Source organism: Corynebacterium sp. UMB2355A (genome assembly GCF_033877495.1).
GTDB lineage: Bacteria > Actinomycetota > Actinomycetes > Mycobacteriales > Mycobacteriaceae > Corynebacterium > Corynebacterium pseudogenitalium.
The window spans coordinates 1-57,450 of sequence record NZ_CP138855.1 but is presented as its reverse complement, the minus strand read 5'-3'; the positions used below and the strand labels follow the sequence as shown (position 1 = coordinate 57,450).

Genomic DNA, 57,450 nt, shown 5'->3' with positions numbered 1-57,450 from the left:
ACAGCAATGCGGAGGTAGCTGAGTGACGCAGGCGTTCTACATCATCATTAATGGAGGAATCTTTTTCGATGTATGTATCCGTCTGAGCGATATATGCCTCTGGTTGGTAATAGTCGTAGTACGAGACGAAGTACTCAACCGCGTTATTTGGGAGGAGCTGCCGAAGCTCATTTGCTAGCTGCGCGGCGAGCGTCTTGTTCGGAGCCATCACGAGCGTTGGGCGCTGCTGCTTTTCAATCAGCCACGCTGCCGTCGCCGACTTGCCGGTGCCGGTGGCACCCATGAGGACGACGTCTTCTTCTCCCCGGTTGAGACGTTCATCTAGCTCTGCGATCGCTTTAGGCTGATCACCCGATGGCTCAAACTCCGAGACGACTTCAAAGGGCTTTTCTCGACGCTCGATCTCGCCTACTGGTCGAAACTCCGAATGTGCCAGGACCGGATGCTCTGCTGCAAATGCCATGCAGCTCAGTCTAATGACTCAACCAGATTCCTCAACGTTGATGCTGCAACAATTCTCGCTCGACATAGTCGACCAAAGCATCCACCTGCGGAGCGAGCTCAGACAACGGACCGTTATTGTCAATCACGTAGTCAGCGGCCGCAAGTCGATCGTCGTCATCAATCTGCCGTGCTATACGGGAACGGGCGTCTGCCTCCGATAGACCGCGCAATTGAACCAGCCGCCTCACTCGCTCTTCCTCGTTCACATCGACTACAACGGTGAAGTCCATCTGACGGTGCAGCCCAAGCTCTACAAGCAGTGGCATATCGTACACAGCAACCCGGGCTCCTTCAGCTTCAGCGGCGTCGAACTGCCGTGATGACTCCTTGCGAATCGCAGGATGCGTAATCGAATTCAGCTTCTGCGTCTGTTCCTCCGAGACAAACGCCCGCTGCGCCAGCAACTTTCGGTTCAAAACACCGGAAGCGTCCACCAGGTCATCGCCGAATGCAGCAGCCACCTCTTTTAGCGCATCGCTTCCTGGTTGCAGAACATCGCGCGCGATACGGTCAGCATCGACTACGACGAAGCCACGCTCACGTAACAACGCGGCAACGGACGACTTTCCGCTTCCGATTCCTCCGGTAAGCCCAATTTTCAACATGCGTCACATAATAGGCGAAAACCCCTTCCTGGATTCCAGGAAGGGGTCGTCGATTAGCTAATAAAGACTAGTTGCCAGCGAGCTTGTCGCGAAGTGCTGCGAGCTGCTCGTCAGATGCGAGCGAGCCACCTGCGCTAGCGGTCTCATCCGCTGCCGGAGCTGCAGCGTTGGACTGCGAGGAGTAGTTCGCCTGGTCACCCGCCTGCTCTGCCGCCTCGGCAGCAGCAGCGCGATGACGCTCGATCTGTGCAGTGTGCGCCTGGAAGCGGCGCTCAGCCTCTGCGTAGCGAGCCTCCCACTGCTGACGAGCCTCGTCGAAGCCCTCCATCCACTCGTTGGTCTCCGGATCGAAGCCCTCTGGGAAGATGTAGTTGCCCTGCTCGTCGTAGGAATCAGCCATGCCGTAGCGGGACGGATCGAACTCTTCGTTGTAATCCTCGTCCGCCTGCTTCAGCGACAGCGAGATACGACGACGGTCGAGATCGATGTCGATGACCTTGACCATGACCTCTTCGCCAACGTTGACAACCTGGTCCGGTACCTCGACGTGGCGCTGTGCCAGCTCGGAGATGTGAACCAGACCCTCGATGCCCTCTTCGACGCGAACGAACGCACCGAATGGAACAAGCTTGGTGACCTTGCCCGGCACGATCTGGCCGACAGCGTGGGTGCGTGCGAACACGCGCCATGGGTCCTCCTGGGTCGCCTTCAGCGACAGGGAAACACGCTCACGGTCGAGATCGACGTCGAGAACCTCAACGGTAACCTCATCGCCGACGGTGACAACCTCAGATGGGTGGTCGATGTGCTTCCAGGACAGCTCGGAAACGTGAACCAGGCCGTCTACGCCGCCAAGGTCCACGAAAGCACCGAAGTTGACGATGGAAGAAACAACGCCCTTGCGTACCTGACCCTTCTGCAGCTGGTGCAGGAAGTCGGAACGAACAGCGGACTGCGTCTCTTCGAGGTATGCACGGCGGGACAGGACCACGTTGTTGCGGTGCTTGTCCAGCTCGATGATCTTTGCCTCGAGCTCCTGGCCAATGTATGGATCCAGGTCACGGACGCGACGCATCTCAACGAGCGACGCAGGCAAGAAGCCACGAAGACCGATGTCGAGGATGAGGCCACCCTTGACAACCTCGATGACCGTACCAGTAACTGGCTGGTCGTTCTTCTGCAGCTCTTCGATGGTGCCCCAAGCACGCTCGTACTGAGCACGCTTCTTGGAGAGCAGGAGGCGACCTTCCTTGTCCTCCTTGGTCAGGACCAGTGCGTCAATCTCGTCGCCGACCTGGACAACTTCGTCCGGGTCAACGTCATGCTTGATCGACAGCTCACGGGTAGGGATAACACCCTCAGTCTTGTAGCCGATGTCAAGGAGAACCTCATCGTGGTCAACCTTAACTACGGTGCCGGAGACGATGTCACCATCATTGAAGTACTTGATGGTTGCGTCTACAGCGGCGAGAAATTCCTCAGGTCCGCCGATATCGTTGATTGCGACCTGTGGTGCGTTGGAAGTGCGCATAAGTTAAATGTGCTCCGAAATTGAAATAGGAGATCGTATTTGGACAGGGGCATATCATCTCTTACCAGCGCGGAAAGATCCCGCAATATGAGCCGGTGATGCCCTCCTATTACGACACCACGAGACCTATTGCCCAGATATGCTCGTGCAAGAATATCGCCTTTGCCCAGCTCGCGCAAATATCAACACTCGGATAAATCCCCATCAGGTCGACCGTTAAGGCAAACAACACATCCTTCACCGAACTCGCCAACTGAGAACGCCGTAAGTCTGCCGCACCGCCGATAAGGCGCAAACTCGCAGGTCAAAGCAATACACTCGCCATCCCACACCCCCATAATTAGTCAATATTTTGTTTAATGTAGTCCATTTTTGGCCAATTCTCTTACGTTCCCCACAGACGTCTGTTAGTGTTTTCATTGCCACGATCAAGGCGCAGCAGCGATAGATAAGGCCAATCTAGAGCTGTGAAACCTCGCGAGGTGAACCGTGGCACCGCTTCTCGGGGGAACTCGGGGGAAGAAGCGGTTGATGGGGGAAGGCAGTCCCAGACGGATTGAGAAGGAGGCTCTGGGACCGTCTCGGGGCTATAGAGCGGAATAATGGGGGCCGCTCTATAGCCCCGCACTTCCCGCCCTAATGGCCAGCATCCTGCCAGTTCTCTCCGTATCCGGTAGAAACCTCGAGCGGCACGTTGAGTTCAATAGCGCGATCCATCTCCCGCTCAACAATCTCACGCACTTCATCGAGCTCACCCGGAGCGACTTCAACAACCAACTCGTCATGCACTTGCAACAGCACACGGGACTCGTAGTCAGCCAACGCTCGGTCAACGTGAATCATCGCTACTTTAATGATGTCTGCGGCAGTACCTTGGATAGGAGCATTCAGGGCCGCCCGCTCAGCATTTTCTCGGGCGACTCGGTTGTCACTGTTGAGCTCAGGCAGGTAGCGTCGGCGCCCAAACACAGTTGCGGTGTATCCATCCTTTCTGGCTTTCTCGACGACCGAGTCCAGATAGTGCTTCACCCCACCGAAACGGTGGAAGTAACTCTCCATGATTTCCTTGGCTTCACCTGGCGAGATCGAGAGCTGCGCGGCGAGGCCGTACGCAGAGAGCCCATAAACCAAACCATATGACATTGCCTTGACCCGACGGCGTAGCTCGGGCGTCACGGCGTCGATAGCAACATCAAATACCTGTGAACCGACGTAGTTGTGCAGGTCTTCGCCATCCTTGTACGCGGAGATGAGCCCCTTGTCCCCGGATAGGTGCGCCATCACTCGCATCTCAATCTGTGAGTAATCAGCGGTCAGAAGATACTCATACCCCTTACCAACGGTGAATGCTGCTCGAATCTTTTGACCTGTCTCTGTACGGACGGGAATATTCTGCAGGTTTGGATCAGTCGAACTCAGTCGGCCCGTTGAAGTCACGGTTTGGTTGAAGGTTGTGTGAATTCGGCCATCACTATGTACCGCCTTGATAAGCCCCTCGATTGTGGACTTCATCTTCTGATATTCACGATGTGCCAACAGATGATCAAGGAACGGATGCGGATTCTTTTCTGCAAGCGCCTCGATCTCCTTGGCTGCCGTCGAATACCCAGTCTTTGTTTTCTTGGTTTTAGGCAAGTCAAGTTTGTCGAAAAGAACGACAGAAAGCTGCTTCGGACTCGAAAGGTTGAGAGCTGGCTCGTCGACAAGCGTGCGGGCCTCTCCTTCTACCTGGGCAACCTTGTCAGTAAACTCCTTGCGAAGATTTTCAAGAGCTTCGACGTCAACAGCCACACCGACGTCCTCCATCCTGGCAAGAATGGGTACAAGCGGCAGCTCAAGGTCGGCATACAGCGCGTAAGAGTCGATTTCACGAAGTTCTTGAGCAAGATGTTGCGCCAGTTCCAGCACAGCAACGGCGGCATCAACCTGTGAAGTTTGATCCAACAGACTGAGTTGCTCTTGCCCTACGTCCAACTGTCGCTGCAAGTGACGCTGGTATACATCAGCCAGCGCATAGGTGCGCTGCCCCGGGCGAAGCAGGTAGGCAGCAATCGCTGTGTCATGCGCAATCCCGCTGAGTGTGATACCTCTGCCCCGCAGCATGTGATACATAGCTTTACCGTTGTGGAGGTACTTGGGGTCATCTGACTCCAACCAGTCCTTCAGCGCAGCATCCTCTTCAGGGGTAAGCTCCGCTGTTTCGCGTTGGATGCCGTGCCGCTCCTTATCGACGATCCCAATCGCAGTAGCATCGCCGTTTGCCGGCACCGGACTACCGTCCACATACAGTGCTAATCCTTGCTCCCTATGGGAAGCGATCCATTCGTCCAACGGCCCTTCGTCGATCACAACTTCTGGAAGCTCCACAGGCAAATGCTCTTCGGCGTCCCCTTCCGTAGGAAGCGCGGATAGCACACGTTCGCGAAGATTCGTGCCGAACTCCAAAGAATCAAATCGCTTCGCAATAGCACCGATGTCTACGGCCTTTAGCTCCAAGTCATTTGGCGTAACAGGGAGCTCCACGTCGGTGACCATCTGCGTTAGTTCACGATTGAGCTGCACTTGCTCGATACGGTCTCGGAAGTTTTGACCTGCGACTCCCTTGATTTCATCCGCGTGGTTAACGAGTTCTGCAAGCGAACCGTATTGCGTGATCCACTTTGTCGCCGTCTTCTCCCCGACCTTCGGAACCGAGGGGAGGTTATCAGACGGGTCTCCCCGAAGCGCCGCAAAATCCGGATACTGTGCCGGAGTCAGCCCGTACTTCTCCTCGACCTTGTCCGGAGTGAAACGTGTCATCGTCGAAACCCCGCGCATCGGGTACAACAGCGTCGTTGAATCGTCTACCAGTTGTAGGTAGTCGCGGTCCCCTGAAACCAAGACAATTTCGAAATCCTGATCAACGCGAGCCTGGTGCACCAGCGTCGCCACGATATCGTCAGCTTCAAAATTCTCCTTCGACAAGCTGATGATTCCGAGGTCCTCAAGACACTCCTGAATCAGCGGAACCTGCCCCTTAAACTCTGGCGGAGTGGATTCGCGCTGAGCTTTGTACTCCGGAAAACGTTCCGTTCGAAACGTCTTGCGCCCCACATCGAACGCCACACCAATATGCGTCGGTGCTTCTTGCGCCACAACGTTGGCGAACATCGACAAGAAGCCATACACCGCATTCGTTGTTTGGCCACCGGTCGTCGAAAAGTTTTCAGCAGGCAGAGCGTAGAACGCTCGAAATGCCATGGAGTGTCCGTCAATGAGCAATAACCGTTTCTTCACGGCCCCTAGTGTAGACGTACGTCCCGACATGACGACTCAAACAAGAAAACCCGGCTTATGGCCGGGTGTTGTGCCCCAGGTGAGACTCGAACTCACACTGGACGGGTTTTGAATCCGTTGCCTCTGCCAATTGGGCTACTGGGGCGACGTCGCAAAGTATATAGCAGGCAGGCGCTCCGGCGTGAATCGCAGCTCGAAATCAGCTAAATCGCCAGTTCACTACGGGTATCTAGAATTTGTCAGGTAGGGTGATGAGCGCCGTATAGTGAGTAGAGCGCAGGAGGGCACAGTGACACCAGTTCTGATCGGGATTTTCCTGGCCATTTTTGCCGGTGCAGCGCTCCAACGAATTTCAGGAATGGGGCTCGGACTAATTGCGGCCCCCGCACTCTCTGTCTTACTCGGTCCGGTATCCGGCGTGCTCATGGTCAACGTATTAGCCACCGCCAACGCGATTGCCAACACCTATTCCATGCGCGAGCGCGTTGATTGGAAACGCTTTGCCCCAATTGCTGGAACCCTTGTTTTGGGTGCGGTACCCGGCGCATTCCTCATACGGGCAGTTTCAGCTAGCTTGCTTCTAATCATCGTTGGCGTTCTATTGTTGATCGCGCTCGGCACAGTGACGTTGGGAAAACGCTACATACCGAATATTGAAGGCACCGTACCTTCTGTTATCGCAGGTTCACTTGGTGGTTTCATGAACACGTTGGCAGGCGTAGCTGGCCCATCAATCACCGTGTACGCACACGCAGCCCGCTGGCCCAAGGAGATCTACGCGGCAACACTCCAGCCAATCTTCCTGGTCAGCGGCGCACTCTCTTTCGCTATTAAGGAAATCACTGGTGCAGCAAACCTTTCAGCGGTAACGCCCGAAACGTGGGTGGTTGGCATTTTTGCGATGGTGCTGGGCATCGTCGTTGGCACCCGCATGGCACCACGGGTACCAGTGCAACTGGGATATCGAATAGCACTCGCCCTGGCGATCTTCGGCGGGTTCACCGCACTTGTGCGCGGTCTACTTGGTACCGGAGCATAATCCACTGACCAAGACTACTTTTAAACTGAGCCCCAAACAAACCACAACAGCACCGGTTCCTTTCCAGTATCCGGTTGTAGAGCCATAAACACGCGCTTGGCGCGCGACACGGTATCTAATTAGCCTCAGATAATGGACAATTCATTCCAGAACGAATAGTATGTAAGCCATGGGTAGACCACGAGAGTTCGATGAAGACGAAGTCATCCGCAGGGCCATAAAGCTTTTCGGTGAACGCGGGTATACAGCACAGTCCGTTGACGCAACTCTTACCTACCTTGAGATAAATCGTTCGAGCTTCTATAAAATCTTCGGTTCCAAACATGGCCTGCTGAGAACGGCGCTGGAAGCAGTATGCCGAAGCGCTAAGACAGGTGAAGTGACACTAGAAGCCAAGAGTTTTGTTGCAGTCACTCTCGTGGAAGTCGCGCCCGTAAGCCAAGAGCTACGCCCCTTGATTCTCGAAGCAAATTCCCTTTGCTTTGCTGGAGGCCCAGCAGCACTAGGCAAACACTTACTCGACCGCGCAAGCAGCACTTCCAAAGGAGAGGCACAATGAGCAACAACAATCTCAAATTCACCGACGCTACTCTGGTTGTTGAGCCGCTCGGCTTAGATAAGATTTGGTCGTTCAAAGGATCCATCGAGGTTCCCTGGGAACATGTACGCGGAGCTACACATGACCCGGGTATGAAGAACGAGCCGAAGGGTTTTCGCTGCCCAGGACTAAGGATGGGAGAAAAGCTTGCGGGAACGTTCCACTCAGATGGTGAAAAGCTGTTTTGGAACGTCAGCGGATTCGAGAATACGGTCGTAATCGAGTTAGCTGATGAGAACTTCGCCCGCCTCGTCCTCACAGTTGATGACCCAGTCACAACTGTTGAACGCATCAACGAGTTGGCATCAGCCTGATAGCTAAGTTTCGTACAAAAGGAGCCTGGTCGAGGGAATCCTCGACCAGGCTCCTTGTGCCCCAGGTGAGACTCGAACTCACACTGGACGGGTTTTGAATCCGTTGCCTCTGCCAATTGGGCTACTGGGGCGTGCCTGCTCAATATAGCGCACGGCGCGAGCAGAACAACAATCGGACGCCGTTAAGGTCAGCGCACAGTAGAGCCGGGTTGGTTTGGTAGCAGATCAAACTCATCGATTGCCTCGAACGAGGCCTGCGCGTCATCTTCCGAAATGACGTCCATTGCGAATCCATTCTGGATGAGCACCCACTGCCCCACCTCAACTTCTGGAAGATATGCGAAGCAGCATGGCCGCTCCTCACCCTTCATATCGATGGCCCCCATCGGCATGGGGCTGGACAGGTCGCCAGTGCTGAGCACTTTCGCTGGAACTCCAAGACACATCGCTACATCATTTCCTTTCAATGTTGATGTTCATGGCGCCTTCCGGTGCCGAGGTGCACGGCAGGCAAGGATCCGCGCTACGGATCGCATACTCCATCTCTGCAGGAGTCGATGCCTCTGTGAGCATCCGAGCAAGCCATCCCTCATTTTGCGCGGTAGGGCTCAAAATCTGGCAATCGATCAGATTGCCGTCTTCCACAGTGTAGCGGTGCACCAACAAGCCTCGAGGACCGTCAACGATTCCCGTTACGGTGCCATCGCGCAGTGAATTATCGACGACGACCGGCTCAGCCAACAGCTCAGGAACCTGCAAAAGCTTTTCGATATCGTCGAGTACCGAGCGCACAAGCGCAAACTGGGCGTCGCGCGCGCTCAGATGGGGGAATCGCGCAACTGGGCCTACCCGGTAGTCGCGCCAGTGGCCGTCGATAAGTACCTGGGGCCGCGGGGTGATAGCACCGGGGTGCTGCTCTCGAACGTGCTCATAGAAATCATGCGCTGGGAACACATGCAGCTCACCCTCGAAACGCGCGGCAATGCACTCTCCTAGTGGATCTGCTGCGCCGTCGGCATCACATGCAAAAAGGTCGGCAAGCTTTGGAGGATGCTGTTCCACAGGCTCAACCGGTTGGGAAGGCAAGAGACTACGGATCGTCGAGACGCCTTCAGCTGCGCGCTTGACCTCATCGGCATCGGCGTGTGCGTGCACTCCCCCAGGAATCGCAACATCGGGAAAGTGACCCGGACAACCGGCGGCACGCAGCACCAGCTTCGCAAATTTGCGGATCTCTAATCCATGGTCAGGCAGCAGGCGCGGTGCGAGCGTGTCAAGGACCGAACCCGCATGAAGAAGGCGCCGGAGCTGCACGGCCTGCTCGCTCATCGAATCGCTCGACCCAACAAGTTGGTCAAGTGCTCGCATCCCCGCCAAGTGGTGCGTTACCGGGCACAGCCCACAGAGTCGCGTCACGATAGTCGGAACTTCGCTCGCGCGCTTGCCCACTAACAGCTTGTCGACGCGCGGCACGCCGGCGATGTCGAAGCGTGCCGTGCGTTCATTTCCCTCACCTTCGACAATGACTGTCGCTGCAAGCGGATCGATGACGGCGTCAAGAAACAACTTCTCTGACAAATTCCATGCTCCTTACTCGCGTTGCCTACCCCAATTGAACATAATGGGGGTATGCATGAATTGAGTCTACTTCGCGGGGTAATCGATGCGGTCAATGAGTCAGTGCCCGGCCGAAACGTCCTGGCGGTCGGCATGAAAGTAGGCACGCGCTCCGGAGTTGATGTGTATGCGCTTCGCCAAGCATGGGACCTTGCACGCGTCGATACCACCTGTGCTCACGCCCGGCTCGACTTGGACATTATCCCCGCGGCAGTCTGGTGCCCTCAATGTGAAGATACCGTCGAGATTGACGAATACTTCGCGCTGCGATGCCCTAAATGTGACACCCCCACTGCAGATCTGCGTGGGGGTGACGAGTTCCAAATTACTTGGATTGATGTTGAGTAGCTTCGGCTGTCCACTCCTTTAGCAGCTGCCGGGCCCGCTGCACTGCTTCTGGAATTGCAGCACTGATCTCCTCACTCAGCGATGTACGGAATTCGACGTCGCGCGCCGTGATACCCACAACCGCCACGTTGTCGGGTTCTTGACCTGTGAGGCGCGCGGCGCTCAACAGGTCCAGCAGTCCCACCTGGTGAGGCGATAGCTGCTGTTGCAATAGGCGCGGAATTTGATCACCGACGAGCACAGCCACATCACCTGGCTGGCCCTGTTTGAGCCCATCGAGCACCAGCAGGTAGTCGGCGTCCTGCACCATGGGTAGGATCTCCATGCCAGACGTTCCTCCATAGATGAAGTTCACGCCCTGGATCGGGTCCGCCTCAAGCTCGCGGAGGATGGCCAGCCCAACTGCGTCATCCGCCATGATCTCGTTTCCAATGCCAATGACGTTGATAGTGACGCCATCAAGCGTCACCAGCTCAGGCGATGGCACCGGGACATCTGGCGCGGGACGAAGCTTCCTCGTGACCGTCATACTCTACTCAACCTCAGGGCCGTCAACCGGCTTCGTGCCCTTCGGCAACCAAACACCGCCGTTGATCATTGCAGACAGGCCACCGTGGCGCTCCGTCGCATCGGCACGGAACACAAGGTAGACGTGCAGAATGACGAAAGCCCAAATAATGAACATGATCAATGCATGCACCAAACGGAAGTATGGGATGCCGATCCATTCCACAGGTGCAGCCATGAGCCGCCAGAACCAGCTATCCTGCTTTGGCAAACCGAAAAGCGCAAGACCAGAGTAAATCTGCACCATGCACATGGCGTAAATGCCCGTGTACGCCGTCTGCTGGAGACCATTGTGGCCAACACGTGGTGGCGGTTCGTTCGTAAGGAGCAGGTAGTATTTCGTCTGCTCCCACATCAACTTCAGATCATCTTGGCTTCGCACTGGCCACAGTGCCCGCCACTTCATCTGTCGTGTTTGAGCGAACACCATAATGGCTAGGCGCCAGATAGACAGTGCGATCCACGCGAAGGCTGCAATGAAGTGGATGAGACGGTTCCAGCCCATGAGCATTCCGGCATCGTGAGCATTCGAAGGACCGAAGAATGGATCCATGATGTAGTAACCAGTGATCGTCATCATGATGATCAAAATCATGTTGATCCAGTGCTGCCAACGCAGTGCAACCGGCCACATCTCGATGCGGGTGTAGCCGCCCTTGGATACAGGACGCGGACGGACATGGTCGCCGATGCCGAATGCAATATAGCCTTTGAGTACAAATTCACCGGTCTTGTCGCCATCTACAGGTGCAACGGCGACGCCCATGCATCGATTGCCGAACTTCGAAACTGTGTCGACGTTCTGCATCATCGTCTTCATCTCATGCTTATCCCATGCAGATGCTTGAACTACCGATGCAAGGTCTCCACGCATGACCGCTACGTCCTGGCGCTCGCCGAGCAACTTTGCGTCACGCACGACCGAAAGCGAGTACTTTCGGCTTGGCGTCGCGGGGCTGAAGCTCTCCACGGTGCCGTAGACGTAGTCGGGGTCAACAGCACGCAGCAGCGCCTGATCAACAGGATCTGGCGAGTTCCGGCTGCGACGATGCCAGGCGCAACAGTGTTTCCGCACCAATATCGTCTATCGGCCGTGATTCTGTGACGCTCAACACCAGATTTTTATCTGGAGCGATCTTGCGAGTCTCAGGCACGCCACCCGAGCTCGAAGAAGCACGGTTTAGCTGGGTGCTCATTGCGTGATCACCTTCACAAGTTCATTGCCTTCCGTGTCCAGCAGGTGCACAGCACAGGACATGCATGGATCAAACGAGTGGATGGTGCGAAGTACCTCTAGCGGTTCCTCTGGGTTGGCCAGCGGGTGCTTGCCATTCGCCAGAGATTCCTCGTATGGGCCCATCTTGCCCTCAGGATCACGACCACCGGCCAGCCAGGTGGTCGGCACGACGGCCTGGTAGCGCTCCGTCTTACCATCCTTGATCTTGGTCCAGTGGCTGAGAGAGCCACGGGCGACTTCCATCATGCAGAAGCCTTCTGATTCCTTCGGCCAGGAAGAAGGTTCCCACTTGCTGGAGTCGAAGACGTCGTAGTCACGCTTGCGCAATCCTTCGATGAACTCGGGCAGCAACACATTGGTCATGGCCTCAGAAGTCGTTACAGCTTCCAGAGCACGAGCCAGCGTACGGCCACCGGTCGAATTCAGCTGTTCGAGCTTAATGCCGAGCTTCTTCAGCGCATCATCAACGAGGCGCTTCGTGCTTGGCTCGTTCTGAGCATATGCGAGCAGGATACGGGCAACTGGGCCAACCTGAACGACGTGGCCGTCGTAACGCGGCGCCTTAGACCAGGTGTACTCCTCGTTATCGCCGAGCCATTTATACGGCAATTTAGGACCGGTGTAATCGGCGATAGTGTCGCCCTCAAATGGGTGTTTGCCTTCGTTCTTGTCATCCTGTGCGAACCATGCCGAGGAAACGTATTCCTTGAACAGGTCCGGATTGAGCTCATGGACCTTGGAGTAGTCACCGTTGAGCAGTACACCCGGAGTGATGTCCGTGTGCGTGTACCCCATGGTTCGCTCCATGTGATCACCACGAACTGTTGCGCCAGCCATACCAACCGCGAGGAAGTTCGGGGCAGCCGCACCAATATCAAAGTAATCCTTGTACACGCCCATAATCGCCATTGCGTCAGGCAGGTACACACCGTTGATGAACTCATGGATCTCTGCGACCCAGTTCTTGATTTGGTCAATCGAAACCTGGTTGACCGTCTCTGACTTATCCTGGTCGATCGTGCAGGCCATACCCCCGACGAGGAAGTTCGGGTGCGGATTCTTACCGCCAAACACCGTATTGATGCGGATAATCGAGCGCTGGAACTGCAACGCATCGAGGTAGTGCGAAACCGCCATCAAGTTTGCTTCTGGTGGCAGACGGTAGTCCTCGTGGTCCCAGTATCCACCGGTGAAGATAGAAAGCTGACCGGAATCAAGAACCGAGTTCAAGGTGTCTTTCACCTGCTGGAACTTGTCGACGGAGTTGAGCTTCCAGTTCGAACCTATCGATTTCGCAAACTCGACTGCCTTCTCTGGGTCAGCCTTTGCTGCGGAGACAACGTTCACCCAGTCAAGGGCGTGCAGGTGGTAGAAGTGCACAACATGGTCGTGAATTTCCTGGCTTGTCAGGACGAGGTCACGAATAAGCTGCGCTTGCTTTGGGATGTGGCTTCCAATCGCGTCTTCGACGGCAACAACACTTGCCAGGGAGTGGACACCAGTGCAAACGCCACAGATACGGCCAACAAACGCCCAGACGTCGCGTGGATCTCGACCTTCTACAATCTTCTCAATGCCGCGGAACATCGTGGTCTCGCTCCAAGCGTTGGTGATGGTGCCGTCTTCGACTTCCATCTCCATGCGGAGGTGACCCTCGATACGCGTCAACGGGTCTACAACAACTCTTTCAGCCATTTTTAGTTGCTTTTCCTTTCAATCGTCGTGAACGCCGCTTACGCGGATGGGTTGGGTCGGTGGTGTCCATCAGTATCGGTGGTGGTCGCGAACGCCTGATCACCCTCTGCCATAAGTGCCGAGATATCCTCGGGACCGTCTTCTTCGCCAAAGGCCGCAAGAGGCTGAACTTCGCCACTCTTGCGACGGATGCCAACCTCCTTGACTACGCTGAGTGCGCCATGGACTGCGGTACCAGCGGCGGCGACACCAATGAGGCCGAGGCCAATCTTGCCAGCGGAAGCTTCTTGACCGAATGCACGAACATTCGGCAGTTCCTCGTAGAACGGAGTAAACCGGTCAAAGAAGTCCTTTTCCGTACAACCGATGCACGGGTGACCAGCGCCGATCGGCCAGCCGGACTTGAGGTTCCATTGGATGATCGGGCATGGCGAGAAGGTCGATGGGCCCTTGCAACCAACTTCATAGAGGCACCAGCCATTACGAGCGCCTTCGTCATCAAACGTGCGCACGAACTGGCCCGCATCGAAGTGTGGACGCTTCGGACAGGAATCGTGAATGCGCTGATCGTACGCAAAGAGTGGACGACCCTCTGCATCCACCTTTGGTGGCTCACCGTGGGTCAGCAGGTAGGTGATTGTTGCGGTGATAACTTCACCGATAGGCGGGCAACCAGCCACGTTGATGACTGGCTTATCCTTGATAATTTCGTCAACACCCACTGCCCCGGTCGGGTTTGGACGAGCAGCCTGTACTGAGCCATACACTGCACATGCACCTACGGAAAGGATTACGGTTGCGTTCTCTGCGGCTTCGCGGAGAACTTGCTCGGCGCTCTTGCCGCCGATCTGGCAGTATGCGCCACCTGCACCAGTTGGAACAGAGCCGTTGACCACCAGAATGTGCGGTTCCTTGTTCATCTCTTCCAGTGCCTGCTCGGCTGCGTGCCCTGATGCAGCCATCACGAGCTCGTTGTAGTTCATCGACAGCTGGTTCAAGACGAGGTCCTCAACTGTGGAGGAACCGGAACGAAGCACCGACTCCATACAGCCGGTGCACTCCTGTAGCTGAAGCCAAGCAACCATTGGCTTCTTTACATCACCGAGTGCCTCGGCAATTACCTCAGTCTCTTCAGCGTTGGCGCGTGAGGCAAGCGGCGCACCCACTGCAAACACTGCAGCCATAGAGCTGCACATTTTAAGGAAGTCTCGACGCTTCACCCCCTTCTTCGACAGGTTTTCCCAAAGCGTTCCACTCTGCCAAGTGTCTTGTAGAAGCATCGATTTTCCCTCTCATGCGAGAGCCATGTGCCGGCACATACTCCGGCCCATACCCCTCAAATGAACGTGTACAGATTCCATCAGCGGTCAAGCTGCATGCTTAACGCATCTATAGGGCCAGGGTATCAAGACATGAAAGTAATTCCGGTGTCGTGAAGTCGGCAGGGCTAGAAATCTACCCCCGATTGGGACATAAGCCACTCATTCCACTCGTCTAATCCTTCCCCCGTTGTAGCTGAGGTAAGGATTACCTTCACTCCAGGATTCACCTTCTCAAGATTTTCCTTGAACAGATCGAGATCGAAATTCAGGTAAGGCAGCAGGTCAACCTTGTTTACGACGACCACTTCGACACTCCGGAACATGACCGGGTACTTCAGCGGCTTATCCTCCCCCTCGGTAACTGAGGCAACCATTACCTTATGATGCTCTCCAACTTCAAATTCAGCCGGACACACTAGGTTGCCAACATTTTCAATCAGCACCATATCGACATCATCGAGGTTGAGCCCCTTTAAAGCATGCGCAACCATCGGAGCATCGAGGTGGCACTCGCCCCCAAACCCGTTCCCGGTATTGAGCAGACTTACCTGTGCGCCGAGGTTTTCCAAGCGCTCTGCGTCTAACGCAGTTTCGATGTCACCTTCTACAATCCCGAAACGGATTTTGTCCGCGAGCGCTTCCAAGGTTTTACGCAGCAGCGTCGTCTTTCCTGCTCCCGGGGAGCTCATCACGTTGATGCAAACCACGCCGTGCTCTTCAAACGCGGAACGGTTTGCGGCCGCTTTTACATCGTTTTCCGTGAAAATATCCTCAAGCACCGCGATGCGTTCACGTCCAGTGTCATACCCAGTGTGGTCTCCGTGCTCAGAGTGCTCCGCATCTACTCCCACGTGGAGGTGATCGTGTTCGTGGTGGTGCGTGTGATCATGCGAATGATCGTGGCTGTGAACAGTCCCGTCGTCGTGGCGGTGGAAACGTCCCATGCTTCTTTTCTCCTTCTTAACGGTCAGATGTCACATCAATGTCTACGACAGCGAATTCCTCGCCCGTAATCACACTCGTGGGAGCGTTGCATTCCTGGCATCGGACGTCGAGATACTCATTGGGGTCGAGTATTCTTCGATGCCCGTTGCTGCACTCGATCTCGGCTGGAACCCAGTCGATCCGCAGCTCCGACTTTTCCATGGGGCTCCCCTTTGTGACGAACCCCCAGGCATACTCGAGTGATTCCGGCACGACTTGTCGCAGCGCACCGATTCGGAGGTGCACCGACAGCACTGTTCGTCCGCGCGCTGCGCGCTGAACTGCTGACGCTAACTGATGACTTAATGCAACTTCATGCACAGCACCTAGCCTAGGCGATTATTCAAGAAGTTTGTAGAGTATGCAGCATGGGAGCACAGAGCAGAGTCCGCGTCTTTCTCGAAGGCATTGTCCAGGGGGTGGGAATGCGTCCGCACGTCGCGCGAATCGCACAACGCTTCGGCCTTACTGGACTTGTCGGCAACAACGAGCGCGGAGTCTTTATCGAGTTTCAGGGCGACGCAACAGCACTCCACAATGCGCAGAAGACGCTTATCGACGAGCTCCCGCCTCTCGCTCACATTTTGGATAGCCAAACGTCTTCACTCCCACTCGTATACGGCGAAACGGGGTTTCGGATTGTCGAGTCAGAACATGTCGAGGGAGAAAAGACACTCATCTCCCCTGACATGACAACGTGTGAAGCCTGCCTAGCCGATATTGATGACCAAGACAATCGGCGCTACCACTACCCATTCACCACTTGCACGCACTGCGGACCACGTCTTTCCATCATTACTTCGCTCCCCTACGACCGCGCGACTACCACCATGCGTGAATTCCCTATGTGCACACAATGCGAGGAAGAATACACGAACCCAGACGACCGGCGGTTTCACGCGCAACCAATAAGCTGCCCACATTGCGGCCCTACTTTGTGGTGTACGGATGCCAACGGTGCCGTCCTCGCCGAAACGCGAACGGATGCGCTTGCATTGGACCCCGGCAAATTCGACGAGCTCGTGCTCAAGGTTCAAAACGCCTGGGAATCTGGTGCGGTCGTCGCGGTCAAAGGGATTGGTGGCTTTCACCTGATGTGCGCGGCGGAAAACGAAGAGGCCGTCGAAAAGCTGAGGGAGCGCAAGCGCCGACCCGACAAGCCTCTCGCGGTGATGGTGCCAAATCTCGACGCCGCCAAATCCATTGCAACACTCAGTAAAGAAGCGGAGGATCTTTTGGTATCGCCGTCACATCCGATCGTGTCTGTTCCGCTTCACGAAGGAGCACTCTGCGAAGGTATTGCGCCTGGTTTGAGGGAAGTAGGCCTCATGCTTCCGTATTCACCACTGCACCATCTGTTGGTTGACCGACCTGTGGTAGCTACCTCGGGCAATCTCAGCGGCGAGCCTTTATGCGTCACTAATGAAGAGGCACTTCGGAAACTTACGCACCTCGCGGACATGTTTGTGCTCCACGATCGTGAGATTTATGTGCCCGTGGAAGACTCGGTCTACGTCGATACGACGCTTGTTCGGAGGTCTCGCGGACTGGCGCCGATTCCAATGCTGCTCGACACTGAGCGAAAGCCCACTGTCCTAGCGGTAGGGGGCGAACTCAAGAACACGGCGACTCTGGCCGTTGGGCGGTATGCACACGTCTCCTCGCATGTAGGCGATATGGGGTCATGGGATGCTCAGCGGCACTTCGAGAAAATGGTAAAACAGCTCTGCTCAATACAAGGCGCACAACCCGACGTTGTTGTGTGCGACATGCACCCTGGTTACCAAACTTCGATGTGGGCGCAGCGTTACGCTGACCAGCGTGACGTCGAGCTCATTGAGGTCCAGCATCACCACGCACATGCACTGTCACTGTTGGCTGAGCATCAGCGACTATCGACGCCCGCCGTCGTCGCAGCTCTCGACGGCACCGGCTACGGAACGGACGGCACCATTTGGGGTGGCGAAATACTTCATGTAACCGACGATGGCAACGCCGAGAGGCTCTGGCACCTACCACCATTTTCCCTCGTCGGTGGCGACAAAGCGGTGCGAAATCCGTGGCGGATTGCGCGCGGTCTCGCATATAGCTGGAAGCTCGAAGGCCTCAGCGTGCCTCCTGAAGTTGATCTAGACGAGTTGCGATTAGTCGACTCTCAGCTCAGCAGCGGGTTCGGCACCACTGCAACAACTTCGATGGGACGGCTCTTCGACGCGTTCGCATCGATACTTCAGGTCCAACAATCGGTGAGCTACGAAGCGCAAGCAGCGATGGAGCTTGAGGCTCTCGCAGGCAAGTCTCGCCTTTCGTCGGCAGAAGCGCTTGACGCAATCGAAGACATTCGATCGTTCCCGCATCTTGCACAATGGGTGATCAGCGCGACTCAAGATGGGACACGCCTCTTCGAAGACATTGCCCGGATTGCACACGCAGGCATAGCGACACTCGTTGCTCGCTCGCTTATTGACGCCGCCCAAGAAGAAGCTACCGAGGTCATTGGCATCACGGGGGGCTGCGCCGTCAACCGCATTTTGATGACCGACATCTTGCAAGTATTCCGGCACCAACGCCCATCATCGACGGTGTTAACGCATAAAAAAGTGCCCGCCACTGATGGCGGGCTCAGCCTCGGCCAGGCGGCCGCAGGAAGGCTCTGGTCGCGGTAGCGAACCCATGCAGCCTCAGGAACTTAACAGATTCGTGGCAACGGATCGCCAACCAGTTTGTCGACCATACGGGTACCACCAAAGCCGGTGACCAACACCACCGCTGCAGCTGGTTCCTCGACGATCTTTCCAACCACCGCCGCCCCTTCAGCGCCTGCTGCATGCAGCGCCGCGAGTGCTTGGTCGGTCTGGTCTTCCGGCACCACCGCCGTAAACGTTCCTTCGTTCGCGACGTAGAGCGGATCAATGCCCAGCATGTCGCAAGCGGCGCGCGTCATCGGCTGCACAGGGATCTTCTCGTCGTGCAGTGCAACGCCGTAGCCAGTTGATTCTGCAAGTTCGTTCATGACTGTCGCTAGACCACCACGTGTGGCGTCACGCATCCAACGAGTCTCGGGGGCATCGGCGAGCATCGCCCGCACCAAACTTGCGACCTCGCGCGAGTCGGACTCGATCGGTGCTTCGATTGCGAGGTCTCCGCGGGCCATCATGACCGCCATACCGTGGTCTGCGATCGGGCCAGAAACGATAATCCGGTCACCAGGCTTGACCTTTGCAAAACCGAGTTCCCGTCCAGCAGGTACTACGCCGATGCCTGCTGTATTGATATAAATCTTGTCCCCAGCACCCTTCGGAACTACTTTTGTGTCGCCTGTCGCAATCTGTACTCCGGCGCGTTCCGCTGCGGTGCGGAGATTCTGCGCGATCCGGCGAAGCGTCTCTACTTCAAGCCCTTCTTCCAGAATGAAACCCACCGAAATATACTTCGGCTCCGCACCACCCACGGCAAGATCGTTGACGGTACCGTTTACCGCGAGATCCGCGATGGATCCACCCGGGAACTCTATCGGGTTCACCACATAGCTGTCGGTTGTAAACGCCAGCGTCCCGCCGTTCAAATCGAGGTCCAACAGCGTCGAGTCTTCCCCCTGTGAGAGCAGATCGTTGCCGTACTCGTCGAAAAATACCTGCTCTAGCAGTGTCGCGCTCGCCTTTCCGCCCGCCCCGTGTGCGAGCGTGACATATTCATCCTTCAAGCGTCCGCCACGACGACGCACTCGAGCAATGTTGTCATTGACCTTGGACTCATCAACATTGAGGCGGTTTTTAGGCTGCACAGCACTTTCCTTTTCTTATTTTCGCAACTAGCCACCGTGTGGAATTGCTACGAATAGTTCCGTGTGTGAATTCTACCGCCGGTACCGTGTTTTGGGTTTTCGGGGCTTGAAGGTTGTGGGTGACGCGCATAGTTAGCTTGCTGGGTACTTTTAGAAATGCACAAATCATGGGCAATAATGTAAAACGGAATAAGCACGAAAAAGTGTGAAAATAATGCAATCGATGGAAGGCTCTGCTTTATGTGTCTGGGAGTACCAGCGCAGGTTGTCGAAATTAAGGATCCCACCCGCGCAACAGTCAGCATCTCGGGAGTAACCCGTGCAATCTCCACTGATCTTCTTGTTGAAGAAGGACTCGAGGTCGGCGAATGGGTGCTGGTACACGTAGGATTTGCGCTGTCAAAAATTGACGAGGATGAGGCCGCGACAACCCTGCAACAGATTCAACAACTCGGTGCAAATACGTTTGAGGACGAGCTCGATTCGTTTACAACCTCAAGAATCGACTAAGCCACCGCCCCCTACGTTCCTAAGAAAGGACCCCACATGAAATTCGTCGATGAGTTTCGTGACCCAGCCGCAGCTCGCCAACTGATTGCAACCATTGAGGAACAGGCGAAGCAACTCGACCGCCCGATTAAGCTCATGGAAATCTGCGGTGGGCATACCCATACGATCTACCGCTACGGCCTGGAAAACCTTCTCCCAGACTCCATCGACCTCGTTCACGGACCTGGTTGCCCAGTCTGCGTCATTCCGATGGGCAGGGTCGATGACGCACTCTGGCTTGCAAACCAGCCTGACGTTATCTTGACCACGTTCGGCGACATGATGCGTGTTCCAGGCTCCGAGGAGTCACTGTTGCAGGCTCGTGCACGTGGTTGCGACGTTCGCTTTGTCTACTCTCCACTGGACTCTCTCAAGATCGCGGAGGAGAACCCGGATAAGCACGTTATCTTCTTCGCAATTGGCTTTGAGACGACGACGCCATCCACCGCTGTAACGCTAACCGCCGCCAAGCAACGCGATATCCCAAACTTCTCAGTCTTTTCTAACCATGTGACCATCGAGCCACCACTGCGTGCAATCGCCAACGGGGGCGTCACGGAGGTTGACGGCTTTATCGGACCCGGCCACGTAGCAACTGTGGTCGGCACAAAGGCTTTCGATTTCCTGGCTGAAGAATTTAACCGGCCAGTCTCCGTTTGCGGCTTCGAACCTCTGGATATTCTTCAGGGCGTTGCCCAGTTGCTGGAGCAGTTTACGTCGGGCGACATTGCCGCGGGCAAAGCACGCGTCCAAAACCAGTACGCCCGCGTCGTGCGCCCAGAGGGCAACCCTTCAGCGCAAGCACTCTTGGATAGGGTCTTCGATATACGGGACGAGTTCGAGTGGCGTGGCCTTGGAACCCTTCCCCATTCCGGAATGGCCATCTCTGAAGAGTTCGCCAAGTGGGATGCGGAGCGCATTTTCGATGTGCCCGGCAACCGAGTCGAAGACCCCGCGGCATGTGAGTGCGGGTCTGTCCTGACCGGCCACATCAAGCCGTGGCAGTGCAAGGTCTTCGGTACCGCCTGTACGCCGGACACCCCGATTGGTACCTGCATGGTTTCCCCAGAAGGAGCCTGTGCCGCATATTACAACTTCGGAAGAATAGATAAAATCACCACTTCTTCCCTCTCTTAGATTAGTAAACCCCCAGGTCATAACTGCCTGGGGGTAAAATCTTTCGATTTGTTAGCGCAAAACTGTCCGAGTGGGTATTATTCACTCATGCGCAAACGTATCACGGCCGCGGTCACCGCGGCTTCTCTCATTGCAACGGCTTCGGTGGTCAGCCCTTCCGCACTTGCGGAAATCCCAGCCCCCGAAGCACCTGCTACAAGTTCGATAGACTCTGATAAAGACGCCGGTGAAGCTTCTAGCGCGTCCGAGGGCGAAAAGAAGAGCTCCCTGGATCAAGACCCAGAGAACGACCCTCTCTACATTCCGCCCGAAAAGAACCCCGTGCAGAAAATCTCCAGTTCTGAACTGTTCCTCAAATGGACTGATGACATGCCAGAGGGCGAGGGCAAGGACTTTGTTCAGGGATGGGCGAAGGGGTCGTCGATACCAAGCACCGCAAACCCGCTCGAATGGACTAAAGCTGAGGTACAGGGATCTTCGAATATGGTCCGTGGATTGTTCACTGGTAATTTTGCTCAAAGTTCTCAGGGCTCAAGCCAAGCGACAGCACCAGTGCTTCTCGCAATGTTGAGTGTGTTTCTGGTTGGACAAACGGTAGAGCTCATCATGCGTGGGCTGCGATCGCTTCCAACCCCACGCTAGAAACAATCCCAAACAAGGTCGAAAACAATGAACCAAAACAAACGCTTTGGCAAGGCGACGAGGGTCCTCAGCGCGTTCACGTTGATGATGGGCGTTGGTCTTCTCAGTGGCTGCGTAACCAACGTGGAAGGTGGCAACCCAGATGGGTGGGAGCCTATTGAGCCTGCTACCGTTCCTGAGATTGCGGCGATGGTCCCCGAGAATGTCTCGAAAGACGGCAAATTCTCAATTGGCGCCAACCCACCATTCGCCCCCTTCGAGTTCAAAGACTCACAAGGTAATTTGATCGGGCTGGAGCTTGACCTCGGGCGCGCGCTTGCCTCAATCATGGGTCTCGAATTCGATCCACAGGAGATGGATTTTTCTATGATCCTACCTGCGGTTCAGGCAGGCAGCCTTGACGCTGGCATGTCTGGATTTACTGATAACGAAGAGCGCCGCAAAAGCTTTGAGTTCGTTAATTTCCTCTTCGCAGGAATCCAGTGGGCTCAACTCACCGGTACGCATGTGAACCCAGAGGATGCTTGTGGTCTCACAGTTGCGGTTCAGCGCACAACCGTTTCCGAGACCGATGACGTGCGTCCGAAGAATGATGCTTGTATTGAAGCAGGAAAACCACCCATCACCATCCTGTCGTTCGACACCTCTGACAACGCGGCGCTCGCGGCACTGGTTGGCCGTGCAGATGCCTTTAGTGCTGACTCCCCTGTCACGTCTTGGGCGGTCGAACGCTCCGACGGGAAGCTCGAGCTCGTGGGTGACATGTTCGACGCAGCACCATACGGAATCGCGGTGCCAAAAGACTCAGGTCTGAGCACTGCGCTTGCCCACGCAATGCAGCATCTCATCGACACTGGCGATTACGAGCGCATTTTGGCGCAGTGGAACGTACGAACTGGCCTGCTCGATACCGCGCTTATTAACGAACAGCCCCTTACAGAATGGAAGTAACAGACCATGACCACACCATCTACTAGCCAAAGTCGGCCTGCCAGAATTGAAGCGAAACCGTTACGGCACCCAGGACGGTGGGCGCTCGCGGTCCTGCTCGGCGTCCTCGTTGTCTGGTTTATTATTGGCGCAGCCAAGAATGAAGCGTATGGGTGGGACACATACGCGCAGTACCTCTTCGATACTCGAATCGCGGTAGCTGCTCTACACACCATTGCGATTACGGTCCTCGCGATGCTTATTGGCGTGGTCGGCGGTGTGCTCCTTGCCGTGATGCGAATGAGTCCCAACCCAGTTTTTCGCACCGTAAGCTGGGTTTTCCTCTGGATTTTCCGCGGTACCCCCGTGTACGTTCAGTTGATGTTCTGGGGCCTGATCGGCGCGATCTACGACTCCATCAATCTCGGGTTTACGCAAATCTCCCTCGATCCGTTCACCTCTTCCGCATTTGCTCTCGCCGTCGTTGGCCTTGGCCTCAATGAGGCCGCCTACATGGCGGAAATTGTCCGCTCGGGTGTCTCCGCTGTTCCAGAAGGACAGATTGAAGCCTCGAAGTCGCTAGGCATGAGCTGGTCCCAGACCATGACTAGGACAGTTCTTCCCCAAGCGATGCGCATTATCATCCCGCCGACAGGAAATGAATTTATCTCCTTGCTGAAGACGTCTTCGTTGGTTGTTGCGGTTCCTTACTCCCTGGAGCTGTACGGCCGCTCGATGGATATCGCTGCAGCGCTGTTCCAGCCGGTTCCGTTGCTGCTTGTGGCAGCAACGTGGTACTTGGTAATCACCTCCTTGCTGATGGTCGCGCAGCACTACCTGGAGCGCTACTTCGACCGGGGCGCAACCCGCCAGCTCACTGCTCGGCAGCTCGCTAGCTTGGCCGACGCCGAAGGCACAATTCCAAACAACGTCGAGATCATTGAAGCTCCAGAAAGGAACCAACGGTAACCATGGCTTCTCCTACATCTTCTTCCCCCGCCCAAACGCCAATGATCCAAGCGGTTGACGTATGGAAGTCCTTCGGCAGCTTGGAAGTACTCAAGGGCATCAACCTCGAAGTAGCTCCGGGTTCTGTTACCTGTTTGATCGGTCCTTCCGGCTCCGGCAAGTCCACATTCCTTCGCTGCGTTAACCATCTTGAGAAGGTCACTGCTGGTCGCCTGTACGTTGATGGTGATCTGATCGGGTACCGCGAAAAGAACGGCACGCTCTATGAGATGAGCGAGAAGGATGCCGCAGTCCAGCGCCGGGACATCGGGATGGTCTTTCAGAGCTTTAACTTGTTCGGGCACCGCACCGTGCTCGACAACATCATTGAAGCTCCGGTCCATGTCAAGGGCGAGTCACCGGAGAAGGCAAAGGTCCGTGCGATGGAGCTTCTGCGCATGGTCGGTCTCGAATCGAAGGCGGACGCCTACCCGATCCAGCTTTCAGGTGGTCAGCAGCAGCGAGTCGCTATCGCTCGTTCGGTCGCGATGGATCCAAAGCTCATGCTTTTCGACGAGCCCACGTCCGCACTTGACCCGGAGCTTGTCGGTGAAGTGCTGCGGGTGATGAAGCAACTTGCGCAGGATGGCATGACGATGTTGGTGGTCACACACGAGATGGCATTCGCGCGCGAGGTCGCAGATCACGTGGCTTTCATGTCCGACGGTCAGATCGTCGAGTACGGCACCCCTGAACAGGTGCTCGACAACCCTCAAAAGGAACGCACGAAGGCCTTCCTTTCGACGATTTTCTAGCTTGAGCGCGCAATCGGAGCCCGGTAGATCTGCTTGGCTGATCTTCCGGGTTTTTACTTTGCTTCGCGCAGGCGTTCGTTCATCGCCTGCATGACCGCCGGAGGTACCAGTCCCCCATATCGCCTCCGAAGCGGGCGACTTCCTTGCATAGCGAGGACGAAATGTAGCCGTACTTCTCGTCAGTGAGCAAGAAGAACGTCTCAACACCGGTGAGTCGGCGGTTCATCTGCGCCATTGGCAGCTCATACTCATAGTCAAGTGACGATCGCAAGCCTTTCACCAGGGCAGTAATGCCGTGTGCGCTGGTGTAGTCGACCAACAACCCACCCCAGCTGTCTACTTTCACTTCCGGCATGTCGGCGACGGCGGACTGGATCAAGGCGACTCGTTCCGCCACTGTAAACATTCCAGTTTTCTTGGTTGGGTTCCCAGTTACCAGAACGACTACTTCGTCGAAGTGGCGTCGAGCACGGTCTACGATATCCAGGTGCCCGTTCGTGAAGGGGTCGAACGACCCGGGGCACACCGCAACGTTACGAGCCGAAGCTAACGATTGGGCCATAACTCACTCCTCCTGAGCGTCTGAGGGGGCTGTATACACTGCCATATCGAACCGTGCGATCCCGTACAAGCGCTTCTTGAGTTTCTGTCCCGTAGGGGTAAACGCGGGCGGCCATGCGGTCTCGGGGCTTTCGCGGTGACGTTCGATGACGACCACGGCGCCGTCGACGAGTAGCTCCTGCAACGCAGTGACCATTTCGGCCACGGCTTCATCGGCAAGGTCATAGGGTGGATCGGCGAGCACCATTGAAAAGTGCTGCTTGGGAGCACGCGCCACATACGTGGAGACTTTCACGGACTCGACACGGGTGTTCGGGTGCCCGACAACGCCCGCATTGTGCTCAATCACCGCGACCGCTTTCGGGTCGTCTTCCACAAGCACCACTTCCTCAGCGCCACGCGAGGCTGCCTCCAGCCCTAGTGCGCCGGATCCCGCAAAGAGGTCAAGGACGTGCTGCCCAGGGAACCCAAAGCGGACCTGCAGAGAGGAAAAGAGGCCCTCTCGCGCGCGGTCCGACGTTGGCCGTGTCCCCTCCGGTGGAACTTTAATCTTGCGCCCACGGGCTTCACCAGAAATGATGCGATTCATGGTACTCACTCTAGCTTTAGCTCTTTTCTAGGTACACAAAGTCCTCATCTTGGAGGTGTGCACTGAGCGCCCGTGCCTTCTCAAGGTCTTCTTCGACAAAGCGGGCCGCATCGCGGTACGCACTGGTAACGATCTCGTAGTCCTCAATCAAGTCGATCAATTTAAACGTGCGACGGATACCTGACTGCTCTGTTCCGAGCACGTCACCCTCACGGCGGTGGCGCAAGTCTAGATCGGCAAGAGCAAAGCCATCGCTCGTCTGAGCAACCTCCCAGACCCGCTGAAAGGCATCACTGCCTTCTTCTGCCTGTGTATGGAAAAGACACAGAGATTGATTGCCGCCTCGCCCGACTCGGCCTCGCAGCTGGTGCAGCTGTGAAACGCCAAAGCTTTCTGATTCCCGTACCATCATGACAGTCGCGTTCGGCACGTCTACGCCAACTTCGATGACGGTCGTAGCTACCAAGATGTCAATGCCACCCGCTGCAAAATCGGACATCACAGCGTCTTTTTCCTCAGCACGCATCTTGCCGTGCAGTACGGCTACTTGCAGGCTTGGGAACTCGGTAGCGCGCAACCACTCGGCAGTCTCAAGGACACCACCCTCGCCGTCAATACGCGGGCACACAATGTAGACCTGGTGGCCAGCCGCGACATCTTCTCGCATCTTCTCCCACGCACGTGCAATCCACGTCGGCTTGAACTCCGGAACAACTGAGGACTGAATAGGCTTCCTTCCGCCTGGCAGCTCGTTGAGCACCGAGACCTCGAGATCACCAAAGACGGTCATTGCGATTGTGCGCGGGATCGGCGTCGCTGTCATGACGAGTAAGTGCGGAGTCTGCGCCCCCGACTTAGCGCGAAGTCGGTCGCGCTGCTCCACGCCAAAACGATGCTGCTCGTCGACAATGACGAAGCCAAGGTTAAAGAACTCCACGCTGTCTTGAATCAGCGCGTGGGTGCCCACGACTATGTCCGCCTCACCCGAGACAATCTTGAGGAGGGCATCTTGCTTCAGTGCCGTCGGCATGGAGCCTGTGAGTGGCACCACGGTCGTGTGCAGCCCGGCGCGCATGAGTGTCTCTGTAAGCGATCGTGCGTGTTGCTGCGCGAGCACCTCGGTAGGTGCGAGCAGGGCTGCTTGAGCGCCGTTATCAACCGCTTGGAGCATGCCGATCAGTGCGACGATAGTTTTGCCGGAGCCGACCTCTCCTTGGAGGAGGCGGCTCATTGGGTGGGCGTGAGTCAGGTCGGTGGAGATTTCCTGGATGACGCGTTGTTGCCCGCCAGTGAGTGGGAATGGGAGTTGTGTAATGAGTCGGGATTGTTCGCCGTTTGGTTGTTTGGGAAGGGCTGGAGCGTTGTGGTTGTTTGCGTCGGTGCGTCGCACGCTCATGGCGAGTGCGACGGTCATGGCTTCGTCGTATTTGAGGCGTCGGCGGGCGGGTTCGGGTCCTTCGGTGTCAGGTTGGTGAATGGTGCGGATGGCGCTGTCGCGGGCGATGTATCCGTCAGGGCTTGCGCCGAGGGGTTCGGGGACTGTGGGGAGGCTTTGCAGGATGGTGTGGACGGCTCCCATGATGGTCCAGGTGCTGACCTGTTTTGTTGCCGGGTAGATTGGGAGCCATTCGCGTCCGGAGAGGATTGCTTCGAGGTCGCCGAAGTGTTGGAGTTGTCGTAGTGCTCCGGTGGCTTGGGTGGGGCCGTCGAGTAGTACGAAGTCTGGGTGTTGGAACTGGATTTCGTTGCGGTACGTGCTGATTTTGCCGGTCATCATGACGCGGGTGTGTTCTTTGAGCACTCGCATGGCGTAGTTGGAGCCGAAGAATGTTGCGGTGAAGGTGTTGGTGCCGTCGTAGACGTGGGTTCGGTAGATGGGTCGGTTGGGGTGTTTTCTGTTGGGGATGCGTTGGGTAGCGGTGATTTCGCCGACGATGCTGAGTGTATCGCCTTCATTGATGGTGGCAAGGTCGGTCGCGGTGCCGTAGTGGAGGTATCGGCGTGGGTAGTGCTCGAGGAGCTCGCCGCAGGTGCTGTATCCAAGGTGTTTGGTGATTGCCTTGGCTTGTTTCAGGGGGATGACGAGGTTGAGCGGCCTGGGGTCGATGTTTCCTAGCACTTCCTATTCGACTCCGATCTCGGCGACGGCACCGAGCCCGTCTGCGGGGAAAACGATGACGTCGACGTCGAGTTTGTCGTCGAGTGCCGCGAGGTCTTCGGCGCGCAGTGATGCGGTATCGAAGAGTACGGTGACTTGTTCCCCACCGGGCTCGAGGAGGCGCTTGCAGGTCTTTTCGACGGCGGCTATCGCGTCGTCAGCGATCAGGAGTGTTTCGCCGTGTGCCATGGCGATGATGTCGCCCTTCGAGACTGCCCCTCCTTGCACGAGCCCGGCTTTAGGGGCGCGCTGGAGGACAGCGGTTCGCATTTCTCCGGCGGCCTCCGACATGGTGAAAGCTGCCGTCGCGAGTGGTTGGGCTGGGTCATGAACGGCGAGCGCCGCGATACCGGAAACAAGCCGCACGGTAGGAAGCAGGGTGATGCTTTGTTCGAAGGCGTGGGTTGCTTTCTCCACTGCGGCGAGGCTTCGCTGATCAAGCAGTCCGTTCGGCAGCAAAATAACTTCGCGAGCTTCGGTTTTGTGGACGGCGGCGAGGATGTCCGCGACAATATTCTCGCCCGGCGCGACTGTTACCGCACCTGCCTGCGCGTAGAGATCAGTAAGTGATCCGGGAGGCGTCACTGCGACAACCAGTCTTGTGGGAGTTTGCGTGACAGGTTCGTCCGGGAGCACTTCGAGATGCAGTTGTGTCACGGTACCGCGGGCGAACGCGCGCTCAATCACTGCGCCGGCCTCGGTGGAGTGAATGTGGACTTTGCCGCTGTGCTCGTTATTGCGAGCGATCACAAGACAGTCGCCCATGGTGCTCAGTTCGCCCTCAAGGACATCCATGTCGCCTTCGAAGAAGAACATGACTTCCAGGTTTGCCTTGCCACTTGCGTGTGAGATCACGTGAGAGGTTCCGTGTGTGGCAGGCTGCGCTACCTCGTAGGGTTGGCCGTCGAGTTCGTATACAAGTGATTCCAGGAGGATAACGAGGCCGGTGCCTCCTGCGTCGACGACGCCCGCTTCCCGTAACGCTTCCAGCTGTGACGGGGTACGTGCAAGTGCAGTTTCCGCAGCGTCGGCGGCAGCCTGTGCGATGCTCAACGCGGGTGCTTCTCCCCCTGAATCCTGCAGCGCTTGCGATGCCGCAGTCGACGCCGCCCGCAGCACCGTGATCACGGTGCCCTCTACCGGCTCGGCAATTGCGCGGTCAACAAACTGCACTGCTTGGGCAAGCGCGTTCGCGATGAACTGCCCGCTTCGAGTATCTTCATCGGCGGTTTGCGCGACGCCTCTGATGACCTGGGACAGCACAACACCCGAGTTGCCACGCGCGCCGCGAATGGCGCCAACAGCAAGCGCTTCGGCTACTTCCTGCATCGACTGAGCATCAGATCTTTTCGACGCCTCTTCGACAGCCGCCGCCATCGTCTGCGCCATGTTGGAACCAGTGTCCGCGTCCGGGACGGGAAACACATTGAGCTGGTTGATCTCGTGTCGGCGACGTTCGAGTTCTGCCGCTGCCCGACGAGCCCAGGACAGGAGCCGTGGTCCATCGAGTGCAGTTGCTGTTTCCATGGTCAGACAGTCTACAGTGCCCAGTCGACAGGTGAAGCACCCTGTGCAATGAGCGCCTGATTTGCCCGACTGAATGGCCGCGACCCAAAAAATCCCCGGCGCGCCGACAGCGGCGAGGGATGTGGGGACTCAATCGTTGGCGTACTCCCGAGGAACTGTTTCGCAGCTTGTGCGTCTCTGCCCCACAGGATCGCAACCAACGGAGTATTACGCTGAGCGAGCTTTGCGATTGCGTGTGCGGTCACCGCTTCCCAGCCCTTCCCGCGGTGTGACGCCGGCGCGCCAGGCCGGACTGTGAGTACTCTGTTGAGCAGCATGACTCCGTTTCGCTGCCAGGAGGTCAAGTCCCCGTCGGCTCGTGGGGGGATACCGAGGTCATCGTTGAGCTCCTGGTAGATGTTTACCAACGATCGGGGCGGTTTCACGCCTGGCTGCGTCGAGAATGAGAGACCCATGGGGTGGCCGGGCGTCGGGTACGGATCTTGGCCCAAGATGAGCACACGGACATCTTCAAATGGAGTCGAAAACGCACGGAGAATGTCTTTTCCGGCAGGCAGGTACGCGGGTTCACCGCGGAGAAAGTCTCCCATCGCGTGGATGGCAGGTTCTACTTCCGCCAGCGGTTCCTGCCAGGAAGGATGGACGGGTAAGTTCATGAAAATGGCTCCCATTCATGGCGCGCGGTGTGTGCGACGCCGTCGATTTCCACGCCGACTTTGCGTGTGACCGTACCGATCGAACGATACCCCACGGGTGCGTCCCCATCGATCGTGCCCAGCAATGTGTGGTCTTCTCCCCCGTTGAGTATCCAGTCCCATGGGTCGACGCCTAGGAACTCACCGGCTTCTCGCAGCTGATCACTTGGGGCTACAGCGGCGCGCGAGATGTTAATCCCCACGTTCGAGGCCCGGGCTATCACGCCCAGATCGTGCAGTAGCCCGTCGGAGTTGTCTGTCATGGCTGTAGCCCCTGCTGCTCGTGCAACAACCCCGCGCCCGGGAGTCAGTTGCGGGCAGCGGTGCGCATGTACGATATCCGCAAGCCGTTCCGGGATTTCCCGTCCGGACTCCAGTAGTGCAAAGCCTGCAGCAGAATAGCCGATTTTCCCGTGCGCTATCACTCGCTGCCCCGGACGCGCTTGGCTCAAGCGCAGTGGCGGCAAACTGCCTCCTAACGAACCAATCGCGGTAATCGCGATCGTCAGTTGGTTCCCACTCGTGATGTCCCCGCCGACGAGTTCGCTCGAGTATCGCTCCAATTCGAGATGGATCCCTCGTGCAAGTTCACTCACGACGGCAAGCGGGGTGTCCGGAGGCGCCGAGAGCGCGAGTAGCGCGGCAACGGGGCGAGCACCCATCGCCTCGATGTCGGCGAAGTTTTGCACGATGGCTTTGCGTCCCAGCAGCGCGGGGGTGGTCGTCGAAAAGCGAAAGTGCTGTCCCTCGACGAGCATGTCCGTTGCCACGACCGCACGGCTATTCGGTGTGTGTGACTCGAGGACGGCTGCGTCATCACCATTGAGCGGTGACGGCGAGGCTCCAACGATGGCGTCAATCGTTGCTTGCTCGCCTACCTCCCGCAGCGTCGGGCCGTGCGTGGGAAAGCCGACGTTACTCACCAAAGTGCGCCTTTCAGTAGACTTGTACGCCATGAAAGATTCCACTGGCGCGTTGCATGATTCACAGATTAACCGTACAGCGGTCTACATCAGTTTGGGCCTCGCAGTGGCGCTTGTTCTGGGCGTCATTGTGGGTGCTCGGTATTTTTTCCAGCAGGTGGCACTGCAGCCTGTGGCGATGACTGAGCTGCCTTCCCCCGAGGCTGATTCACCCGAGTGCGCTGCGCTCGTGGACAGCCTTCCTGAAAAGGTGCTTGGGCACAAGCGTGCGGAGCTCGCCGCCCCGGCTCCGGAAGGTGCTGCCGCGTGGCAGTCCTCTTCAACTCGACGCATCACGCTGCGCTGCGGCGTGGAAATGCCCCTGCAGTACACCGAGTACACCCCGGTGTCCTCCCACAATGGTGCAGAGTGGATCAGAATTGACGACGCCACCCCAGGATCAAGCATGGCCACGTGGTTTAGCGCGGACCGTTGGCCGGTAGTCGCCGTGACTACCGACGAGGAAGGACTCGGCAGGGCAGATACGCCAGTGGACGAGATTAACGTGAGCGCGCTGCCGCAGCGCGATCTCCCTCGCAACCCGGCGCCGCTCTCTGAGCTGCAGCCAGCGACGCATTCAACGGACGGGAGTGGAGCAAACGCATGCGGCGGATTGCTTGCTGCGCTTCCTGAATCGCTCGTCGAAGGCTATAAACGGCTTCCTGAGAACAAAGTGGCTTCGCCGCAAACTGCAGTCTGGACGCAGCTCGGCCACGAACCGATTGTGCTGCGTTGTGGTGTGAACGACCCGGAGCACTACGAGGCCGGAGCGACCTTGCAACAGATTAACGGGATCCCTTGGTTTGAGGACACCATCACTGCAACTGGTACCACCTCGTCGACGTGGTACGCGCTCGGGCGAGAGGTCAACGTTGCGGCCTTTGTGCCCTCAGGTGAGGGCAATGAGGTCATCACCACGCTGACCGAGCTCGTCGAGAAGCACGTCCCCGAACGCAAGTCTTAGTCCGTTGCGCCGTCGGCTGCCCGCAGCGCAGTGCGGACCAGAGTGTCGAGCAGTTTCGGGTAGTCGATGCCGCTTGCGTTCCACACCTGTGGGTACATCGAAATTGCGGTGAACCCCGGCATGGTGTTGATCTCGTTGAGCACAGGACCCTTGTCGGTGACGAAGAAGTCCACGCGTGCCAATCCCTTACAGTTCAGTGCATTGAATGCACGGACTGCTTGGTCCTGCAGGGTAGCTATCAAAGAGGCGTCGTAAGGCGCTGGGATTGTTGCTGTAACCCCCTCTTCCATGTACTTCGTTTCGAAGCCGTAGAAGCCTTCTGCGGAGGCATCAGTTCCATTGAGTTTGGCCGGCACGGAAGCCTCAATGCGGCCATCGGGAAACTCCAGAACTCCAACCTCGACTTCGTCGCCGACCTGCTCCGATTCGACGATCACTTTCGAGTCGCACTCGTACGCTTGATGCAGTGCGGCATCGAAGTCTTCCCACGTGGTCACCTTGGACACACCAATCGACAATCCACCGTTAGCGGGCTTGACGAACACTGGAAGGCCTAGGCGCTGCTTATCCTCATCGAGCAGCAGTTCACCTCCGCGGAGAATCACTTCCGGAGTCACTGTGATTCCGGCAAGTGCCACGAGCTTCTTCGTGTACTCCTTGTCCATGCCACTCGCGGACGCCAAGACGCCTGGCCCCACGTACGGGATGCCCGAAAGTTCGAACATACCTTGGATAGTGCCGTCTTCACCAAACTGCCCGTGCAGGACCGGGAAAACAACGTCGACCTGTGCGACGGTCTCGCCGGTGGCGACATCAGTAAACTCACCGCGGCGCGAAGGGTTGATGCTCAACGCGATCTCTGCCCCACCACGAACTTCGGGAAGCGCCTCTCCGCCAACGGGGTCGATTTCCCCGCGCACCCAAGTACCATCCCGGCGAATACCTACCGGAAACACCTCGTACACCTCGGGGTCCAGGTGGGCCATGATGGAGCCGGCAGAAATACAAGAAATTGAATGCTCGGTGGAACGACCACCGTAGACTACTGCAATACGAATCACAGCTGACACATTACCTGGTGTCTACTCCGATTTTTTCGACCGACCCATCAACGCAGCAATCGTCTCTTCCACCGTCACACCCTGGTGACACACCGCGAAAACGGCTTGTGTCAGCGGCATGTCCACGCCGTGGCGCTCGGCGAGCTGATAAATGCTGCGTGAGGAAATAACTCCCTCGGCAACCTGGCCCTTCGTTGCAGCCTTCGCTTCTTCAATCGTGGCCCCCTTCCCCAGCGCGGAACCGAAAGTTCGGTTGCGAGACAGCGGCGAGGAGCACGTGGCAACCAAGTCCCCCATGCCCGCCAGGCCTGCGAACGTCCGGGCGTCGGCACCCAACTCCTGGCCTAGACGCGTACTTTCAGCCAAACCACGGGTAATGAGCGTTGCCAGCGTGTTCTCCCCTAGCCCCTGGCCAGAAGCCATGCCGCAGGCGAGCGCGATGACGTTCTTCGTCGCACCTCCGATCTCACAGCCGACAACATCAGTGTTCGTGTACGGGCGCAGGTACGACGTCGCACACGCCGCCTGCACGAGCTTCGCACGGTTAATGTCACTGCAGGCGATGACGGTGGCCGCCGGCTGCTCCTCAGCAATCTCGCGGGAAAGGTTTGGCCCACTGAGCACCGCGATTCGGTTCTCCTCTGCACCGGTAACCTCAGCGATGATCTCCGACATTCGCATGTATGTGCCAGTCTCAATACCTTTCGAAATGGACAACAGCGTAGTGTCAGTACGCAGCAGCGGGGCCCACACTTCCAGGTTCTGGCGCATGGTTTGGCTCGGCACAGCAAAAATAGCGATATCGGCAGCCTGCAGTGCCGCTTCCGCGTCAGACGTTGCGAAGACCCCGTCCGGCAGCGCAATCCCCGGCAGGTAATCGGGATTCTCCCGAGTCTCCTGCATGGTCTTCGCCAGCTCGTCCCGGCGTGCCCACAACTGCACCATGTTGCCGGCATCGGCAAACACTTTGGCCAAGGTTGTCCCCCAGGAACCTGCACCCATTACCGCTACGTTTACCACTTGTGCCACCGCCATTCCTGTCTGCATGAACCGTTTCACGCTAGCACTTTTCTACCGCCAATATCCACAATCAGCCCGCTGACCTGTCGCTGCAGCGAAAACCTGCAAAGTGCGTAAAGATAGAAAGTATGTCACGTTCAACGAAGCTCCACGAACAACACAAAGACCAATTCGGAGAAATGTTCATTACCGGACGCCACCAAGAAGTCCCCCGCCATCCGCATCGGGAGTTCAAGAAGACAACGCTCGCTGCGGGTGCCGTGCTGTGGCGTGGCGATCTGGAGCATCCGGATTCTATAGAAGTCGCTTGTATCCACCGCCCACACTACGACGACTGGTCGCTCGCCAAAGGCAAGGTGGATCCGGGCGAGTTCCTCGTTACCACCGCCGTTCGCGAAATTCAGGAGGAAACTGGCTACGAAGTCCGGCTGGGAAAGTTGATTGGCAAAACCGTGTATCCAGTTAAGAACACGACGAAGGTTGTGTACTACTGGACCGGCAAGGTAGTCGGCGGCGAGTTCACTCCTAACAATGAGGTCGACGAGATCCGCTGGCTCAACATCGACGATGCGACGCAGCTGATGAGCTACGAGCTCGACAGGCAAGTATTGCTGAAAGCTGCGAAGCGCTTCGCCACCCCTGCTGACACCAGGATTCTGTACGTGCGCCACGCTCGTGCGAACTACAAGGAGGCCTGGAAGCACGACGATAGTCGTCGGCCGCTCGATAAGAAGGGCAAGCGCCAGGCGAAGGCGCTTGTGCCGCTGCTGCAGGCGTTCGCTCCTGAGTCTCTCTATTCTGCCGAGCCGTTGCGTTGCGAGCAGACACTGATCCCACTTGCGAAGGCACTCGGTAAAGACATCACGATCGACGCCACCTTCGGTGAAATCGCGTGGCAGGAGAACCAGGTAGCTGCCCGCGCAGATTTTGATGCGCTCATCAAACGCGGTGGCACACACGTTGTGTGCTCGCAGGGTGGGGTCATCCCTGAGATGATTGCTGCGCTTTCGGCCGACGGTCGTCTGCCGATCGATTCGCCGATCCTGGCGAAGAAGGCGTCGGTATGGGTACTGTCCTTTAACGATGGGCAACTCATCGGCGCCGACTACATGCCATCTCCACTACCGGTGCTCTAAGGACACTTCGCCTAGAAAAAGAAAGGACTGCCCAGTTGCAGCCAGTTACCCAAGAACGAATCGAAGCGGCACTCGATGCGCTTGAATTGCAGTATTTCCGCAGTTCCGAGGACGGCCTCACCCGCACCGCGTTTCCGTCGATCATGTGCTTCTTTGAAGTCAAGGACATCGGATTCAAGATCACCAGCCAGTGGCTTGGAACCGCGAAGATGAATGCAGATAAGAGCAATCTTCGTCTCAGCATCAATGAGTTGAACCGCTCACTGCCCCTCGTTCGTGCACATCCGATTCAGCGCGAGGACGGTGCTCTGGTTGCGCTATTTGAGGCACCGTTTTTCTCCTCCGACGGTTTCAGCGACGAGCAGCTGCAGTCAATGCTGCAGTTTTACTTCTCCATCATGCACTACGCGGTGGAAGCGCTCGACGAAAACTTCGCGCATCTCAAAGACAAGCACCCGTACAAGCAGGAGAAGGAACAGTAAAATGCAACAGCTACAGCCGTTAAGTCTTGATCGTCTTCGCAAGCTGTTTGACCAACGCGGTTGGGAGTACCGGGAGCCTACGCAGTACAACTCTCTCATTACAGCATTTTCCGGTATCGGCTTTGAGATGAAGCTGGTCGATACAAGTCTGCATTTCGTCTCTACTGTCTCAATCGATGCTGTCGACGCAAGTCGTTTCGACGAAGTGCTCACGTGGTGCGAGGACTACAACAACGCCCACGCATTCCCATCGCTCGTCGTAATGAAAGACGAGAAGCGCGATGTCTCCGCTCTGGGCGTTGCGTATGTCATGCCGGGCTATTGGGAGTACAGCGACCAGCAGTTCGCGGACCACGTTTCGTCTGCTATTCACGGCATCACAACGTCGGTCCGCGACTTCTTATCCACGTTCGCACCTTCAGCTCTCGAACGTCTCGGCACCCCTGCTACCGAAGAGAAGTAGCGGGGTAAAACGGGCGACGCTGCTGTTCGTATTCCTCGATGGCTTGCTCGTTTCGCAGCGTCAGCCCAATATCGTCGAGGCCTTCGCTCAGGCGCCAACGCGTGTAGTCGTCGACGTCGAACGAGTAGGTACTCTCCCCGACTGTGACGGTGCGGTCCGGCAATGAAACAGTAGCGACAGTGCCTGGTGCCTGCTCGAGCTGCTTCCAGATCAGTTCGATGTCAGACTCCGACATGATGCCAGCTAGAAGGCCCGCCTTGCCCGCGTTGCCTCGGAAGATATCAGCAAACCGTGGGCTAAATACCGCCCGGAACCCGTAGTCCTGCAGAGCCCACACCGCGTGTTCGCGGGAGGAGCCAGTGCCGAAGTCAGGGCCGGCGAACAGTACCGACCCTTCCTTGTATGCCTCGTTGTTCAGCACAAAGTCAGGTTCGTTGGTACGCCAGTTTGAAAACAGGCCGTCCTCGAACCCCGTGCGGGTCACGCGCTTGAGGTAGCGGGCGGGAATAATCTGGTCGGTGTCCACATTTGACCGCGTCAACGGAACTGCGACGCCACTGTGGGTTGTGAATTTTTCCATGATCGTGTTCAGCTCCTGACTACTGTGCGTTGGCGGTGGAAGTGATGTCTGCGGGTGCGGCGAGGTGACCGAGTACTGCTGTAGCTGCCGCAACTTCGGGCGAAACTAGGTGCGTCCGACCCCCAGGTCCTTGGCGGCCCTCGAAGTTCCGGTTGGACGTCGAAGCGCTGCGCTCTCCAGGTGCAAGCTGGTCGGGGTTCATACCCAGACACATCGAGCAACCTGCGGTGCGCCACTCAGCGCCGAACTCCTCAAAGATTGTGTGCAGGCCTTCTTCTTCCGCCTGCTGCTTGACCTTGGCAGAGGACGGCACGACCAGCATGCGGGTCCCCTCCGCGATTTTTTGGCCGCGCACAACCTCTGCAGCGGCGCGCAAGTCTTCGATGCGCGCGTTCGTGCACGATCCCAGAAAGACCGTATCAATCTTGATGTCACGCAACGGCGTGCCAGGGGTCAACCCCATGTACTGCAATGCCTTTTCCGCGGCCTGCCTCGCACTGTCGTCTCCGAAGTCCTCAGGATCAGGAACAGAGGCGCTCAGCGGCAAGCCCTGGCCAGGATTGGTACCCCAGGTGACGAACGGGGTAAGCGTCGAGGCGTCGATCTCGACGACGGCGTCGAACTTCGCGCCGGGGTCAGTTGGCAGCGTCTTCCAGTACGCCACTGCGTCGTCCCAGTCCTTCCCCTTCGGCGCGTACGGACGTCCCTTAACATACTCAAATGTCGTCTCATCGGGTGCCACCATGCCGGCACGGGCGCCTGCCTCGATGGACATGTTGCAGATGGTCATGCGCGCTTCCATTGAAAGTTTCCGAATGGCTTCGCCGCGGTATTCAATGATGTGCCCTTGGCCACCGCCAGTACCAATCTTGGCGATGATTGCCAGGATCAAATCTTTCGCACTCACACCAGGTTGCAGCGTTCCACTGACCTCAATCGCCATCGTCTTGAACGGTGCCAGCGGCAGCGTCTGGGTCGCCATGACGTGCTCTACCTCAGAGGTGCCGATACCCATGGCGATCGAACCGAACGCACCGTGCGTCGACGTATGCGAGTCGCCGCACACAATCGTCATGCCGGGCTGGCTAATGCCCAGCTGTGGACCAACGGTGTGGACGATGCCCTGTCCCTTATCGCCCATTTCGTGCAGCACAACGCCGAACTCTTCACAGTTCTTTCGCAGCGTCGAGACCTGGGTGCGCGAGGTCGGGTCGCTAATTTCTGTCAGCTCGCCAGAAACGATGCCCGTGGTTGGCACGTTGTGATCTTCGGTAGCAAGGTGCAGCTCTGGGTGGCGCATGCGGCGCCCGTTGAGGCGCAAACCATCAAATGCCTGCGGTGACGTCACCTCGTGCAGGAGTTGAAAGTCGATGTAGAGAAGATCAGGCTGACCGTTCTCTCCACGGGTGACCACGTGATCACGCCACACTTTTTCCGCCAGCGTTAATGGCTTTTGGCCCATCTTGCTCCTCCTCAACAGTCGCAACCACCTCCCACCGAGTGAGATGGTAGAATCCATGACGTGAGACAGTATAGCGAAGACTCTGGAATTAAAGTGCTCGATCGCTCGATTTCCATCGTACGAGCGGTCGCAGGCGGCGACAAAACCCTCGCCGAGCTCAGCGAAGCAACCGGACTGCCCCGAGCGACGACTCACCGAATAGCCACTGCACTGGAAGTGCATAACGTCCTAGCAAGGACAGAGGACGGACAATGGACGATCGGCCGCGCACTCTCCCACTTTTCAGGGCACTCCTCCCCCCGTTTGCTCTCTGCCGCCGCACCAATCATGCGCAACCTCGTTGAAGTCACTGGCGAGTCCGTGCAGCTCTACAAGCTCAGCGGGGACACCCGCACCTGCATCGCGGCAGAAAAGCCCGAGAGCGGCCTCACCTACACAGTTCCCGTGGGCTCGCAGCTCTCACTCACCGCAGGCTCAGCTGCCCGTGTGTTCGCCGCCCACTCACTTATCGACGCCTCTCCGTTTCCCTCGCAAGACCTCGAGGCGATCCGTGTAACCGGACTCGCTGAGTCAATCGCAGAGCGTGAAGTTGGGCTGGCGAGCCTGTCTGCGCCCATCACCAACCCAGACGGATCAGTCATCGCTGTCCTTTCCGTTTCCGGGCCTGCCAAGCGGCTCACCCCCACCCCAATCGAAAAGTGGGGCCCCGAGCTGCATGAGGCTGCTCAGGAGCTCACCGAGGCCCTGCGGTAACCCTTGATTGCTGGCGGCGCTGCCCGCCAGCAACAAGTCCAGCACGCTTCGCTCTCACCGTTCTCATTCCGAGATACACCCAGGCGGCCACAGCACACCCCGACAGAACCGCCGGCAACGGTTGGTGCAGCAACGTATTCGACGTCGTGGCCGCTGCAAACGCTGCGAGGTTGAGCCACACGTCATACACAGGGGCGATGAACTGGTGGTTCAACACATGCAGGGCTGCTATGATCAGCCCGCACGCGAACGTGATGGAGAGCAACACTGTAATCAGCACGCGACCAGCGTACTCCCTATCACTACTTTGTTAGCTCGTGGCGTCCAACGTGAGCTCACGGCCATTTTGGTCCTGAACAGGACGAGCATTCTTGCCGATCAGCGATTCGAATGCTTGCAGTTGCTCAGCTGTGGCAGTTACCGGCTGCGTCATTACCATCCAGCGAACGTTTTCAGAGCAAGGTGGCGTCGTCAAAGAGCCTCCATACGTGATGTACTCATGTGATGCTGGAAGAGCATCCGCGATGTTGATCTCCTCCTGAGAGATATGTGAGGTATCCACGTTCTCTGGCGCATTATCAAGCAGATACTGCACTAGCTCGTTCGGTGCACCTTCCTCAAGCAGAATTCCGAGGACTGTAATGTCACCTGCCGCATTCTTGTGTACAAAGTGGATCTCGCCAGGAAGCTGCTTACCGTCGAACTCGTGCTCTGCAGGAGTGTGCATGTGCAGCTGCGCGAGCTCCAGATCTTCACCGTCGAGAGTTACCTTCTGCGTTGTCGACGGCGTGTACTGCAACGTGTGTCCGTTATTCAGAACTTCACCCGTGCTGGCAGCATATGCAAACTCTATGTCTGCCAAGTCTTCAGGGGTAGCGTCACGCAGGTTAATCGGGCTTTGCTCCTTGCCATTTCCACAGACCTCGAATTCGGTCGAAAGGTCGCCCCAGTGCTCTGGAGCACCGTCTCCTTCGTACCCCCAGTGCGCTTCACTGGCCGGGGCGGCCTCTGACGATGTGGATGGTGCGCTCGTGCCAGCTTGCGAGCAGCCGCCCAGCAGCAGTGCGCTAGCAGCCACCGCTGCAAGCGCGGCAGAATGAGCTTTTCTCATGATATGTTCACGTTCCTTTCATCTTGGAGTTTGGTCCTCCGATGGTACGCGAACTGCGCAGCCTGTAAACTACATGCCTTTGAAGCACAAAAAGAAAGGCAGCCAGTGCTTGCACTGACTGCCATTTGTACCCCGTACGGGATTTGAACCCGTGTTACCGCCGTGAGAGGGCGACGTCCTAGGCCGCTAGACGAACGGGGCGCGCTCGCTTTTTGCGACTCGTTAACAATAAACGTCGCCCTATGAACTCTCCAAATCTGCAGGCCACGCGCCGCTTTCCCGCAACGCGCCCTCGATGGTTGGCCATGACGCTCGCAGCATATGCTCAAACACTCCCCACGTATGGGTTCCCTCAACGATTTCATGCCACGTCACGTTGAGCCCTTGCTGCTCGGCTGTCTCAGCGAAGTACTTCGAGCATGCATACGAAGTTGCTTCGATTACCATGGGCGCTCCGAGCCTCTTTGACGATGCCTCCTCGTCAATCGCGCCGGGCACGCCCTGTGCAGCCCCCAGCCATAGCGTGGTCCCGCGTAGTCGCTCCAGGTTAAGAATTGGCGAGTGCCGCCACCACGCCCTGTTCGACGACGTCCCCCACATGTTGACCGGGTTCCCCTTGTTCATTGTCACCCCTGACGATGTGTAGATACCGCCGAGCACGCCGGTGGTCGCCGGGCAGCCCGAGTAGGATGCGGCCGCCACGAACCGATCCGGAGCATTCACGGCGATGTCCAGCGCAGGGCCACCAGACATCGAGATGCCGGCGATGGCGTCGTGCCCGTTGCCGTGGAACTGGGCGTCGATAAGTGGCGGTAACTCACGAGTCATTTAGGTGAGCCACTTGTTCGTACCTGTAGCCGGGTCCTCTCGATACCAGTCGGCCTGCATTGAAGACACTGACCCCTTCGGTGTCACCACATTGACGAGCTTGCCAGCGAAGAACGCTTGATAGTCCGAGGAATTCGCCCAGCTGTAGCCGCCCGCAGCGCCGTCTGCCCCCATCATGAGGTAAAACGTTGGTCGAGGCGCGGTGCCACGCGGCAGCAGCACATCATTCGTCACCTCTCGCTGCATCGACGGCGACCACACCGTGAGTTCCCACAAGTCCCCTTCAACTTGGCGCATAGACCGCAGCTCAGCGGGCGGCGCTTCATGCGCTGGAAACGTTGCTGATGCATCTCCTCTCGACGAACCAGTGGAGCTTCCCGGATACAGCTGGTACATCGATGACCCCAGCTCTCCCCTGCCTAACGCAACCAACACCGCTGCGGGGATGGCGAGCAATGGCACTGCGGAACTCAGGCTGAGAACCGCCAACACCACGCTTGCGGCATCAAGCACGCTCGACCCTGACCGCGAAGGCTCGCCTGTGAAGATCGACGACAGCGGATTGTTCTGGGCTGAACTGGCCTCCGCTTCAGCTGGCGGTACCTGCGCCTGGGCAAGCAGTACTACCACCGAGACTGCTAGGACACAGCGTTTTCGTACAGGGATCGGCATAGGGAAACTGTACCAACCATACTGACGGACCGACCAAGGTAAACAAAGCAAAACAGCCAGTGCAACGCACTGGCTGTTACTTGTACCCCGTACGGGATTTGAACCCGTGTTACCGCCGTGAGAGGGCGACGTCCTAGGCCGCTAGACGAACGGGGCATTAGGACACAGAACCAAAGTTCTGTAGCTGGCCTACCTGGACTCGAACCAAGAATGACGGTACCAGAAACCGTTGTGTTGCCAATTACACCATAGGCCATTGTTTTTCTTCACTCACAAGACTAAACTGTTTCTTTCGTTTTGCCTTGCTCGCTCTGAACAACGATGACTACTATAACCATAAAGCCCAATACGACACAAATCGCCTGGTCATAATAGAAAAAGAGGTATCGCAAACCATGCGATACCTCTTCAACTTCGCCAATGCTCGTTAGTCCCGTTAGGCCCGTTAAGCCTCCGGCGCAGTGTACGGAGTAACCTCACGCGCAGCGCGCAAGCGCGCCATCGTGGACTGCTTACCCAGCAGCTCCATCGACTCGAAGAGTGGTGGAGAAACCTGCTCCCCGGAGATTCCAACACGGAGCGCACCGAACGCAACGCGTGGCTTCAACTCCAGTTCTTCGATCAGCGCGGTGTGCAGAGCCTTCTCAATGGACTCAGTAGTCCAGTCATCTTCAGCAATGGCGTCGAGTGCCGCAATGCCGGCGTCGAGAGGCTGAACAGCAGTGTCCTTGAGGTTCTTCTTCGCCGCTTTCTCGTTGAGGACAAGATCTGCATCCGGAGTAACAAGGAACTTCAGCAGTCCATACGCATCTGACAGGACCTTGATACGGGTCTGAACCAACTCGGCGGCGAGTGCGAACTTGTCAGCCGGGTAGTCGGCTGGGAAGTCGGTGAACTCGGTCAGGTAATCACGCAGGCGCTGTTCGAAGTCCTTTGGCTCAAGCAAGCGGATGTGGTCAGCGTTGATCGCCTCCAGCTTCTTCTGGTCGAAGCGCGCAGGGTTACCAAGCACATCAGAAACATCGAACGCCTCGACAAGCTGATCAACGCTGAAGATGTCTTCATCAGAAGACAGCGACCAGCCCAGCAGCGCGAGGTAATTGATCATGCCCTCCGGGATGATGCCGTTGTCGCGGTGATTAAACAGGTTCGATTCCGGATCGCGCTTGGAAAGCTTCTTATTGCCCTGCCCCATCACGAACGGCAGATGCGCAAACTCAGGAGTGAACTCAGCGACGCCGATACGCTGGAGCGCCTCATACAGAGCAAGCTGGCGCGGAGTCGAGGAAAGCAAGTCTTCACCACGCAAGACGTGCGTGACCTGCATCAGCGCGTCATCAACTGGGTTGACCAGCGTGTACAGCGGCGCACCGTTCGAACGTGCAACAACGTAGTCTGGCTGCGTCTGCGACTTGAACGTCACTTCGCCACGCACCAAGTCGTTCCAGGTCCAGTCCTTGTCCGGCATGCGCAGACGCCAAACTGGCTTGCGGCCTTCAGCCTCGTATGCAGCGATCTGTTCTTCGGTCAGGTCGCGGTCGAAGTTGTCGTAGCCAAGCTGGGGGTCCCGCCCTGCCGCCTTGTGCCGCGCCTGAACCTCCTCGTTCGTGGAGTACGCCGGGTAGACCTCCCCGGCTTCGATCAGCTTGTCCAGGACTTCCTTGTAGATATCCATTCGCTGCGACTGGCGGTAAGGCTCGTGTGGGCCGCCTACCAAAACGCCTTCATCCCAATCCAGGCCCAGCCACTTCAAGGAGTCGATGATTGCCTGGTAGGACTCTTCCGAGTCACGTGCGGCGTCGGTATCTTCAATGCGGAAAATCAGCGTGCCGCCACTGTGTCGTGCCTGTGCCCAGTTGAACAAGGCCGTACGTACCATACCGACATGGGGCGTACCTGTTGGAGACGGACAAAATCGGACACGCATCTTTGCTGGTTTATTCATGTGCTTTATCGTAGCGCCCCTGCCCCATCAAGGCGCATATGGCAGGCCCTTAGTACGGGCTACGGGACTGCGCCTAGTAAAATATGACCACATGTGTTCAGCCCGCCCCACCACTGCGCCCGACTTCCTGCTTTCCCGAAGCACCGGTTCAGTGCGCACGCAAGGTACCAATCAAACGTTCTCAGACGCATGGAAAGCTATCGACGCCCTCGAGTCCGGCGACGTCGAGATGGTGGTAGGCGCTCTCCCATTCGATAAAGACACGCCCGCGGCGCTGACAGTGCCCGAATCCATAGTCCAGGAATCTGGCACGCTCGAGCCTCATCCTTACTATCGAGTCGGCCCAGGCTCAAAGCTGCACGCGTCGCTTATCGACGTCGATCCCACCCCGGAAGAACACCTGCGCCGGGTTGAAGCAGCGGTCTCCACGATCCAGGGGTCCATGTTGGACAAGGTGGTCCTTGCTCGTGCAGTGGACATCGCATTCGATCCACCCGTCGATCCTCGCCTGGTCGCCGCGCGCCTGATTGACCTTTCTTATACCCGCGACGGGTTCATCGCAGACCTCACACCGAGCGGGCGTGTCGGCCACTTCTTCGTGGGCTCATCACCTGAGGTTTTGGTGCGCCGCAAAGGCAATATCGTGAGTTCGTATCCGCTAGCAGGATCAGCTGCCCGTGTCCCACACGACCCTGCGGCTGATGAGGCGAATGGTCAGGCACTCTTTGCTTCCGCCAAGGATCGCGACGAGCACGCGTACGTGGTCGAGCACATCCGCGAGATTCTGGCGCCACTGTGTTCCCAACTCGACATTCCAGACGGACCACAACTGGATAAGACTTCAGAAATGTGGCATCTTGCCACCCCAATCCGCGGCGTTCTGAAAGACCCTGCGCCAACAGCGCTCGACCTTGCGCTTCGCCTCTACCCCACCCCAGCTGTTTGCGGTACCCCGCAAGCCGCGGCGGAGGCGCTCATCACCACCGCAGAGACCGACCGAGGGTTCTATGCTGGCACCGTCGGCTATACCGACAAGAACGGCGATGGCGAATACATGGTTGCGATCCGCTGCGCGGAGGTCAACGCCGCGGGCACTCAGGCTCGCGCCTGGGCTGGCGGCGGGCTCGTCGCAGATTCCGTCCCGCAAGATGAGCTCGACGAGACCACAGCCAAACTGCGCACCATCATGCGTGCGCTCGGCCTTTAGCCCCAACTAGGCGCGCGCCACCGGGTTAGTCAGCGAGCCGATACCTGGGATCTCAATCTCAATCACGTCGCCCGGGACCATTTCCGCGGTCCCCGCAGGTGAGCCAGTTGCGATGACATCGCCCGGAAGCAACGTGAATGACTCGCTGACCCACTCGACGATTTCGCCGATCGACTTAATCATCTGGTCCGAGTTGGAATCCTGCTTTGTCGCAGTCTCCCCCTCATGTGTGAGGTGCGCCTTGATCGGCAGCGAATCAAAATTGAAGCGCTCAAGATCTGTCTCAATCCATGGCCCTAGCGGAGCGAAGGTATCCATGCCCTTCGCGCGTGCCCACTGCCCATCGGAGAACTGGAGATCACGCGAGCTGACGTCGTTAATAATGGTGACACCACGCACTACCGACTTCCACTGGTCCGCTTTCACGTTCTTACACGGCACGCCGATGACGAGTGCAAGCTCTCCCTCGAACTCAACGCGGGTAGCGAACTTGGGGATGCGAATTGGCGCGCCGGGACCGACAACTGCTGTCGGCGGTTTGATGAAAATCGTCGGCGGTAAATCATCCGCGGTCTGTTGAAAGACTTCCTTGACGTGGTCCGCGTAGTTGCGGCCGACTGCCACAATTTTCGACGGCAACGTCGGTGCAAGCAGCCTCACCTCTTCAAGCTTCCACTCTTTGCCGGTGAACTCAGGGTCGGTGAATGGCGTACCAGCAATAGCACGCGCGGTCGTCGCCGCTTCATCAATGACAGCGAAGGTCATGCCTTCGGGTGTAGCAATTCGTCCAAAACGCATAGGGACGAGCATACAACCCCGAAGGCTGCTCGCACTTTATTGGTAGCTCACGAACCACGGCCGAGGTTGGACGTCGTTGTATGTCTGCTCCGGGCTAAAGGTTGGGGTGTCCTCGTCGATAAAGTTCTTCCACGCCATGAAGTAATCAGGACTCAAACCTTGACGCAGGACGTTCCAGGTATCAAACTTCTGCTCCGGCACGCCGTGGCCGTCCGCATGGAGCACCCACGCCAATTCTGGCTGGTCAGTGCGGATATTTTCACGATCCGGGTACATGTCCAGCCTGAACTGGTGCAGGATGAGCATCTTTTGTGGCAGTTTGTGCTCTCGAACGAGGGCCGCAAGCCAATCAGCAACAGCATTAATCTCGCCCGAAGTTGCCGACCCGATACGGGACAATGGCTGCTCGCCGGGATTCAGCTTCCACTCGGCATCGAGTGCCAACCCCACGTTCGGCCGAAGCAGGAGCTCTTCGTAGAGTCGGGCCTGGTGAAGGAAATCACCCTGACCGGGTTGGAGGTCGAGCACTGCGTAGCCACCAGCCTCAGTGATCGCATCGATGTACGGTACGAGGTCCTCGATCGCTGTCTCGTTGGAGTAGTCGCCGTCAGGGCCGGGAGATTGCGAAGCCACCGTGACAATAATCTCGAACGCAGGGATCACCGGCTGCCCGTCCAACGGTTGGTACTGTTGCGCATACGATGTTGCTAGCTGCGCCGCTTCAGCCGGAGGCTGCTCCCCCATAACGCCGAGTGCTGGGCCCGACGGGTGCCCGTACAGCGCAATCATGCGCCGTCCGGGAAAGACAAGACCGCCACCTCCAGGTAATTCACCGTGGGTCGCGAGCGTGATCTTGTCCCGGTACATTTCGGTGTTGCCCCATTGCAGTCCAAGGGCGAGCGTGTCTTGCTCCAACACTGTGCGCATAGCGTCTGAGGTGACACGTGGATCCGGGAACTGCAAGACTTCGAGTTCCGCACCTGCTGCACGCGCGGACACGGCGGCTCCAAGCGACGTCTCCTCCGTCACCAGGACCGGTGGCAGTGTGAGTGCCCCAGGTTGCTGTGGCTGCGTAGCCGCAACTGTGGCGATATCACGCTCAGGGTTGTCGCTTTGCAGCGGCTCCACGCCCGCTTCCTCTGATGGCGTGATGACTTCGGTGGCGCCTAGTCGTTGAATCTCTGCATCAACGGCCTCGTCTGTACCTGGCCAACGCACTAACAAAGGGATGCCACGTTCCAGGGCGATTGCCGCACCAAGCAGTTGCGACTCCCGCTCCTTACCCGCGACAACCACAGCGTCCGACGCTGGATACAACCGCTTCGAAACTTCCGCGCCGGTCCCGTCTGGGTCTTGAATAACCTCGGCACCGGACATCTCCAAGGCTTGCGCGCCCTGCGCTCCTTTTTCGGCGTCGCCAGTTGCGCACGCACTCAAGCTTGCCGTTGCGACACCGAGCGCAACGATGACGCTGCCAACACGATGCCGGGTCGAAGCCATCTTCAATGTCTCCCGCCTTTCCTACACGGAGGTCCTGTTTGAATCTGGCCTCAACCCTACGTGGTTACCTCAGCGCGGCAGCAATCCGGTCGCCAACCTCAGTCGTCACAATGTCAGCCCCTTCGCGGCCCGTCACTTCCTTTTCCACGGCCGCTTCAATTTTCTGGGCATTGTCTTCATCGCCGAGGAAGCGCAGCATCATCGCGACGGAGAGAATCATCGCGCACGGGTCGGCGATCCCCTGACCTGCAATATCCGGTGCAGAACCGTGGACTGGCTCAAACATCGAAGGCGTGACCTTTGCCGCGTTGATATTGCCCGAGCACGCAAGGCCCACACCACCTGCAACTGCGCCGGCCAAGTCAGTCAAAATATCGCCGAACAGGTTATCCGTCACAATGACGTCGTACTGCGAAGGGTCGCTGACCATGTAAATAGTCGCCGCGTCGATGTGGTGGTAGTTCGTGGTCACCTCTGGGAACTCCTGCGCGACCTCGTCGAAGACTCGCTGCCACAAACCACCAGCGTTGACCAGGACGTTCGTTTTGTGCACAAGAGTCAACTTCTTGCGGCGCTGCTGAGCAAGTTCAAAGGCGTAGCGCACGACGCGCTCAACACCGTAATAGGTGTTTTGAGAAACTTCGGAGGCAACCTCATGCTCGGTACCTTCGCGCAGCGTGCCACCATTGCCGGCATAGAGCCCCTCGGTTCCCTCGCGGACAACTACAAAGTCAATGTCACCCGGCCGTGCCAGCGGCGAGGTCACACTCTTGTACAAGCGCGACGGGCGCAGGTTGACATAGTGATCCAGCTTGAAGCGCAGTGGCAACAGGAGCCCGCGCTCAAGCACACCAGCGGGAACCTTTCGCGGGTCCCCGACTGCGCCGAGCAGGATTGCGTCATGTTCACACAGCGCCTCGAGGTCACCGTCGGTGAGTAGCTCGCCGTTACGCAGGTATCGACGCGCGCCAAGGTCAAAATCCGTGGTCTCTACGTCCGAGCGAACAGCATTCAGAACTTTGAGCCCCTCTGCCATCACTTCAGGGCCGATGCCGTCCCCACCAATAACAGCAACCTTCATTTTTGGGATTCCTTTCTCACCAGACGGACAGTGCGTTTAGTGTAACACTGTCCGCCCGTGAGGGAACCGCCTTTAGGAATCCAAATCGAGCTGGATCGAAGTGGCGTCGATAGACTGCGCGATCTGCTCCTCGAGCTGCTCTGGAACTTCCTTATCCACGCGCAGGATAAGCACCACACCGTCGCCCTTCGTGGTGCGAGTCAGCGCGGCAGCATCGATATTGATATCGTGCGCACCAAGCTGCGAACCCACCTTTCCGAGCGCTCCAGGGACATCGGTGTAGCGGAAGAACAAGTTGCGGCCTTCCGCACGCATGTCTACACCGCGACCATTGATGCGAACGATCTTCTCGACGCCCTCCAGGCTCGTCAGCGCGCCAGTCACCGTAGCGGTCTGCCCTTCTGCCCCAACGGCCTGGACCTCGAGCGCGCTGCGGTGCGTCAGTGCTTCAGTCTCTGTCTCGACCGTATAGCTCAATCCGCGGGCCTCAGCGATAGCAGGTGCGTTCACAAACGTCACAGGCTCATCGACGATGCCCGAGAACAGACCGCGCACAGCAGACAGGCCCAACAGGTTGACTTCCTCCGTGGACAGCTCACCGCGAGCCGTCACCTTCAGCGATACCGGAGCCTCTTCCAGTAGCTTGCCTGCAAGCAGCCCAAGCTTGCGCGACAAGTCGAGCCAACGAGCTACCTCCTCGCCCGCGTTGCCACCAGCAACGTTGACAGCATCAGCGACGAACTCGCCGGCCAGTGCCTTCAACACAGAATCCGCAACGTCAGTACCCGCGCGGTCCTGCGCCTCAGCCGTAGATGCGCCAAGGTGCGGCGTTACGACGACCTCTTCGAGTTCAAACAGCGGCGAATCCGTGCACGGCTCGGTTGCATACACGTCGAAACCTGCACCACGAATGTGGCCAGACTTGATGGCGTCGGCAAGCGCCTGCTCATCAACGAGGCCACCGCGGGCCGCATTGATAATGATCTGTCCCGGCTTGGCCTTCGAAAGCAGCTCCGCATTGAACATGCCTGCAGTTTCTTTCGTCTTCGGCAAGTGGATCGTCACAAAATCTGCACGAGCCATCAGCTCCTCGAGCTCGACGAGCTCGACACCCATCTGCGCTGCACGCGCAGGGTTCGCGTAAGGGTCGTATGCGACGATCGTGGTTTCGAACGCAGACAGACGGTGCGCGAACAGCTGGCCAATGTGCCCGAAGCCGACAATGCCTACGGTCTTGCCGAAGATCTCGGTGCCTTTAAACGCCGAGCGCTTCCACTCACCATTACGCAGCGTGGAATCAGCTGCCGGAATCTGGCGAGCGGTAGAAAGCAGCAATGCGATTGCGTGCTCACAGGCTGAGTGAATATTCGAGGTCGGGGCGTTAGCAACCATCACACCGTGCTCGGTTGCCGCCGGAATATCAACGTTGTCAAGACCGACACCAGCACGGCCGATAATCTTAAGGTTTGCACCTGCTTCGATCACCTCACGATCGACCGTCGTTGCTGAGCGAACAAGCAGCGCGTCCGCGGCGGGGACTGCCGCGAGCAGCGCCTCACGGTTTGGGCCATCTACCCACTGGACTTCCACCGCGTCGCCAAGTGCGTCAACGGTTGACTGGGAAAGTTTATCGGCGATGAGGACAACAGGTTTCGACATAAGAATGGGGTCTCCTGAGAATCAAACAGAGTGGATACCCCGAACACCTTAATAGGTCAGTTACCGGTTGTCCTGCGGTTAGCCTGATACTTTTCTTCCGCTTGCGAAATCCTGCGCGATAGCTCGTCGCTGGTCCCGAAATCGGTTCCAAGTGCAACGAGCGGGCCGTCCGCTAACCCTGCAAGAGCAAATAGTGTTTCAAAGGATGCTCTCGGGTCCGGCTCGTCCACGAAGACAACCTTCGCCCCAAAGCTGCGCGCATTCGCGATCGCGGCAATCGAAGTATTCGCCGTCGCCACAACCAACGGAGCCATATCGGCATCCCTGCGGGAGAGAATCGGGAATGGTCTTGCCTGCGCCCCCTTCATCACGGCAGGGTCCGCCCACGCGGCTCTCAGCCAGGTCGGCTCACGCGAGCGCAACTTCGCCACTTCCTGCGCAGCAGACTCGGGTGAGGATATCAATCGTTCCTCAAACATCAGCGACGTCATCGGGCCTAAAGCTCCCCGCCCACCCGGGTCGCGGTACACACGCATCCGTCCAGTGGTTTGCGCCAGTGGCACATCACCAACCGTAAGCACCGTATAGGTATGTAAACGCTCGGTTTCTTGCAGAATCTCGTTGTGTCGGTTCGGGTCGTAGACCAACATCGGGGCGTGGGCAACAACGGCGATTGAGGCAGCTCGCAGCTGTGCTTCTACTGAAGGATCCGACACCACTAGCGTCTCGGAAGCACGGAAGAAATACTGCAACGATGCAAGCCCCGTCCGGTCTGCTAACACGACAGGATGCTGCTCAAACATCGCTGATACATGGCGCGACTGGTTGACTTTCCTCGCCTCTCCCAGCGGGCCTAATTGTTGCTCTGGCGAGCAAGCAACAAGCAGCGTTGCCACGCACAACAATGCGAGGCAACGCTGCCGTATCCCAACCTGCTTAATCCTCTTCGCCTTCCGGCTCTTCCTGCTCAACTTCTGGCGCCTCAAACTCAGGCTCTTCAGCAGCTGGTGCAGGTTCTACTTCTGGCTCGGGCTCTTCGGAGAAATCAACCTCTGACTCAAGTGGGCCATCAATATCGCGGATCACGGCCTTATCAAGCGCATACTCGACAATCCCGACGAAACGTTCGCGACGATCCGCCAAGAACTCCGTCCACTGAGAGTTCAGCAAGAAAATTGGCGTCATCTCATGGCCTTCGAGGACTTCATCAAACTCGTCGTCGTCCATGAGCGACTTCGACTGCAGGCGCGGAATGTAGCGCTTCGGCTGATTGTCCTCAATCAGCACATCCGTGCGCTTGCCCATCGGGGTGCGGTTGAGCACCGACTGCGCAACGACTGGGTCAGCGCCAATGTCGTCACAAAACGCAGGAGGGAACACAGTGTTGAAGTACGGCTGCAGCTCCGCAAACGTCTCCCGGTTGAACGGCTTTCCTGTCCTCCAGTCGAGCGCGCCGCGTGCCATCAGCAGTGCGTACAGTCCGCGGTAGACACCGCTTTCCTCCGTCGCCGTAAGCAAACGAGACTCCGAGAACGTGGCGTCGGACACTGTACGTGGCGTCGCGTCAGTCTCTTGCAGCACCCACGGGGTGACCTCGGTAACGTCGAGGCCCGCACGGATTGTCGGTGCGTGCGCACCGTAGAGCTCTCCAAACACCCCCGACCAGTACCAGCGGTTGAGACGGTCCTTCGACTCCTGGCTACGGTCCCACTGCGGATGCTCTGCCAAACGCGCCAAAATCGTAGCCAGTGGCACAATCTGCGAGGTGTACGGGACCTGATCCACGCTGAGAATACAACGCTCAGCCATAAACTCAGCCGCCGCCTTAAACGCATCCGCCATTTCTTGCGCATGCTGGCGGTAGTCATCGAGGGAAAGGTTCAAGATGTCGCCGCGGTGTCCAACAGCGTGTCCATGCCGACTCGTCAGCAAAAGTGACATCGCGCGGAGGAATTCAATGCGCCCAATGTCATCCAAAGCTGGGTACTCGCGCAACTGCTTTTCGACGCCCCGCCAATGCTCAGCAAGCAAAAAGTCAGGATCTTGCGTAGCAAACATGGCCGTCAGCAACTCGAAAACATCCATCTGGACACCCGCCGAGTTTGCGTGGGCGAAGATTTGGCCAACGCCAATCTGCGAGGTCTCCCGGTCAATGCGGATCACTGGAACATCGTAGGCCGGCATCCAGCGCATGACTTCGTTCAGGAAGAGCTTGACCGCGTCGCGCATTTCATGATCCTCGGCATCCGCCGCCATGTCTAAAAGCAGGTCATTGCCCTCTTTCCAGAGCAACAGCGACACCGGCACGACACCGTGCTTCAGCATGTCCTCCCGGTTCCGGATGCCCTCCGGAATATCCGGTCCAAAGTGCGAACGGATCTGGCCTTCTTCGTCAACAGCGAAGACTGCTTCAACCGGCATTGGATCGGCAGAGACGGCCGTCCGCACATCCACAAAGAACTGGCGGTGAATGCGTCGACCAAGGAAGTCTACGGTCGGGACGATGCCGTCGCCCTTAAATGCGTGGTACAGCGAAGTGAGGCGCTGCTGGCCGTCGAGAAGCAACAGCCCCGGTTGCGGTTCCTTGACGCTCGGCTCGAGCCCTTCGAGCGGGCGCGGGCGAAATCGCATCGGTGTCCCGCGTGTATCCAACGCGAGGAACGAGCCGATTGGATAGCCGCGCAAGACTGAGGTAACCAGGGTGCGAATGCGGTCAACATCCCAGATATACTCGCGCTGAAAATCGGGTAGCTGCAGCTCTCCGCGCTCAGCCCGCGCGAAGAGATCCTTGAGTGAATAGCTTGGCGTAGTAAAACCCATAAGTCATACTTTAGAACAGAATCAACAAACATTCTCGTGGCCGCGGTGTTCGGGCAGCTCCACCTGGATCGTGGAATGCTCAATCCCCAGCTCACGCAATACTTCTTGGGCGTCGTCGAGAACACGGGCTCCTTGCTCACCAGGGTGCTTAACCACGTGAACCGTCGCCAATACGGACACCCCATCGAGCGACCACAGGTGCAAGTCATGGATATCCACCACACCGGCAATTGCTCGCAGGGCCGGTTCGACGCTCTCAACATCGAATCCCGGAGGGACCTGCTCCAGTAGCACCTGGAGGGAGTGACGGAGCAGCGACCACGCCCGTGGCAACACCAACGCCGCGATCAAGAAGGAAGCGATAACGTCCGGCAGCTGGCTGCCAGTAAAAGCAATCACCGCACCGGCGACGAGCACCGCAACCGAACCGAGCATGTCCACAAGTACGTGCAAAAACGCGCCCTCAACGTTGACGGAGTTTTCCCTTTGGCTATGCAGCACCCACGCAGATACCGCGTTTGCGACCAAGCCAATGAGGGCGATCACCATCATCGGTGCCGTGTCAATCTCAGTAGGTGCAGAGATTCGACGAATGGCCTGCACCACGATCCAGACAGAAATCACAAGCACCGTCAGCGCGTTGGTCGCCGCGGCCAGTACTTCAACGCGCCGATATCCATACGTGGCCTTCATCGAGGCTGCCCGCTTCCCTATCACCACGGCGATCACCGCAATGATCAGTCCAGCAGCGTCCGACAGCATGTGCATGGCATCGGCCATCAGCGCCATCGAACCGGTGAGCCAGCCACCGATCAATTCTGCGAAAAAGACCACGCTGGTGACTCCCAGCGCGATCAGCAGGGCACGCAGTGGCGCGTCGCCGACGTGATCGTGGTCGTGAGTGTGAGCGTGGTCCTGGCTATGCGACATGCCGTGATTCTAATCCACCTTTGAATATCAGTAAAGCGGGCAACTTCGGAAGCAATCAGAACGATTTTTGCTAGCCTGGACCAAAAAGAAAGGAAACACGTGACTCAGCAACCACACGAAACCCCAAACAACCCCCCACTCGAGATACCAGAGGAGCGACGCCACCTTCCCGCTCCATCCGAGCCAACTCCGCAGAACGGCGGTTGGTGGAAGTGGCTCCTTGGCATCCTCGTCTTCCTCCTTCTCGCATGGCTACTGTGGTCCCTGTTCGCCGGCGGCCAAAGTGAAGAAGAATTCAACAACAACCAGCCCAGCGTGACGGCAACTGAAACCGTCGATATCACCACCACGATGACAGAAGACACCACGGAAACGGTTGAGCCTGCTACCGAGACGAACACTGACGCTTCCGAACCGACAGTGCCGGAAGAGGTCACTACCACAGTGAATCTCGACGAAGTCCTTAGCGACGCACCCGAATCCGAGACGGCACCAGCGCAATAGCGCAAAGCACAAACAAAACTGGGAGCGGCCCTTCTGTTGGGTCGCTCCCAGTTTTTACGTTATGAGAAAGCCTAGGCGGTCTCATTCAGCGGGTTCTGCACCCAGCTCATCATCGAGCGCAGTTCCTTGCCGGTCTTCTCAATCGGGTGCGAGGAGACCTTGGCGCGCAGGTCCTCCAGCTCCTTGTTACCGTTCTTCACGTTCTCAACGAGGCGCTTGGTAAAGGTGCCATCCTGGATATCACGCAGCACGTCACGCATGCGGTCCTTAACGCCCTCGTCGATGAGGCGCGGACCAGACAGGTAGCCACCGAACTCTGCGGTATCGGAGATGGAGTAGTTCATGTTCGCCATGCCGCCTTCGTAGATCAGATCTACGATCAGCTTCATCTCGTGCAGGCACTCGAAGTACGCCATTTCTGGCTCGTAACCAGCCTCGACGAGGACATCGAAGCCCGTCATGATGAGATCCTCCAGGCCACCGCACAGAACGGCCTGCTCTCCGAACAGGTCGGTGACGGTTTCAGCTTCGAAGGTCGTCGGGATGACACCGGCACGAGCACCACCGATTGCTGCAGCGTACGAGAGTGCCAGGTCGCGGCCATTGCCCTCTGGGTCCTGCTCGACAGCAATCAGGCACGGCACGCCCTTGCCCTCAGTAAACGTACGACGCACCAAGTGGCCCGGGCCCTTCGGCGCAACCATGCCCACGATGATGTCGTCCGCTGGTTCAATCAGGTTGAAGTGGATGTTCAGGCCGTGACCGAAGAACAGGGCGTCGCCAGCCTTCAGGTTTGGCTCAATATCGTTGCGGAAGATTTCTGCCTGGGAAGTATCCGGTGCCAGCAACATGATGACGTCCGCCCATGCGGAAGCATCAGCGTTGCTCTTGACTTCGAAGCCAGCCTCCTTGGCCTTTTCCGCGCTCTTCGAGCCCTCACGCAGGCCGATCACAACATCGACGCCGGATTCACGCAAGTTCTGCGCGTGCGCGTGGCCCTGCGATCCATAGCCGATTACTGCAACTTTCTTTCCCTGGATGATGGACAGGTCTGCATCCTGGTCATAAAAAACTTCAATAGCCATGAGTCGGCTCACCTTTCTGTATGCGTATGGAGAAATATATCGGAGTTAATAGCGTCGCGCTTAGGATTGCGATGCCATTGTTTCGGCGCCGCGCGAAAGCGCGACATCACCGGAACTCGCAAGCTCGCGAATTCCGAAGGGCTCGAGTACTTCAAGCAACGCCCGCAGCTTTGCGGGCGTGCCCGTTGCTTCAATCACGAGGGACTCGGGCGAGACGTCGACGACACGTGCGCGGAAGATGTTCGCGGCATCCACGACCTGCGGCCTGTTACTGTTGTCCGCGCTCACCTTGACCAGCATCATCGATCGGGCGACGGTGGCGTCGTCGTCAAGCCTCTGGACTTTAATAACCTGGACGAGCTTGTTGAGCTGCTTCTGGATCTGCCCAACGGAGTACTCGCTCGCATCGACCACGATGGTCAGCCGGTTGATGCCTTCGGTCTCAGTGCTTGCCGACACAAGCGAGACCATGTTGTAGCCACGGCGCGTAAACAGAGCGGATACGCGCGTAATGATGCCATCAACATCCTGCACAAGCACCGACAGCCTATGCCGAGTGATTGTTTGCACTGGTGCCATCTTATTTCGCTCCCTCTGTTTCATCTTCGAGTGTCGTCAACACTTCGTGAATTGCTTCTGGGGTTTCCGCGGCGGATTCCTCCATGTCGAAGAACGGCCGCATCCCGAGCGCGTACTGCATGTCTGAGTTCGAAGCGCCCGCAGCGACCATCGGCCAAACCTGTGCGTCCTCGCCGACGATGAACTCAACTACGACCGGCCGATCATTGATACCGCGCGCCCACTCAATCGCGGGGACGACGTCCTCTTCCTTCGTGACGCGAACAGCCTGCGCCCCGAGTGCCTCAGAGAGCTTCACAAAGTCAGGGACGTATGCCTCTTCCCCACCGAGCTTGGTGTGCGAGTAGTTGCCTTCATAGAACAACGTTTGCCACTGGCGGACCATGCCGAGGTTGCCGTTGTTAATCAGGCAGACCTTGATTGGCAAGCCCTCCATCGCCGCGGTGGTGATCTCCTGGTTCGTCATCTGGAAACAACCATCACCGTCGACGGCCCATACCTCTTTATCGGGCATCGCAGCCTTCGCACCCATAGCGGCTGGCACCGCATACCCCATGGTGCCGGCGCCGCCGGAGCTCAACCAGTGACGAGGTTTATCGAAGTCCAGGAACTGCGCTGACCACATCTGGTGCTGGCCAACGCCGGACGCGTAAATCGCATCCTTTCCGACGGTCTTCGACAGCATCTCGATCACAAACTGCGGAGAAAGCTTCCCATCGTCTTGCTTGTCGTACCCACGCGGGAACCGCTCCTGGAGATCCTGAAGCCGCTCCATCCAGGCGTCTATCTTCGGCGCCGGAGTATTCGGCGAGCCTGTAAACGCTGCAGTGAGCTGAGCAAGCACCTTCTTCGCATCACCGACGATCGGCACATCAACTGGACGAATCTTCCCGATCTCCGCCGGGTCGATCTCAGCGTGAATCGTGTCTGCGTGAGGCGCGAAGGTGTCAACGTCACCGGTCACGCGGTCATCAAACCTGGTTCCGATTGCGATCAGGAGATCCGCTTCCTGCAGGGCACCAACCGCCGGCACGGTGCCGTGCATGCCAGGCATGCCCATGTAGCACGGATGGTCCTGCGGGAATGCGCCCAACGCCATCAAGGTAGTCACCACTGGGATGCCAGTGGCCTCGACAAGCTCAAGCAGCTCCTTGTTCGCAGCAGACTTGACGACGCCACCACCGATATACAACACCGGCCGCTTCGCCTGCGAGATTCGCTCCGCAGCCTTCATTACCTGTTCGCTGAGCGGCTCGTCAGCGGGAACATACCCAGTCTCGAGCAGTTTCGGCGGCCACGAGAACTCCATGAGCTGTGCCTGAACATCCTTCGGGATGTCCACGAGCACCGGACCCGGACGGCCACTAGATGCGATGTGGAATGCAGTTGCAATCACACTCGGGATCTCGTTGACGTCCGTGACCATGATGTTGTGTTTCGTAATCGGCATAGTGATGCCACGAATGTCCGCCTCTTGGAACGCGTCGGTTCCGATCATTGACGAACCTACCTGGCCGGTGATGGCGACCATCGGCACAGAGTCCAGATAAGCGTCACCGATCGGTGTGACAAGGTTTGTGGCCCCCGGCCCGGAAGTGGCGATGCACACACCGACCTTTCCGGATGCCACCGCGTACCCTTCGGCAGCATGGCCTGCACCTTGCTCATGTCGAACCAGCACGTGCCGCAGCTTCTTCGCTGCAAACAGTGCGTCGTAGAGAGGAAGCACCGCGCCACCGGGGAGGCCAAAGACAATCTCGGTACCTAGCTCCTCAAGACTGCGAACGACAGCGTCGGCACCGGTGATCAGCGGCGCGGTGCGCTCATCACCAGGCTGCGTCGATGCATTCGTCGGGGGCTTGTGTGAAGCAACCAC

At 57.6% G+C, this 57,450-nt stretch carries 55 protein-coding genes, 5 tRNA genes and 1 pseudogene (1 of these 61 only partly in view); 18 read left to right on the top strand and 43 right to left on the bottom strand.

Translation table 11 applies throughout. The features are described 5' to 3' along the window. The 5 genes from uvrB to R0V12_RS00285 form a co-directional block, all read right to left on the bottom strand. A protein-coding gene (uvrB, locus tag R0V12_RS00305; RefSeq protein ID WP_320072653.1) for an excinuclease ABC subunit UvrB crosses the window boundary here: on the bottom strand, positions 1-463 show its 5' end (the start). It extends 1,637 nt beyond the left edge of the window; 463 of the gene's 2,100 nt are visible here — the first part of the coding sequence; the start codon lies at positions 461-463; the stop codon falls past the left edge of the window. A 31-nt stretch (positions 464-494) separates the two neighbouring features. Beyond that, positions 495-1,109: a dephospho-CoA kinase gene (coaE, locus tag R0V12_RS00300; RefSeq protein ID WP_320072652.1), complete on the bottom strand. Its 615-nt coding sequence runs from the start codon at positions 1,107-1,109 to the stop codon at positions 495-497. A gap of 67 nt (positions 1,110-1,176) precedes the next feature. Next, a complete protein-coding gene (gene rpsA / locus R0V12_RS00295; protein ID WP_070362535.1) occupies positions 1,177-2,640 on the bottom strand; it encodes a 30S ribosomal protein S1 in 1,464 nt (487 codons plus the stop codon). Between the two features lie 636 nt (positions 2,641-3,276). Further along, on the bottom strand, positions 3,277-5,946 hold the full coding sequence (gene polA, locus R0V12_RS00290) for a DNA polymerase I (RefSeq protein ID WP_320072651.1): 2,670 nt from the start codon (positions 5,944-5,946) through the stop codon (positions 3,277-3,279). 41 nt (positions 5,947-5,987) lie between these two features. Next, a tRNA-Leu gene (locus tag R0V12_RS00285) sits at positions 5,988-6,061 on the bottom strand. A gap of 144 nt (positions 6,062-6,205) precedes the next feature. Between R0V12_RS00285 and R0V12_RS00280 the strand changes: the two genes are divergently transcribed. The 3 genes from R0V12_RS00280 to R0V12_RS00270 all read left to right on the top strand — a co-directional run bounded on the left by R0V12_RS00280 (position 6,206) and on the right by R0V12_RS00270 (position 7,867). Continuing rightward, positions 6,206-6,955, top strand: coding sequence for a TSUP family transporter (locus R0V12_RS00280; RefSeq protein WP_256022016.1), 750 nt, complete (start codon positions 6,206-6,208; stop codon positions 6,953-6,955). A gap of 169 nt (positions 6,956-7,124) precedes the next feature. Next, a complete protein-coding gene (locus R0V12_RS00275) occupies positions 7,125-7,514 on the top strand; it encodes a TetR/AcrR family transcriptional regulator (RefSeq protein ID WP_320072650.1) in 390 nt (129 codons plus the stop codon). Then, the gene (locus R0V12_RS00270; protein ID WP_071573923.1) at positions 7,511-7,867 is read left to right on the top strand and encodes a hypothetical protein; all 357 of its coding nucleotides are present in this window, start codon (positions 7,511-7,513) and stop codon (positions 7,865-7,867) included. Before R0V12_RS00275 ends, R0V12_RS00270 begins: the two co-directional genes overlap by 4 nt. A gap of 57 nt (positions 7,868-7,924) precedes the next feature. On the opposite strand, the gene R0V12_RS00265 is transcribed toward R0V12_RS00270, so the two are convergent. The 3 genes from R0V12_RS00265 to R0V12_RS00255 all read right to left on the bottom strand — a co-directional run bounded on the left by R0V12_RS00265 (position 7,925) and on the right by R0V12_RS00255 (position 9,445). Then, positions 7,925-7,998, bottom strand: a tRNA-Leu gene (locus R0V12_RS00265). Between the two features lie 57 nt (positions 7,999-8,055). Beyond that, positions 8,056-8,313, bottom strand: coding sequence for a HypC/HybG/HupF family hydrogenase formation chaperone (locus R0V12_RS00260; RefSeq protein WP_070362538.1), 258 nt, complete (start codon positions 8,311-8,313; stop codon positions 8,056-8,058). Positions 8,314-8,320: 7 nt separating this feature from the next. Continuing rightward, positions 8,321-9,445: a reducing hydrogenase subunit alpha gene (locus tag R0V12_RS00255; RefSeq protein WP_256008526.1), complete on the bottom strand. Its 1,125-nt coding sequence runs from the start codon at positions 9,443-9,445 to the stop codon at positions 8,321-8,323. Positions 9,446-9,496: 51 nt separating this feature from the next. Between R0V12_RS00255 and R0V12_RS00250 the strand changes: the two genes are divergently transcribed. After that, positions 9,497-9,832, top strand: coding sequence for a hydrogenase maturation nickel metallochaperone HypA/HybF (locus R0V12_RS00250; RefSeq protein ID WP_320072649.1), 336 nt, complete (start codon positions 9,497-9,499; stop codon positions 9,830-9,832). Here the strand turns inward: R0V12_RS00250 and R0V12_RS00245 are convergent. From R0V12_RS00245 to R0V12_RS00220, 6 genes are all read right to left on the bottom strand, one after another. Next, entirely contained in the window at positions 9,810-10,361 is a 552-nt protein-coding gene (locus R0V12_RS00245; RefSeq protein ID WP_320072648.1) for a HyaD/HybD family hydrogenase maturation endopeptidase, read from the bottom strand. The genes R0V12_RS00250 and R0V12_RS00245 overlap by 23 nt on opposite strands. A gap of 3 nt (positions 10,362-10,364) precedes the next feature. Further along, the gene (gene cybH / locus R0V12_RS00240) at positions 10,365-11,474 is read right to left on the bottom strand and encodes a Ni/Fe-hydrogenase, b-type cytochrome subunit (protein ID WP_320072647.1); all 1,110 of its coding nucleotides are present in this window, start codon (positions 11,472-11,474) and stop codon (positions 10,365-10,367) included. Between the two features lie 117 nt (positions 11,475-11,591). Then, positions 11,592-13,331, bottom strand: a complete 1,740-nt coding sequence (locus R0V12_RS00235; protein ID WP_070479130.1) for a nickel-dependent hydrogenase large subunit — start codon at positions 13,329-13,331, stop codon at positions 11,592-11,594. A gap of 38 nt (positions 13,332-13,369) precedes the next feature. Further along, positions 13,370-14,611: a hydrogenase small subunit gene (locus R0V12_RS00230; RefSeq protein WP_083329509.1), complete on the bottom strand. Its 1,242-nt coding sequence runs from the start codon at positions 14,609-14,611 to the stop codon at positions 13,370-13,372. Between the two features lie 167 nt (positions 14,612-14,778). Beyond that, the gene (gene hypB / locus R0V12_RS00225) at positions 14,779-15,597 is read right to left on the bottom strand and encodes a hydrogenase nickel incorporation protein HypB (RefSeq protein WP_070362542.1); all 819 of its coding nucleotides are present in this window, start codon (positions 15,595-15,597) and stop codon (positions 14,779-14,781) included. 16 nt (positions 15,598-15,613) lie between these two features. Further along, entirely contained in the window at positions 15,614-15,958 is a 345-nt protein-coding gene (locus R0V12_RS00220; RefSeq protein ID WP_070362543.1) for a hydrogenase maturation nickel metallochaperone HypA, read from the bottom strand. 47 nt (positions 15,959-16,005) lie between these two features. Between R0V12_RS00220 and hypF the strand changes: the two genes are divergently transcribed. Continuing rightward, entirely contained in the window at positions 16,006-18,303 is a 2,298-nt protein-coding gene (hypF, locus tag R0V12_RS00215) for a carbamoyltransferase HypF (protein ID WP_320072646.1), read from the top strand. A gap of 23 nt (positions 18,304-18,326) precedes the next feature. On the opposite strand, the gene hypE is transcribed toward hypF, so the two are convergent. Beyond that, the gene (hypE, locus tag R0V12_RS00210; RefSeq protein ID WP_070479136.1) at positions 18,327-19,421 is read right to left on the bottom strand and encodes a hydrogenase expression/formation protein HypE; all 1,095 of its coding nucleotides are present in this window, start codon (positions 19,419-19,421) and stop codon (positions 18,327-18,329) included. A gap of 240 nt (positions 19,422-19,661) precedes the next feature. On the opposite strand from hypE, the gene R0V12_RS00205 reads away from it, so the two are divergent. From R0V12_RS00205 to R0V12_RS00180, 6 genes are all read left to right on the top strand, one after another. Further along, on the top strand, positions 19,662-19,931 hold the full coding sequence (locus tag R0V12_RS00205; RefSeq protein ID WP_070362546.1) for a HypC/HybG/HupF family hydrogenase formation chaperone: 270 nt from the start codon (positions 19,662-19,664) through the stop codon (positions 19,929-19,931). Between the two features lie 36 nt (positions 19,932-19,967). After that, complete coding sequence (gene hypD, locus R0V12_RS00200; protein WP_070362547.1) at positions 19,968-21,107, top strand: hydrogenase formation protein HypD; 1,140 nt, start codon at positions 19,968-19,970, stop codon at positions 21,105-21,107. Positions 21,108-21,194: 87 nt separating this feature from the next. After that, a complete protein-coding gene (locus R0V12_RS00195; protein ID WP_320072645.1) occupies positions 21,195-21,749 on the top strand; it encodes a hypothetical protein in 555 nt (184 codons plus the stop codon). 84 nt (positions 21,750-21,833) lie between these two features. Beyond that, entirely contained in the window at positions 21,834-22,700 is an 867-nt protein-coding gene (locus tag R0V12_RS00190; protein WP_071573944.1) for an ABC transporter substrate-binding protein, read from the top strand. A gap of 6 nt (positions 22,701-22,706) precedes the next feature. Next, positions 22,707-23,648, top strand: a complete 942-nt coding sequence (locus R0V12_RS00185) for an amino acid ABC transporter permease (RefSeq protein ID WP_070362549.1) — start codon at positions 22,707-22,709, stop codon at positions 23,646-23,648. A 2-nt stretch (positions 23,649-23,650) separates the two neighbouring features. Next, on the top strand, positions 23,651-24,442 hold the full coding sequence (locus R0V12_RS00180; RefSeq protein ID WP_070362550.1) for an amino acid ABC transporter ATP-binding protein: 792 nt from the start codon (positions 23,651-23,653) through the stop codon (positions 24,440-24,442). Between the two features lie 53 nt (positions 24,443-24,495). Here the strand turns inward: R0V12_RS00180 and coaD are convergent. The 6 genes and pseudogenes from coaD to R0V12_RS00150 form a co-directional block, all read right to left on the bottom strand. Continuing rightward, positions 24,496-25,004, bottom strand: a pseudogene (coaD, locus tag R0V12_RS00175) (pantetheine-phosphate adenylyltransferase). A gap of 3 nt (positions 25,005-25,007) precedes the next feature. After that, the gene (locus R0V12_RS00170) at positions 25,008-25,592 is read right to left on the bottom strand and encodes an RsmD family RNA methyltransferase (RefSeq protein WP_070479139.1); all 585 of its coding nucleotides are present in this window, start codon (positions 25,590-25,592) and stop codon (positions 25,008-25,010) included. Positions 25,593-25,608: 16 nt separating this feature from the next. Next, positions 25,609-27,711, bottom strand: a complete 2,103-nt coding sequence (locus R0V12_RS00165) for an ATP-dependent DNA helicase RecG (RefSeq protein WP_070479141.1) — start codon at positions 27,709-27,711, stop codon at positions 25,609-25,611. A gap of 3 nt (positions 27,712-27,714) precedes the next feature. Next, entirely contained in the window at positions 27,715-29,277 is a 1,563-nt protein-coding gene (locus tag R0V12_RS00160; protein ID WP_070362554.1) for a DAK2 domain-containing protein, read from the bottom strand. A gap of 11 nt (positions 29,278-29,288) precedes the next feature. Next, a complete protein-coding gene (locus tag R0V12_RS00155) occupies positions 29,289-29,933 on the bottom strand; it encodes a uracil-DNA glycosylase (protein WP_284818004.1) in 645 nt (214 codons plus the stop codon). Next, the gene (locus tag R0V12_RS00150) at positions 29,930-30,895 is read right to left on the bottom strand and encodes a thiamine-phosphate kinase (protein ID WP_320072644.1); all 966 of its coding nucleotides are present in this window, start codon (positions 30,893-30,895) and stop codon (positions 29,930-29,932) included. Before R0V12_RS00150 ends, R0V12_RS00155 begins: the two co-directional genes overlap by 4 nt. 31 nt (positions 30,896-30,926) lie before the next feature. Between R0V12_RS00150 and R0V12_RS00145 the strand changes: the two genes are divergently transcribed. Then, positions 30,927-31,898, top strand: coding sequence for a DUF3515 domain-containing protein (locus tag R0V12_RS00145; RefSeq protein ID WP_284818000.1), 972 nt, complete (start codon positions 30,927-30,929; stop codon positions 31,896-31,898). Here R0V12_RS00145 and R0V12_RS00140 read toward each other — a convergent pair. Together R0V12_RS00140 and R0V12_RS00135 are read right to left on the bottom strand one after the other, a co-directional pair. Beyond that, the gene (locus R0V12_RS00140; RefSeq protein ID WP_413774859.1) at positions 31,895-32,959 is read right to left on the bottom strand and encodes a D-alanine--D-alanine ligase family protein; all 1,065 of its coding nucleotides are present in this window, start codon (positions 32,957-32,959) and stop codon (positions 31,895-31,897) included. The two genes, R0V12_RS00145 and R0V12_RS00140, sit on opposite strands and share 4 nt — an antisense overlap. Positions 32,960-32,980: 21 nt before the next feature. Then, positions 32,981-33,994 carry an NAD(P)H-dependent glycerol-3-phosphate dehydrogenase gene (locus R0V12_RS00135; protein ID WP_176754843.1) on the bottom strand — a complete coding sequence of 338 codons (1,014 nt, stop codon included), beginning with the start codon at positions 33,992-33,994 and terminating at the stop codon, positions 32,981-32,983. Positions 33,995-34,107: 113 nt separating this feature from the next. Here R0V12_RS00135 and R0V12_RS00130 point away from each other — a divergent pair, with 113 nt between their 5' ends. The 3 genes from R0V12_RS00130 to R0V12_RS00120 are packed head-to-tail and all read left to right on the top strand — an operon-like array spanning position 34,108 to position 36,060. Continuing rightward, on the top strand, positions 34,108-35,115 hold the full coding sequence (locus R0V12_RS00130) for an NUDIX hydrolase (protein ID WP_071573936.1): 1,008 nt from the start codon (positions 34,108-34,110) through the stop codon (positions 35,113-35,115). A gap of 35 nt (positions 35,116-35,150) precedes the next feature. After that, complete coding sequence (locus R0V12_RS00125; RefSeq protein ID WP_070976395.1) at positions 35,151-35,597, top strand: YbjN domain-containing protein; 447 nt, start codon at positions 35,151-35,153, stop codon at positions 35,595-35,597. A gap of 1 nt (position 35,598) precedes the next feature. After that, positions 35,599-36,060, top strand: coding sequence for a hypothetical protein (locus tag R0V12_RS00120; protein ID WP_070362560.1), 462 nt, complete (start codon positions 35,599-35,601; stop codon positions 36,058-36,060). Here R0V12_RS00120 and leuD read toward each other — a convergent pair. Then, positions 36,044-36,640: a 3-isopropylmalate dehydratase small subunit gene (leuD, locus tag R0V12_RS00115; protein ID WP_284804976.1), complete on the bottom strand. Its 597-nt coding sequence runs from the start codon at positions 36,638-36,640 to the stop codon at positions 36,044-36,046. The two genes, R0V12_RS00120 and leuD, sit on opposite strands and share 17 nt — an antisense overlap. A gap of 19 nt (positions 36,641-36,659) precedes the next feature. Beyond that, the gene (leuC, locus tag R0V12_RS00110) at positions 36,660-38,102 is read right to left on the bottom strand and encodes a 3-isopropylmalate dehydratase large subunit (protein ID WP_320072642.1); all 1,443 of its coding nucleotides are present in this window, start codon (positions 38,100-38,102) and stop codon (positions 36,660-36,662) included. Positions 38,103-38,162: 60 nt separating this feature from the next. On the opposite strand from leuC, the gene R0V12_RS00105 reads away from it, so the two are divergent. Then, positions 38,163-38,855, top strand: coding sequence for an IclR family transcriptional regulator (locus tag R0V12_RS00105; protein ID WP_320072641.1), 693 nt, complete (start codon positions 38,163-38,165; stop codon positions 38,853-38,855). Here the strand turns inward: R0V12_RS00105 and R0V12_RS00100 are convergent. From R0V12_RS00100 to gltX, 8 genes are all read right to left on the bottom strand, one after another. Continuing rightward, positions 38,836-39,135, bottom strand: a complete 300-nt coding sequence (locus R0V12_RS00100) for a hypothetical protein (RefSeq protein WP_070362564.1) — start codon at positions 39,133-39,135, stop codon at positions 38,836-38,838. The genes R0V12_RS00105 and R0V12_RS00100 overlap by 20 nt on opposite strands. Before the next feature lie 30 nt (positions 39,136-39,165). Next, positions 39,166-39,966: a carbonic anhydrase gene (locus R0V12_RS00095; RefSeq protein WP_320072640.1), complete on the bottom strand. Its 801-nt coding sequence runs from the start codon at positions 39,964-39,966 to the stop codon at positions 39,166-39,168. 128 nt (positions 39,967-40,094) lie between these two features. Beyond that, positions 40,095-40,167, bottom strand: a tRNA-Glu gene (locus R0V12_RS00090). Positions 40,168-40,206: 39 nt separating this feature from the next. Continuing rightward, on the bottom strand, positions 40,207-40,794 hold the full coding sequence (locus R0V12_RS00085) for an alpha/beta hydrolase-fold protein (protein ID WP_320072639.1): 588 nt from the start codon (positions 40,792-40,794) through the stop codon (positions 40,207-40,209). Continuing rightward, positions 40,795-41,466 (bottom strand): hypothetical protein, encoded by a 672-nt coding sequence (locus tag R0V12_RS00080; RefSeq protein ID WP_320072638.1) that lies wholly within the window; start codon positions 41,464-41,466, stop codon positions 40,795-40,797. A gap of 83 nt (positions 41,467-41,549) precedes the next feature. Continuing rightward, positions 41,550-41,622 (bottom strand) — tRNA-Glu (locus R0V12_RS00075). A 28-nt stretch (positions 41,623-41,650) separates the two neighbouring features. Beyond that, positions 41,651-41,722: transfer RNA gene (locus R0V12_RS00070), tRNA-Gln, on the bottom strand. Between the two features lie 189 nt (positions 41,723-41,911). Next, entirely contained in the window at positions 41,912-43,411 is a 1,500-nt protein-coding gene (gltX, locus tag R0V12_RS00065) for a glutamate--tRNA ligase (RefSeq protein WP_070976385.1), read from the bottom strand. A 91-nt stretch (positions 43,412-43,502) separates the two neighbouring features. On the opposite strand from gltX, the gene R0V12_RS00060 reads away from it, so the two are divergent. After that, positions 43,503-44,618 carry an isochorismate synthase gene (locus tag R0V12_RS00060; RefSeq protein ID WP_320072637.1) on the top strand — a complete coding sequence of 372 codons (1,116 nt, stop codon included), beginning with the start codon at positions 43,503-43,505 and terminating at the stop codon, positions 44,616-44,618. A gap of 6 nt (positions 44,619-44,624) precedes the next feature. On the opposite strand, the gene R0V12_RS00055 is transcribed toward R0V12_RS00060, so the two are convergent. From R0V12_RS00055 to R0V12_RS00025, 7 genes are all read right to left on the bottom strand, one after another. Next, positions 44,625-45,416, bottom strand: a complete 792-nt coding sequence (locus R0V12_RS00055) for a fumarylacetoacetate hydrolase family protein (protein ID WP_083329507.1) — start codon at positions 45,414-45,416, stop codon at positions 44,625-44,627. Between the two features lie 36 nt (positions 45,417-45,452). Further along, positions 45,453-46,916 (bottom strand): cell wall-binding repeat-containing protein, encoded by a 1,464-nt coding sequence (locus tag R0V12_RS00050; RefSeq protein ID WP_284817989.1) that lies wholly within the window; start codon positions 46,914-46,916, stop codon positions 45,453-45,455. A 64-nt stretch (positions 46,917-46,980) separates the two neighbouring features. Beyond that, complete coding sequence (locus R0V12_RS00045) at positions 46,981-47,997, bottom strand: 3-isopropylmalate dehydrogenase (protein ID WP_256008511.1); 1,017 nt, start codon at positions 47,995-47,997, stop codon at positions 46,981-46,983. Between the two features lie 72 nt (positions 47,998-48,069). Then, complete coding sequence (serA, locus tag R0V12_RS00040) at positions 48,070-49,656, bottom strand: phosphoglycerate dehydrogenase (protein ID WP_320072636.1); 1,587 nt, start codon at positions 49,654-49,656, stop codon at positions 48,070-48,072. A gap of 56 nt (positions 49,657-49,712) precedes the next feature. Beyond that, positions 49,713-50,552 carry a hypothetical protein gene (locus R0V12_RS00035; RefSeq protein ID WP_240492716.1) on the bottom strand — a complete coding sequence of 280 codons (840 nt, stop codon included), beginning with the start codon at positions 50,550-50,552 and terminating at the stop codon, positions 49,713-49,715. 40 nt (positions 50,553-50,592) lie between these two features. After that, a complete protein-coding gene (locus tag R0V12_RS00030; RefSeq protein ID WP_070479163.1) occupies positions 50,593-52,476 on the bottom strand; it encodes a DUF262 domain-containing protein in 1,884 nt (627 codons plus the stop codon). A 21-nt stretch (positions 52,477-52,497) separates the two neighbouring features. After that, positions 52,498-53,406: a cation diffusion facilitator family transporter gene (locus R0V12_RS00025; RefSeq protein ID WP_070362575.1), complete on the bottom strand. Its 909-nt coding sequence runs from the start codon at positions 53,404-53,406 to the stop codon at positions 52,498-52,500. A gap of 99 nt (positions 53,407-53,505) precedes the next feature. Here R0V12_RS00025 and R0V12_RS00020 point away from each other — a divergent pair, with 99 nt between their 5' ends. Further along, positions 53,506-53,910, top strand: coding sequence for a hypothetical protein (locus tag R0V12_RS00020; RefSeq protein WP_070362576.1), 405 nt, complete (start codon positions 53,506-53,508; stop codon positions 53,908-53,910). 71 nt (positions 53,911-53,981) lie between these two features. Here the strand turns inward: R0V12_RS00020 and ilvC are convergent, their stop codons facing one another. The 3 genes from ilvC to R0V12_RS00005 are packed head-to-tail and all read right to left on the bottom strand — an operon-like array spanning position 53,982 to position 57,450. Next, on the bottom strand, positions 53,982-54,995 hold the full coding sequence (gene ilvC, locus R0V12_RS00015; protein ID WP_070362577.1) for a ketol-acid reductoisomerase: 1,014 nt from the start codon (positions 54,993-54,995) through the stop codon (positions 53,982-53,984). A gap of 60 nt (positions 54,996-55,055) precedes the next feature. Further along, positions 55,056-55,574, bottom strand: a complete 519-nt coding sequence (gene ilvN, locus R0V12_RS00010) for an acetolactate synthase small subunit (protein WP_070362578.1) — start codon at positions 55,572-55,574, stop codon at positions 55,056-55,058. A gap of 1 nt (position 55,575) precedes the next feature. After that, positions 55,576-57,450: an acetolactate synthase large subunit gene (locus R0V12_RS00005; RefSeq protein WP_413774858.1), complete on the bottom strand. Its 1,875-nt coding sequence runs from the start codon at positions 57,448-57,450 to the stop codon at positions 55,576-55,578.

Bases quoted from the DNA above. Each gene is read 5' to 3' on its own strand.
- coaE (WP_320072652.1), bottom strand. From the start codon at position 1,109: ATGTTGAAAATTGGGCTTACCGGAGGAATCGGAAGCGGAAAGTCGTCC.
- rpsA (WP_070362535.1), bottom strand. From the start codon at position 2,640: ATGCGCACTTCCAACGCACCACAGGTCGCAATCAACGATATCGGCGGA.
- polA (WP_320072651.1), bottom strand. From the start codon at position 5,946: ATGTCGGGACGTACGTCTACACTAGGGGCCGTGAAGAAACGGTTATTG.
- R0V12_RS00275 (WP_320072650.1), top strand. From the start codon at position 7,125: ATGGGTAGACCACGAGAGTTCGATGAAGACGAAGTCATCCGCAGGGCC.
- R0V12_RS00270 (WP_071573923.1), top strand. From the start codon at position 7,511: ATGAGCAACAACAATCTCAAATTCACCGACGCTACTCTGGTTGTTGAG.
- R0V12_RS00260 (WP_070362538.1), bottom strand. From the start codon at position 8,313: ATGTGTCTTGGAGTTCCAGCGAAAGTGCTCAGCACTGGCGACCTGTCC.
- R0V12_RS00250 (WP_320072649.1), top strand. From the start codon at position 9,497: ATGCATGAATTGAGTCTACTTCGCGGGGTAATCGATGCGGTCAATGAG.
- R0V12_RS00245 (WP_320072648.1), bottom strand. From the start codon at position 10,361: ATGACGGTCACGAGGAAGCTTCGTCCCGCGCCAGATGTCCCGGTGCCA.
- R0V12_RS00235 (WP_070479130.1), bottom strand. From the start codon at position 13,331: ATGGCTGAAAGAGTTGTTGTAGACCCGTTGACGCGTATCGAGGGTCAC.
- R0V12_RS00230 (WP_083329509.1), bottom strand. From the start codon at position 14,611: ATGCTTCTACAAGACACTTGGCAGAGTGGAACGCTTTGGGAAAACCTG.
- hypB (WP_070362542.1), bottom strand. From the start codon at position 15,597: ATGGGACGTTTCCACCGCCACGACGACGGGACTGTTCACAGCCACGAT.
- hypF (WP_320072646.1), top strand. From the start codon at position 16,006: ATGGGAGCACAGAGCAGAGTCCGCGTCTTTCTCGAAGGCATTGTCCAG.
- R0V12_RS00205 (WP_070362546.1), top strand. From the start codon at position 19,662: ATGTGTCTGGGAGTACCAGCGCAGGTTGTCGAAATTAAGGATCCCACC.
- hypD (WP_070362547.1), top strand. From the start codon at position 19,968: ATGAAATTCGTCGATGAGTTTCGTGACCCAGCCGCAGCTCGCCAACTG.
- R0V12_RS00195 (WP_320072645.1), top strand. From the start codon at position 21,195: ATGCGCAAACGTATCACGGCCGCGGTCACCGCGGCTTCTCTCATTGCA.
- R0V12_RS00190 (WP_071573944.1), top strand. From the start codon at position 21,834: ATGATGGGCGTTGGTCTTCTCAGTGGCTGCGTAACCAACGTGGAAGGT.
- R0V12_RS00185 (WP_070362549.1), top strand. From the start codon at position 22,707: ATGACCACACCATCTACTAGCCAAAGTCGGCCTGCCAGAATTGAAGCG.
- R0V12_RS00180 (WP_070362550.1), top strand. From the start codon at position 23,651: ATGGCTTCTCCTACATCTTCTTCCCCCGCCCAAACGCCAATGATCCAA.
- R0V12_RS00170 (WP_070479139.1), bottom strand. From the start codon at position 25,592: ATGAATCGCATCATTTCTGGTGAAGCCCGTGGGCGCAAGATTAAAGTT.
- R0V12_RS00160 (WP_070362554.1), bottom strand. From the start codon at position 29,277: ATGGAAACAGCAACTGCACTCGATGGACCACGGCTCCTGTCCTGGGCT.
- R0V12_RS00155 (WP_284818004.1), bottom strand. From the start codon at position 29,933: ATGAACTTACCCGTCCATCCTTCCTGGCAGGAACCGCTGGCGGAAGTA.
- R0V12_RS00145 (WP_284818000.1), top strand. From the start codon at position 30,927: ATGAAAGATTCCACTGGCGCGTTGCATGATTCACAGATTAACCGTACA.
- R0V12_RS00135 (WP_176754843.1), bottom strand. From the start codon at position 33,994: ATGGCGGTGGCACAAGTGGTAAACGTAGCGGTAATGGGTGCAGGTTCC.
- R0V12_RS00130 (WP_071573936.1), top strand. From the start codon at position 34,108: ATGTCACGTTCAACGAAGCTCCACGAACAACACAAAGACCAATTCGGA.
- R0V12_RS00120 (WP_070362560.1), top strand. From the start codon at position 35,599: ATGCAACAGCTACAGCCGTTAAGTCTTGATCGTCTTCGCAAGCTGTTT.
- leuD (WP_284804976.1), bottom strand. From the start codon at position 36,640: ATGGAAAAATTCACAACCCACAGTGGCGTCGCAGTTCCGTTGACGCGG.
- leuC (WP_320072642.1), bottom strand. From the start codon at position 38,102: ATGGGCCAAAAGCCATTAACGCTGGCGGAAAAAGTGTGGCGTGATCAC.
- R0V12_RS00095 (WP_320072640.1), bottom strand. From the start codon at position 39,966: ATGAGAAAAGCTCATTCTGCCGCGCTTGCAGCGGTGGCTGCTAGCGCA.
- R0V12_RS00085 (WP_320072639.1), bottom strand. From the start codon at position 40,794: ATGACTCGTGAGTTACCGCCACTTATCGACGCCCAGTTCCACGGCAAC.
- R0V12_RS00080 (WP_320072638.1), bottom strand. From the start codon at position 41,466: ATGCCGATCCCTGTACGAAAACGCTGTGTCCTAGCAGTCTCGGTGGTA.
- gltX (WP_070976385.1), bottom strand. From the start codon at position 43,411: ATGAATAAACCAGCAAAGATGCGTGTCCGATTTTGTCCGTCTCCAACA.
- R0V12_RS00060 (WP_320072637.1), top strand. From the start codon at position 43,503: ATGTGTTCAGCCCGCCCCACCACTGCGCCCGACTTCCTGCTTTCCCGA.
- R0V12_RS00055 (WP_083329507.1), bottom strand. From the start codon at position 45,416: ATGCGTTTTGGACGAATTGCTACACCCGAAGGCATGACCTTCGCTGTC.
- R0V12_RS00050 (WP_284817989.1), bottom strand. From the start codon at position 46,916: ATGGCTTCGACCCGGCATCGTGTTGGCAGCGTCATCGTTGCGCTCGGT.
- R0V12_RS00045 (WP_256008511.1), bottom strand. From the start codon at position 47,997: ATGAAGGTTGCTGTTATTGGTGGGGACGGCATCGGCCCTGAAGTGATG.
- serA (WP_320072636.1), bottom strand. From the start codon at position 49,656: ATGTCGAAACCTGTTGTCCTCATCGCCGATAAACTTTCCCAGTCAACC.
- R0V12_RS00030 (WP_070479163.1), bottom strand. From the start codon at position 52,476: ATGGGTTTTACTACGCCAAGCTATTCACTCAAGGATCTCTTCGCGCGG.
- R0V12_RS00025 (WP_070362575.1), bottom strand. From the start codon at position 53,406: ATGTCGCATAGCCAGGACCACGCTCACACTCACGACCACGATCACGTC.
- ilvC (WP_070362577.1), bottom strand. From the start codon at position 54,995: ATGGCTATTGAAGTTTTTTATGACCAGGATGCAGACCTGTCCATCATC.
- ilvN (WP_070362578.1), bottom strand. From the start codon at position 55,574: ATGGCACCAGTGCAAACAATCACTCGGCATAGGCTGTCGGTGCTTGTG.